We start from the raw sequence: 56,786 nt of genomic DNA on the forward strand, positions 1-56,786 counted from the left end.
GTGCGGCGCGGCCGCCTCCGCACGATCCGGCCGCGGGCTTGCGGGCGGATCTGGCGCGGGCGTGCGGGCGGATCTGGCGCGGGCGTGCGGGCGGATCTGGCGCGGGCGTGCGGGCGGGTCAGGCGCGGGCGTGCGGGCGGGTCAGGCGCGGGCGTGCGGGCGGGTCAGGCGCGGGCGTGCGGGTCAGGCGCGGGCTCGGGTGCGGAAGACCCAGATGCGGAGCATCAGGAAGCGGACCGCGGTGGCCAGCAGGTTGGCCACGATCAGGACGAAGAGCTCGACCGGTTTGGACGGGGTGGTCGAGGCGGCGTCCAGCAAAGCGAGGGAGCCGCTGGTCAGCAGCAGGCCGAGACCGAAGACGATCAGGCCCTGGGCTTGATGGCGCCAGGCGCCGTCGTGGCCGCGGACGCCGAAGGTCAGGCGACGGTTCACGGCCGTGTTGGCGATGGCCGTGACCAGCAGGGCGATGAAGTTGGCCCACTGGGGGCCGGCCATCGTGCGCAGGAGGGCGTAGAGGGCCAGGTAGGCCAGGGTGCTGGCCACGCCGACGGCCGCGAAGCGGATCAGCTGGCCGGTCAGGCCGGTCGGCACGCCCGCGACCGGGAGCGGGTTGCGGCCGAGCTGCTCGCGCAGGGTGGCCAGCGGCAGCTTCCCCGAGCCGAACGCGCGCAGCAGCCGCACGATGCCCTTCAGGTCGGCCACCGCCGTGGAGACGATGTCGACCCGGCTGTCCGGATCGTCCACCCAGTCCACCGGCACCTCGTGGATGCGCAGCCCGGCCCGCTCGGCCAGCACCAGCATCTCGGTGTCGAAGAACCAGCCGGTGTCCTCGACCATCGGCAGCAGCCGCTCGGCCACGTCGCCGCGGATCGCCTTGAACCCGCACTGGGCGTCGGAGAAGCGGGCCGACAACGCGCCCCGCAGGATCAGGTTGTAGCTGCGGGAGATGAACTCGCGCTTCGCCCCGCGGACGACCCGGGAGCCGCGGGCCAGGCGGGAGCCGATGGCCAGGTCGGAGTGCCCGCTGATCAGCGGGGCGACCAGCGGGAGCAGCGCGCCCAGGTCGGTCGACAGGTCGACGTCCATGTAGGCGAGCACGGCCGCGTCGGAATGGGTCCAAACGTATTTCAGCGCGCGGCCCCGGCCCTTCTCGGCCAGGTGCACCCAGCGCACCTCGGGCAGCTCGGACGACAGCCACTCGGCCACGGTCGCCGTCGAGTCGGTGCTCGCGTTGTCGGCGATCGTGATCCGGAAGCGGTACGGGAAGTAGGCGCGCAGGTAGGTGTGCAGGCGCTGCACGCACGGCCCGAGGTCGATCTCTTCGTTGTAGACCGGAACAACCACGTCGAGCACCGGAGCATCGACGGTCGTGGTGGCAGCGTCGGGCGAGGGCTGCGTCGAAAGGCTCATGCCGACAACCTTGATCTCCCCTGCTGAGGGGCTTGTATGCCGTTCCTGTGGCACCCCTGTGAGTGCAATCCGGCGCAGTGCGTAGTGGGACGGTGACGCGTCAAGGCGGGGCGTGCCGGCCGGCCGCCGTCAGTCCTCAAAGGAACGGGCGGCTCCCGTGGGGGAGCCGCCCGTTCTTACCGGGGGTGAGTCAGGCTGTGGTGCCGGTGGTGGGCTGGGTCAGGTCGTAGACGGTGGTGCTGCCTACGGTCTTGGCGGTGTAGTTGGCGGCGACCCACTCGGCGATCTGCGAGGAGTCGTTGCTGCCGCTGGAGTTGCCGCCGCGGCCACCGAAGCCACCGCCGCCGATAAAGTAGTGGATCTTTCCTTCGGCGACGTACTGCTGGAACTGGGCCAAGGTGGGGGAGGGGTCGGTGCCGTTGAAGCCGCCGACCGCCATCACCGGGTCGCCGGTGGCGAGCTGGTAACCGGACGCGCTCTGGGAGCCGACCGCGGCCGCCACCCAGGTGTACTTGTCGGCGTCGGCCTCGAGCAGCGCCTTCATCTCGTCGCTGACCGTCGCCGCGTCGAGCAGACCGCCCATGCCGCCGCCGCGCATCCCGCCACCGTTGCCGCCGCCGGGGAAGCCGCCTTGGGCGCCGCCTGTGGTGCCGCCGTTGCCGGTGCCGCCGTTGCCGGTGCCGCTGTTGCTGGTGCCGCTGTTGCCGGTGCCGCTGTTGCCGGTGCCGCCATTTCCGGTTGTGCCGCCGTTGCCGTTCTGGCCGCCGAAGCCGCCACCCGGGAAACCGGGGAAGCCGCCCTGATTGCCGGCGCCGCCATTGGCCGTACCGCCGCCGTTGCCGTTTTGACCGCCACCCGGGAAGCCGCCGCCGGGGAAGCCACCCTGGCCCCCGCCAGGGAAACCACCGCGCCCACCGCGACCACCGCGGCCGCCGCCACCGGGACCGCCGAAACCGGTGGACGGACCGGCCGACGGGATGGAGCCGGTGTGTGCGGTCGACGCCGTCTGAACCGCGTACGCCGCCGGGCCCGCCAGCACCGCGGCTAGAGAGACCCCCGCCGCCAGCGCGGCGATCCGGGCCGGCAGCCGCAGGGTCGCGAGCAGCGCCACCGCGCCGAGCAGTCCGCCGATCAGGACCACCCACTTGAGCCAGGGCAGGAAGTCGGTGGCCTGCGACAGCAAGTGGAAGGACCACCAGGCGCTCACCGCGACCGTCACCGCCAGCGTGATCGTCGCCAGCGGGTTGGCCCGGTGCTTCCAGAGCAGCGCCGCCCCCATACCGACCACCGCGCCGATCGCCGGAGCCAGCGCCACCGTGTAGTAGGCGTGGAAGATGCCCTGCATGAAGCTGAACACCAGCCCGGTGACCAGCAGCCAGGTGCCCCACACGATCAGGCCGGCCCGCTGCCGGTCGGTGCGCGCCCGCCGGCCCGTGACGACCAGGCCGGCCACCAGCAGGATCAGCGCCGCCGGTAGCAGCCACGAGATCTGGCTGCCTTGTTCGCTGTCGAACATGCGGGTGATGCCGGTCGAGCCCCACATCCCGCCGCCGTTGCCGCCGAAGCCGCCGCCACCACCGCCGACGCTGCCGGTCTCGTCGCCGTTGAGCCGGCCGAGCCCGTTGTAGCCGAGGGCCAGCTCGAGGATGCTGTTGTTCTGCGAGCCGCCGATGAAGGGCCGGTGGGAGGCCGGCACCAGCTCGACGATCGCGATGTACCAGCCGGCCGAGACGATCAGCGCGCCCACGGCCAGTAGCAGCTGCCAGAGGCGCTTGCCGAGCTTGGGTGGTCCGGCGATCAGATAGGCCAGGCCGTACGCGGGCACGACCAGCAGCGCCTGCAGCATCTTGGCCAGGAAGCCGAAGCCGACGAAGACGCCCGCGAGCATCAGCCACTTCGTGGAGCCGTTCTCGATCGCCCGGACGGTCGCGTAGGCGCCGGCCACCATGCAGAGGACCAGCATCGCGTCCGGGTTGTTGAACCGGAACATCAGCGTCGCGATCGGCGTCAACGCGAGCACCGCGCCACCGATCAGGCCGGCTGCCGGTCCGTACCAGCGCTTGACCGTCGCGTAGACCAGCGCGACGCTGGCCACGCCCATCAGCGCTTGCGGGACCAGGATGCTCCACGCGTTGACGCCGAAGATCCGGGCCGAGATCTCCATGAACCACAGCGATCCGGGCGTCTTGTCGACCGTGATCGAGTTGGCCGCGTCGGAGGAGCCGAAGAAGAACGCCTCCCAGCTCTTCGTGCCGGCCTGCACGGCGGCCGAGTAGAAGGCGTTGGCCCAGCCGTTCTTGCCGAGCCCCCAGATGTAGAGGACGCCGGTGACCAGCAGCAGGCCGAGCAGGGAGGGCCGGGCCCAGATCGGGTCGCCGGCCGGGCCCAGATAGAACCGCTGGAAGCGGGACCGCGAGACGAGCGGCGGCGGATCAACCGAAGGCGCCACCGTCGGCGGGACGGGCAACGTCGAAGTCATCGAGGTTCTCCACGGAAGGAGGATCAATACCTCGTAACTGTCGACGCTGCCCCTGTCGCGCCCTTATGTCGTTCCTGTATGCCAGCTGAGAATCACGCGGTCCGGCGCTTGGCCGAGGCGACGGCGAGCCGCTCGAGCACCGAAACGGTCGGCTCCCAGCCCATGCAGGCGTCGGTCACGGACTGGCCGTACGTCAAGGGGGAGGCGCCGAGGTTCTGCCGGCCCGGGACGAGGAAGCTCTCCAGCATCACACCGCTGATCCCGCGCTGACCGGCCTCCATCTGCCCGGCCACGTCCTCGGCCACGATCGGCTGGCGGAGGTGGTCCTTGCCGCTGTTGCCGTGCGAGCAGTCGATCACCAGGCGCTCCGGCAGGTCGGCGTTGCGCAGCAGCTCCAGCGCGGAAGCCACATCGGCCGCGCTGTAGTTGGGCTGGCCGCCACCCCCGCGCAGCACCAGGTGGGTGTCCGGGTTGCCGGTGGTGTGCAGGATCGCCGGGGTGCCCGAGTAGTCGATGCCGGGGAAGACGTGCGGCACCTCTGCCGCCTGGATGGCCTCGATCGCGGTGGCGATGCTGCCGTCGGGGCGGTTCTTCATGCCGATCGGCATCGACAGACCCGAGGCGAGCTGCCGGTGCACCTGCGATTCGACCGTACGGGCCCCGATCGCGCCCCAGGCCACGGTGTCGGCGATGTACTGCGGGGTGATCGGGTCGAGGAACTCGACCGCGGTCGGCAGTCCCCGGCCCACGATCTCCAGCAGCAGCCGCCGGGCGATCCGCAGGCCGGCGCCGACGTCACCGGTGCCGTCCAGGGCCGGGTCGTTGATCAGGCCCTTCCAGCCGACGGTGGAGCGCGGCTTCTCGAAGTACACCCGCATCACGATCAGCAGGTCGTCGCTCAGCCGCTCGGCCTGCTTCTCCAGCAGCGAGGCGTATTCGCCGGCGGCGGCCGGGTCGTGCACCGAGCACGGGCCGACGACGACCAGCAGGCGCGGATCTCGGTGATTGAGCACGTCCTCGACCTGCTTGCGGCCGGCCAGCACGGTGTCGTGCAGCTCGGACGTCAGCGGCAGCTCGTGGTGCAGCAGGGCCGGGCTCATCAGCGGCACGACCTTCGCGATGCGCTGGTCACGGACGCGCTGGACCTCGGGGGCAGTCATTCAAAACTCCTAGACGACGACAACGGCGGAAGCGAGGCCGGCCCAGGAAACCGAGCCGGCGGCAAACAAAAAGGCAGCGACATCAAGTCGCTGCCCGGGCCGGCTCTGGCGGGTGTCTCAGTCCTACTGGAAAGCAGTCATGGCTGAGGCACCGGCGGGAGCCGGCCCACTAAACCACGAATACCAGCGAGACACGTCGGACAGCATAGCGCGTCAGCTCGCGATCTCCGCCGGTTGCGCGTGTCGCTGCTCAGTTGGTGGGACGGCGGGCGTGGGCGCGTCGTACGGCAGCATGACGCTGAACACCGTACGGCCCGGCTCGCTCTGCACGGAGACCTGGCCGCGATGCGCGGTGACGACCGCATGCACGATCGACAGGCCGAGGCCGGTGCTGCCGGCGGCCCGCGAGCGCGAGCTGTCACCGCGGGCGAACCGCTCGAAGATGTGCGGCTGCAGCTCGGCCGGGATGCCCGGCCCGCTGTCGATCACGTGGATCACCGCCGCGTTCGGCATCGTGGTGACGGCCACGGTGACGGCGGTGCCCTCGGGCGTGTGGGTGCGCGCGTTGGCCAGCAGGTTGGCCAGCACCTGGTGCAGCCGGGCGCCGTCGCCGTGGACGATGACCGGCTCCTCGGGCAGGTCGAGCTGCCAGTTGTGCCGGGGGCCGGCGGCGTGGGCATCGCTGACCGTGTCGACGACGAGCATGGTGAGGTCGACCGGGTCGTGGGCGAGCGGCCGGCCGGCGTCGAGGCGGGCCAGCAGCAGCAGATCCTCGACGAGCAGGGTCATCCGCTTGGCCTCGGACTCGACCCGGTTGAGCACGTGCGCGATCTCCTCGGAGATCGGGGCGCGGCTGCGACGGCTGAGCTCGGCGTATCCGCGGATGGCGGCCAGCGGCGTGCGCAGCTCGTGGCTGGCGTCGGCGACGAACTGGCGTACCTGCATCTCGCTCGCGTGCCGGGCCTCGAGGGCGTTGCCCACGTGGTCGAGCATCTGGTTGAGGGCGGCGCCGACCTGCCCCACCTCGGTGCGGGGGTCGGTGTCCCCCTCGGGGACGCGCTGGGCCAGCTCGACCTCGCCGCGGTCGAGCTTGAGCTCGGAGACTCGGGTCGCGGTGGCGGCGACGCGGTCGAGGGGGGCGAGGGTGCGCCGGACGATGAACGCACCCGCCCACCCGGCCACGCCGATGGCGATGAGGATGGCGCCTGCGGTGACGAGGGCGATCCGCAGCAGCGTGTCGTTGACGGTGCCGAGCGACAGCGCGGTGACCCGGGTAACGCCGTTCGGCTCCTGCGTGGCGGTCGCGCGGAACGATCCCTGACCGTCGACGTCGACGTTCACCTTCGCGCCGAGCGCGACGGTCATGAGCTCGGTGTTCGCTTCGTTGCCGAGCGCGCTGTAGACGGTCTCGAGGCCGCCGCTGGTGGTCGGCACCGTGACGACCTCGCCGCCGTCGATGTAGCCGTCCGCGTCGTAGTAGATGGTGATGGAGCCGGGCTCCTGGCCACCGAACGGCTTGCTGTAGAACTTCGACGGATCGATGTCGGGCCGATTGCCGCCGCCGCCGCGGAACGGGTTGCTCACCCCGTCCAGTTTCTCGTCGACCTGGCTGTAGAGCTGGTCGTGCAGGAAGACGTAGGCCGTGGTGCCGACCGCCAGACCGAGGATCGTCAGCAGCGTGATGATGATGGCGACGATCCGGGTGCGCAGCGGCCAGCCCCGCGGGCTGCGCCAGCGGGCCGGGTGCTCAGTCCGCGGGCTTGAGGACATAGCCGGCTCCGCGCATCGTGTGGATCATCGGCGAGCGGCCCGCGTCGATCTTCTTCCGGAGGTACGAGATGTAGAGCTCGACGACGTTGGCCTGCCCACCGAAGTCGTAGTTCCAGACCCGGTCGAGGATCTGGCTCTTGCTCAGCACCCGCCGCGGGTTGCGCATGAGATAGCGCAGCAGCTCGAACTCGGTCGCGGTCAGCGTGATCAGGTCGCCGCCCCGGCGCACCTCGTGGCTGTCCTCGTCGAGCGCGAGGTCACCCACGATCAGCTGCGAGTCCGTCCGCATCGGGGAGTGACCCATCCGCCGCATCAGCCCCCGCAGCCGGGCCACCACTTCTTCCAGGCTGAACGGCTTGGTGACGTAGTCGTCGCCGCCGGCCGTGAGCCCGGTGATCCGGTCCTCCACCGCGTCCTTGGCGGTCAGGAACAGCACCGGCACCTCGGGCGACTCGCCGCGCAGCCGGCGCAGCACCTCGAGCCCGTCGATGTCGGGCAGCATCATGTCGAGCACGACGGCGTCGGGGCGGAAGTCACGAGCGGTGCGGACGGCCGAGTGCCCGTCGCCGGCGCTCTTGACGTCCCAGCCCTCGTAGCGCAGCGCCATCGAGAGCAACTCGGCCAGGGTCGGCTCGTCGTCGACCACGAGAACCCGGACGGGGGTGCCGTCGGGCCGCCGGAGCTCGGTGCTGGAGTCTGCGTTCGCCATCGTCATGCCCCTACTTTCGCGGGCCACGCTTTGTGCCGGCTTTCCGAATCCTGTGTACCACCTGTGGATGAGGCGCACAGGTAACGCATGAACTTCGCACAGCGGGCCGACACCGTACGGCCCGATCGTGGTCGTCATGACGCAGACGACGAAGCACTTCGGATGGCGCCGGCGCACCGGGTTCATGGCGCTGGGGGCCGCGCTCGCCCTGACCGCGGCGTTCGGGCCGAGCATGCTCGGGACCACACGGTACGCCGCGAGCGAGGTGGCCGGCTACGCCACGGTGACGGCGGCCGACACGATCACCTCCACGCCGGTGCTGGCCGAGGTGGCCGCCCTGGGCCGGGGCGTGTCGAAGACCCCCGAAAGCGTATAAAACGCCCATAATGGTTGCATGCGACGGATATTTGTGATCTTGGCGGTCTACTGCTGGGGCGCCTGCTATCCGCCGCCCCAGTCGGCCGGGCGCAACACGCTGCTGCTCGTGGGCATCGGGGCCCTGCTGATCGCCGGCGGCTCCAAGATGATCCTGGTCAGCCGGTCGTCACCGTCAGCGCCGCGTCCCTCAACTGGGTCGCGCCCTGCTTCAGCCGCTCCGTGTAGTTCGGCCGGTTCCAGTTCGGCCACTTGACCTGCCCGATCGCCTGCTCGGTGCCGGACGCGGTCAGCGACACGGTCACGCCGGGACTGGTCTGCAAGGTCAACTTGCCGTCCTTGGGCACGGCGACCCGGCGCGTGGAGGGGTCGGCGAAACCGAGCATCGCCCACGGCACCCGCACGGTGAGCCGGTCGTCGTCGAGATGCCACAGCGCCCGGCTGTCCGCGCCGTCGTCCGACGGGTCCCAGCTGCCGTGCACGAGCAGGCCTGCGTTCTGCAGCTCGATAGGCTGCTTGGCCCTGGTCGTGGGCACGGTGTGCTCCCGGTTGGTGATCAGCTCGAACGGCTTCCAGCCGGCCGGCGCCGGCCCGCGCACGGAGTCCGGCACGGCGAAGTCGAGCTTCAGCGGGTCCAGCTGGTCCCGCAGGTACGCCTGACCGGTGTGCCCGACCAGATTGAGCGCGAACACCGCGTCCGGCCGCCGGTCGGTGCTGCCGGCCATCGGCGCCCCGGTGATGTCGTCCAGCACGTCGAACCCGACGATCATCGAGCCCGGCGGCGATTTCGCCAGTTCCACTTCCAGGGAGACGTACGCCTCGTCGGCCTGTGCCGTGACCTTGCGCGCCGGCCACGCGTCACCGCTGTCGAACAGCTTCTGCTCCGCCGCGTCCTGTGGGCCCGCCTGATCCATCGCGAGCACCCCGAAGTGCTGCTCGTTGGTGAGCGCGTCGTGCCACAGCATGCGGCGCGCGCCGTCCTGGTGCCCGACGGTGTTCCACGTGTAGCGGTACCACTCGTCCATCCACCCGAACAGGAACCCGCCCGCCAGCCCCTGGTCCTTCATCATCCGCAGCATGCTCGCGTTGAGCCGCATCGCCTCCTGCTCGCTGTGGTCGCCCTGCGAGCGGCCCAGCGGCCCGTTGTGGGCGGATCCGATCGACGACGGCACGCCGAACTCGGTGATCATCGTCGGCATCGTGGAGTGGTGCTTGCGCAGCGCGGTCACATATCCGGCGTACGGGTCGGGCTGCCCGTCGTACTCGAAGGTGACCAGCCCTGGCTCGTACCGCAGGAAGTCCGGGTAGTACGGGTACGCGTGGTAGCTGGCGAACGTGCCGGCTGGCCAGTCCGCGGTCGGCAGCACGTGGTTGGCGTCGAGCTGGAGCAGGTCCTCCTGGGCGAGCGGCTCCGCGGGGTGCCGGAGCGGGTCGGTGGTGGCCCAGTTGACGAAGGCGATGGGCTGGCTGACGCCCCGCTTGGCCATGAAGCCGGCCAGCTCGTCCATCCGGGCCGCGAACCAGCGCTCGGTCGGCGTGGACTTCGGCGTGTTCCGGAAGTACTTGCCGGCGTACCCCTTCACCGAGGCGTTGCGCTTGTCGGAGGCGCCGGTCGCGGCCGGGTCGAGCTCGGCGCCGATGATCCAGCCGGCCAGCCAGGGCGTGACGTCGGTGTTCCACACGCCGCCGGCCCGGCCGGGGCGGGTCGACCGGCTGAAGTCGCCCGCGACGGCCCGGGCGGCCGCCTCCAGCTCCTGCCGGAAGGTCGTGGTCACCAGCTGGTCGAACAGGTTCTTCTTCCCGATGTACGACTCGTCGGGCATCGAGACGCCCTGCACGAGGTAGAGCGGCTTCGCCGGATTGTCCTGGTTGTAGGCGGCCAGCTGCTCGTAGAAGGCCGGCGGGTGGATCTTGTAGATGCGGACCACCCGGATCCCGAGCCAGCCCATCGCCGCGAACCAGCTGCGGTACTGCGCGGCCGAGATGGCCGACTCGTCGGGCAGGTGGCCGGGCGTGGTGTCGCTCAGGTCGACCCCCGGCAGGAAGGTGCGGTCGCCGCCCGCGGTGTGCAGCTGGAACGCCTGCCCGTCGGAGCTGGCCACCATCCGCAGCCCGCCCGCCTCGCGCGGGGCCGGCGCCCACGAGGTGCCCAGCGGCGGGGAGGGGATCTCCCGCATCCCGGCGATCAGGAACGCGGGCGAGTTGACCGCCGGCGTCGACGTCCCGCCCGCCAGCAGCAGGCACAGGGAGATCGCGAAGACCCCCACCACGGTCGCCTTCAGCCGCCCCGACAACGGACGGGCCGGCGCGGACACGATCTGACTCGCAAAGTCCCCCACGCAGGCATTGTCTGACGACAGAGTTGCCCTATGCGGCGATTTGTCGGGAAGCTTGGATCATCGGAACACTCGCTGTTCCGACTTTGTTGTGACAGCGTTGGTGTAGGCGCGGCGACAGAGGAGCGTGGGACGTGGATCTTCTGGAGGACTACCGCAAGGCGACCTTCTACTTCGAGTCCGGCGACCCGCTCGGGGCATCGCGCCTGCTCGAGCCGATAGTCGAGGCCGAGCCCAGCAACTCGGCCGTCCGTCTGCTGCTGGCCCGGGCCTACTTCAACTCCGCCCAGCTCGGCGGGGCCGAGAAGCAGCTCCGCGAGCTCGTCGAGCAGGATCCGTCCGATCACTACGCGCACCACGTGCTCGGCCGGACCCTGGAGCGGGGCGGCCGTTTCCGTGAGGCCCTGCCGCATCTGCGCCTGGCCGCCGCCATGAAGCAGCAGAGCGACTACAGCGAGGCCCTGCACCGGGTGGAGCAGTGGCTCGGCAAGTCCGACCCGGCCGACAAACCTTAGGATCGTTCCCGTGAAGCTCAAGCTCGACCTGCACGACATCTTCAACAAGGGCACCGAGATCGACCGCGCGCTGCGCGGCGTCATCGACGAGGCCATCCAGAAGAAGGCCGCCATGGTCGAGATCATCCCGGGCAAGGGGAGCGGCGCCCTGAAGAAGAAGGTGCTCCGCTTTCTCGACCAGAAAGAGATCAAGCAGCTCTACCACCGGGTCGAGAAGGACGGCGACAACTGGGGCCGGCTGTTCGTGCACTTCCGCCACGACGCCCCCACGGGCCGTCGCGGCCGGGGCCGCTAGCGGAGCGGGCGCCCCATCAGCACCGCCCCGTCGAAGACCTCCTCGGCCAGGACGCGCCAGCCCTTGCGGTGATAGAGCCGCCGGGCCGGCGCGTTCTCGTCGTCGGTGGCGGTGAGCAGGGCGACGCGGTGCAGCAGGCCGGCCAGCAGCGCGTCGTGCAGCGCCGAGCCGATGTCGCGCCGCTCCTGCGACGGGCGTACGGCCAGCTCGACGACCTCGAAGTGCCCGCCCAGCCACTCGGCCGAGACCTCGGGCGGGACGACGGCGGCGATCTGGTCGGTCCACCACTGGCCGAAGTCACCCGTGTAGCCGTAGGCGAAGCCCACGATCCGGCCGCGGTCCCACGCGGCCAGGCATGTGAAGCCCGCTCGGCCCGCATGGGTGGGTAAGACGTCGTCCCGGAACCGCGCCGCGGCCTCGGGCGGCTCGTTGAGCGGCGGCGCTCCGAACGCCTCCGCATAGACCTCGTGCAGGTCAGCAGCGTTCTCCGGGCCGGCCGGCGCGATCTCCATGGTCACAACGTATAGGTCTTCGCCACTGCGAGCAGCTCGCTGGTGTGCGAGCCGACCGCACTGACGTCCGCCGGGCGAGCCCGGAAACCGGGTAGACCGGTCAGCCCGTCGCTGCCGCTCATCGCGCGCAGTTTGACCGGCCCATCGGCCCGTACGGTCAGCGTGACCTCGACCCCGCCGGTAGGCGGGGCGTGGAAGACGAAGCCGAAGGCCCATGGACCGCCGGTGGCCGGCTTGGCGACCGGCACCGCCTGCCCTTCGACGGCGGCCGAGACGACCGGGGTCTCCGCCCCGACGTGCAGGGTGACCAGCCGCGACTGGCGCCCCGGCTCGAGGCGGAGCGTCATCGTCCGCGTGCCGCCCGATCGGGTGTCACCGGTGAGGGTGACTTTCGGCGCGGGCAGGGAGGCGGCCGGGGCCGGGCCGGTACGCACCTTCTCCGGACCGAAGGACGGCAGCGTGTCGTCGACCCGATGGAGATCGCCGGACACGTACTGACCCGTCCACTCCTGTGTCCTCGGCTCGTCGCTGATCCACCGCGCGGTGTTCGTGTCGGCATCCAGGGCGTACATCAGCTGGGTCGGGGCCGGATGCTCGGCGTCGAACCGGTCGGCCGACAGACCGATGACCGCCAAGACGACCGTGGCCAGCACGGCCGCCCCGGTGGGCAGCGCGCCCAGCCGCCGGTCGCGCGCCGCCTCCACCCCGCGGCGGCCGCCGGGCACCGGATGGATCAGATCGACCGCCGGGAGCAGGGCCAGACCGAGCAGCACGGTCAGGAACGCGCCGGCCGCGCCCAGCTGGAGGCCGAGGGCGGGAAAGAGCATGACCACCGTGGGCACCAGGATCACCAGCGCGACCACACCGCCCGCCGTCACCGCCGTCACCTGCAGCCAGGGCCGGGCGACGACCGCGACCGAACCCGCGATCGCCCCGGCGAGCGCGGGCAGGGTGGCCAGGTAGGAGCCGCCGGGCGTGAGCACGGCGAGCACCACACCGAGCACGGCGAGCCAGGCGAGCCCGGCGATGGACAACGCCGCCGGGCCGACCTTCCGGCGGAACAGCGCGAACCAGGCGAAGAGCACGGCCGCGGTGAGGGCCACGACGGCCAGCCGGTACCAGCCCGGACGGTACGGATCGATGGGCAGCTCGGCGTAGCCGGGCCGGATCAACGTCAGGAGCAGCCACAGGAGCTGGGCCAGGGCCGGCGCGAGCAGCAGCGGGATCAGCGTGAGCCCGGCCGCGGCGGCCAGCCGGCGCCCGGTGATCAGCCCGCGGCGGCGGGCGAGCCAGGCCAGGGCCGCCACCGCGAGCAGGGCCAGCACGGCCAGCGGCAGGACCAGCGCGCCCGGGTAGCGCACGAGCAGGCCCGGCGCCGGGAAGTAGGTGGCGTCCTGCCCGCTGCCCAGCTTGCTCAGATCGCGGTCACCCAGGGTGCGGGTCAGGGACAGCACGTTATCGCCGTGATGCTGAAGGCTGTCCCGGTCCATCACGCCGGGCACGTCGCCCGGGGCGTGGTAGATCGCGGCGCCGTCGATGTAGGCCGCGTTCAGCCCCTCGAAGCCGGCGTCCTTGAACGCGGTGAAGTCGGTGTCGTTCGGCATCAGCCGGTAGATCTCGACCGCGAACGACGTGCCGACCGGGTGCGGCGCCGAGCCGTAGACGTCGACCAGGCGGCTGTTCTTCTCGGTGGTCTCGAACATGATGGCCGGGCCCGAGCTGCCCCGCGCCTCCAGGTTGAGCACGATGCCGCCGTCGCGGGCGAGCGGGTGCTGATCGACGAAGGCCTTGGCCCCGCACAGGCAGGCCTCCTCGCCGTCGGTGAGCACCAGCACGACGTCGTTGCGCGGTCGCGGCCCGGCCAGCAGGGCACGGGCCGTCTCCAGGATGGCCGAGGTGCCGGCCGCGTCGTCGTTGCCGCCGGGCCCGGTCTGCACCGAGTCGTAGTGGGCGACCAGGAAGATCCGGCCGGTCGAGGCGGTGCCGGGAACCACCGTGACCACGTTGCGCACGTGGGCGAAGCTCGTGCCCCCGGCGCTGGACGACAGCCCGGCCCCCTGGATCGACACCGTGTCCTGCACCTCGGGCGAGAGCCCAAGCCCGCGCAACGTCGTGATCAGCTGCTCACGAACCGTGTCCTGGGCGGCGCTGCCGACCGGGTGGGGCCGGGTGGCGATCGCCTCGACCTGCTGGAACGCCCGGCCCGCGCTGAACTCCGCGGCCGGGGCCGACGCCGCCCGCGCCTCGGGCGGCCGCACGGCCCGGGCCGCCGCGAAACCGGCTAGCACGAACACGACGACCGCGATCACGGCGGCCGATGCCCGGCGAGCGGGATCAGCAAGGGCGGGTGCACGCATGGGTGACATCTAAGCGCCCAGGTATGACAGCTGGGTAGTCGGAAGATCGTTTGGGGCGTGGCCTAGCGTTGTCGGGGTGAGCACGCCGTTCGACCCCGCCGCCGTCGTCGCGGAGTTCATCGACCGGGTCGCCCCCTACGACGCCCAGCCGGAGGCCGCGCCGGTGGCGGTGATCGGCGTGCGCACCGCGCTCGGCGAGGCGACCTTCGCGGTCGGCGACCACGTGATCCGCGCCATGTGCCGGGCCCTGGAGGCCTACCGCGATCCCGACGACCGGGGCACCTGCGTCGACTGTGGCAGCCGTCGCCTGGACGACAATCTGCACTGCCGGGAGTGCGGCCGGCTGCATGGCATCCTTGGTGAGGTCATCGCCCTCCACGCCCGCCGGGTGGCCGCCGAGGAGGCCACGTGAGCAGTTGTGCCCGGGCCGCCGGTGGTACACGATCAGCACGTCAGCGCGGGGTGGGAGCGATCGGAGTGAGGCATGACTGAGCGGTCCGTCGCTCCGCGCGCCCGCACGGCCGGTCCCGCTTACCAGGAGCGCCTGCGCATCCTGCTGGTCGAGGACGACGAGGGCGACGCCTTCCTGGTGCGTGAGCTGCTGGACGAGGCCGAGGCCCCGTTCGACCTGCGGGTGGCGACCAGCCTGCGCGAGGCCCGCGGCATGCTCCGCGGTGTCCAGTGCGTGCTGCTCGACCTGGGCCTGCCCGACGCCGAGGGCATCGACGGCCTGCGCAAGCTGCTGGCCGTGGCCGGCAGCGCCGCCGTCTGCGTGCTCACCGGCCGCTCGGACGAGCACCTGGGTGTGGCCGCGGTGGCCGAGGGCGCCCAGGACTACCTGGTCAAGGGTCAGGTCGACGGCGTCCTGCTGACCCGCTCGCTGCGGTACGCGGTCGAGCGCAAGCGCGCCGACGAGAACACCCAGCGGCTGCGCGAGGTGGAGCTGCGCCAGGCCGAGTCGGCCCGCCTCGAGCGCGGTCTGCTGCCCCAGCCGTTGATGTCCACCGATCAGGTCTCGGTGCACACCTTCTACCGCTCCGGGCGGGCCATGGGCCTGCTCGGCGGCGACTTCTTCGACGTCGTGCAGGTCGGCGACGACAAGCTTCAGGTGATCGTGGGCGACGTCTGCGGGCACGGCGTCGACGAGGCCGCGCTCGGGGTCGAGCTCCGGGTCGCCTGGCGGGCCCTGGTGCTGGCCGGGGTGCCCGACGACCGGATCCTGGCCTCGCTCGAGCAGGTGCTGATGAGCGAGCGGCGGGCCCGGGAGGTGTTCGCCACCTGCGCCGCGGTGACCCTGGACCTGAAACGCAACAAGGCGGTCGTGCAGCTGGCCGGCCATCCGCCGCCGGTGCTGCTCTCGGGTGGCCGGGCCGTCCCGGTCGACGCCCGGACGGGCATCGTCCTCGGGGTGAGCCCGCGGCCCACGCCCGCCACCGAGATCGAGTTCTCCGGAGATGACTGGTCCTTGCTGATGTACACCGACGGCCTGATCGAGGGTCATACCGGCAACGGGGCCGAGCGGCTCGACGTGGAGGGTCTGTGCGGCCTGCTCGGCGAGGACGCGGCCCGGGCCGTGCCGCTGCCCGCGCTGCCGGCGTGGCTGGTGGGCCGGGCCGAGCAGGCCAACGGCGGCCCGCTGGCCGACGACGTGGCCATGCTGCTGATCTCCCAGGGGAGCGGGCGGTGACGGCCTTCAGCGTGCGGACGTGGACGCTGCGGCGCCGGGTCGTGGCCCTGTGCATCGCGGTCGGCCTCCTGCTCTCCGGGCTCGGGGTGTACGCCGCCATCACCGCCGCCTCGAACAACCGCCAGCTCGACGACGTGCTCAACCGGGCCAGCCCGATGCGGGCGGCCGGCGAGTCGCTCAACACGGCGTATGTCGACCAGGAGACCGGCATCCGCGGCTTCGCGATCAGCGGCAAGGAGAGCAACCTCAAGCCGTTCACCGAGGGCCGGGCCGAGGAGCAGCGGCGGATCACCCAGATCGAGGGTTATCTGCATCCGGAGGACACCGAGATCCGGCAGGCGCTGGACGTGGTGAAGCAGCGGGCCGATGTCTGGCACCGCGAGCTGGCCGACCCGGTGATCGCGACGATTCGGGCCGACGGCCCGCTGGCCGGCCAGCAACGGATCAACGCCGCCTCGTCCGCGCAGTTCGACGACTTGCGCGCCGCCATCCAGCTGATGCAGGACGACATCCAGGTGCTGCGGATGAGGTCGGCCGACGCGGCCAAGGAGAGCAGCCGGACCATGGTGGCGATCCAGATCGCCGCCGCCGCGATCATCATCCTGGCCGGGGCGCTCCTTCTGCTGCTGCTCGACCGGCTGGTCACCCGGCCCGTGGTCGAGCTCGCCGGGCAGGTCCGCGAGGTGGCCGACGGCGACTACGAGAGGCACATCGAGAGCACCGGCTCGCCCGAGCTGGCCAGCCTGGCCGACGACGTCGACGGCATGCGGCAGAAGATCGCGGCCGAGCTGACCGAGGTGCGTGAGGCCCGGACCCAGATCGAGTGGATCAACGATCAACTGAAGATCCAGGCCGAGGAGCTGACCCGGTCCAACCGCGACCTCGAGCAGTTCGCCTACGTGGCCTCGCACGACCTGCAGGAGCCGCTGCGCAAGGTGGCCAGCTTCTGCCAGCTCCTGCAGCGCCGCTACTCGGGCCAGCTCGACGAGCGTGCCGACCAGTACATCGCCTTCGCGGTCGACGGCGCCCAGCGCATGCAGCGCCTGATCAACGACCTGCTCGCCTTCTCCCGCATCGGCCGGCTCACCGGCGGCTTCACCGAGGTCGACCTGGACCGGGTCCTGCCCGAGGTGAAATCGCAGCTCGAGGCCCGGGCCGGCGAGGACGGCGAGATCACCTGGACCGACCTGCCGACCGTCGAGGGCGAGGAGCCGCTGCTCACCACGCTCTTCGTCAACCTGATCGGCAACTCGCTGAAGTTCCGCCGTCCCGACGTGCCGCCGGTGATCAAGGTGAGCGCCGAGCGGGACGGCAAGGAATGGCGGATCAACGTCCGGGACAACGGCATCGGCATCGAGGCCGAGTTCGCCGACAAGGTCTTCGTGATCTTCCAGCGGCTGCACGCCCGCGACGCCTACGAGGGCACCGGCATCGGTCTGGCCATCGTCAAGAAGATCGTCGAATATCATGGCGGGCGGATCTGGCTGGACCTCGAGGTCGAGGAAGGCACGTCGATCTACTTCACCCTTCCGGTGCTGCCGGGAACCGACGAGGACGACGACGCGCCCGAGGTCCCGGCGCAGGAGACGCGGAAAGAGGTCACGGCATGACTGGCGCTGTTCGGGCGGACGGCACGCCCATCGAGGTGCTCCTGGTCGAGGACGACCCGGGCGACGTGCTGATGACGCAGGAGGCGTTCGAGGAGCACAAGGTCCGCAACCGGCTCAACGTCGTCTCGGACGGCGCCCAGGCCCTGGCCTACCTGCGCCGTGAGGGCGACTACGCCGACTCCGTGCGCCCCGACCTGATCCTGCTCGACCTCAACCTGCCCAAGCGGGACGGCCGCGAGGTCCTCGAGGAGATCAAGAAGGACGAGGACCTGGGCCGCATCCCGGTCGTCGTGCTCACCACGTCCGCCGCCGACGAGGACATCCTGCGCAGTTACCAGCTGCACGCGAACGCGTACGTCACCAAGCCGGTCGACTTCGAGCGGTTCATCGCGGTGATCCGGCAGATCGACGAGTTCTTCGTCAGCGTCGTGAAGTTGCCGCCGCGTGCTTGATCAGGTCGCCGATCTCATCCGGGAAGTCGCGGCCACCGAGGTGCTGCCGCGCTTCCGTCACCTGGCCGGTGACGAGATCAAGCAGAAGGCCCCGGGTGACCTGGTCACCGTGGCCGATCAGGAGTCCGAGAAAGCGCTGACCCGTGGCCTGACCGCCCTGCTGCCGGGCTCGCTCGTGGTCGGCGAGGAAGCGGTCGCGGCCGACCCGCGCGTGCTCGACCGGCTCGGCGACGGCGGTGACGTGTGGATCGTGGACCCGGTCGACGGGACGAACAACTTCGCCGCCGGCAAGACGCCGTTCTGCGTGATGGTGGCGCTGGTCCGCGGCGGTGAGCCGACGGCTTCGTGGATCCTCGACGTGGTCGGCGACCACCTGACGGTGGCCGAGGCCGGCGCGGGCGCCTACCGCGACGGCGTACGCGTGAAGACCCGCACCGACGACCCCGGCACCCGGGCCCTGCACGGCGTGGTCGCGCGCCACTACCTGCCGCAACACCTGTGCGAGGTGGCCGACGCCACCACGCCCGCGTTCGGCCAGGTCACCAACGGTCATCACTGTGCCGGCTACGAATATCCGGCGCTCGCCCTCGACGAGCAGCAGTTCGTGCTCTTCTGGCGGATCCTGCCGTGGGACCACGTGCCCGGGTCGCTGATCGTCAAGGAGGCCGGCGGCACGGTGCTGCACCTGGACGGGACGCCCTACAAGCCGACCGACAGCGAGCGCGGCCTGCTCGTGGCGCCGAACGACGACGTCTGGCACACCGTCCGGGACACGCTCTTCCCCGATCCACGCATCCTCTGAAGGGCCGCCCGTGACCGCGTACCTCCAAAGCCTTTTCGGTCTGGACGGCCGCACCGCGGTGGTGACCGGGGGCAGCTCGGGCATCGGCCGGGCCATGGCGGTCGCGCTGGGGCGGGCCGGCGCGCGCGTGATCGTGGTGGCCCGTCGGGTCGGGCCGATGCGGGAGGTCGTGGACGAGCTGGGCTCCTTCGGGGCCGAGGGACACGCGATCTCGGCCGATCTGGGGGAGCGGGCGGCGGTCACGGCCGTCGCTTCGGAGATCGTCGAGACGTACGGGTCGCCCGACGTGCTGGTCAACTCGGCCGCGGTGAATCGGCGCCCGCCCATGGACGAGCTCACCGAGAGCGACTGGGATCTGACGCTGGCCGCCAACCTGACGGCGCCCTTCCTGCTCGGGCAGGCCTTCGGCCCGCGGATGGCGTCGCGCGGCTGGGGGCGGATCATCAACGTCGTCTCCCAGCAGGCCTTCCGGGCGTACGGCAACAGCGGCGCCTACGGTGCGGCCAAGGCCGGCCTGGTCGGGCTGACCCGGTCGCAGGCCGAGGCGTGGTCGCCGCGCGGCGTCTGTGTCAACGCGATCGCCCCCGGCGTCGTCCACACCCCACTGACCGAACCGGTCTTCTCGGACCCGGCCACCGTGGCCAAGCACGCGGCCCGCACCATGATCGGTAGAAACGGCGTACCCGACGATTTCGGGGCATGTGCCGTCTTTCTGGCCAGCGATGCTGCCGTCGCCGTAACCGGCCAGACACTCTTCGTCGACGGTGGTTACTCGGCCACTTGATCGATCTGCCGATCCCTTGCGCCGCACGGTAAAGTTCCCCGCGCTGACGATAGGGGAGGTATCCGTGGCGGCGGTTTTCCTGCGCCGGATCAGCGCTGGGCTGGTGCTGCTCATGGCGGCCTGCTTCCTGGTGCTGACCGTGCCGAGCGCGGCGCAAGCCGATCCCGACGAGGGTGACAGCAAGACCCTGCGCAGTGCGCTCGAGTCCGCCGCCAAGGGCCAGGCCACCGCGATCCAGAAACTGAACGCCTCCAAGAAACGCCAGACCCAGCTGCAGGCCACGGTCAAGCGGTCGGAGGCCGACGCCAAGGCGATGGAGGGCCAGGTCGCCGAGATCGCCAGCCGGTCCTACCGGCTCGGCCGCCCCAACACGATGTCGATGCTGCTCGACAGCAGCTCGCCCGACGTCTTCCTCGAGCGCATCGAGCGCCTCGACATGATGGCCCAGCTCGACAGCCAGATCCTGACCCAGTACCGCGACTCGCTGACCAGGGCCCGGGCGGCCAAGGCGGCCATCGACAAAGAGGTCGCCGAGCAGACCAAGCAGGTCGCGGCGCTGACCAAGAAGAAGAAAGAGGCCCAGCTCGCCCTGGCCAGCGTCGGCGGTGGGGCCAGCACGGGCGGGTTCGTCTCGGCCGGCGGGGCCAGCGCCCAGCCGGCCCCGAAGAACTCCGACGGCTCCTGGCCCGACGAGTCCTGCTCGGTCAAGGACCCGTCGAGCTCGGGCTGTCTCACGCCGCGCACGCTTCACGCGTACCAGCAGGCCCGCGCCGACGGCTTCACCCACTACACGGTGTGCTGGAGCCAGCGCTCCTCGGGCGAGCACCCCAAGGGCCGCGCCTGCGACTTCTCGGCGAACGCGTCCACCTTCAAGAACAGCGCCGCCACCGGCAGCGACAAGGCGTACGGCGACCGGCTCGCGGCGTACTTCATCAAGAACGCCGACAAGCTCGGCGTGATGTACGTGATCTGGTACAGGCAGATCTGGATGCCCGGCACCGGCTGGAAGAGCTACAGCGCCAGCGGCGGGCCGTCCGTCGTGCACACCAACCACGTGCATCTCAGCATGCTGTGATCGCCGCCGGATAACATCCGGCGGATGGGAAACCCACCGCGCGCCCTGCCGTCCGGTCTCGCCACCGCCCTGGTCTTCGGCGCCAGCGGGGCCGTGCTCGTCCTCGAGATCGTCGCGCTGCGGCTCGTCGGGCCCTACGTCGGGGTGACGCTGCAGGTCAGCAGCTCGGTCATCGGGGTCTCGCTGGCGGCCATCGCGTACGGCACGTGGCTCGGCGGCCGCCTGGCCGACCGGTACGACCCACGGTCGCTGCTCGCGCCGGCCCTGCTGCTGGGTGCGGTCGGTACGGCGGTGACGTTGCCGCTGGTCCGCTTTGGCGGCGAGGCGCTGCGGGGCGGGGCCGCCCCGGCGGTGCTCCTGCTGGCCACGCTGGCCGTGTTCCTGCCCGCGTTCATCCTGTCGGCGGTCAGCCCCCTGGTGATCAAGCTGCAGCTCAGCGACCTCGACCGGACCGGGTCGGTGGTCGGGCGGCTCTCCAGCATCGGCACGCTGGGCGCGATCACGGCGACCCTGGCCACCGGCTTCATCTTCGTGGCGGCGATGCCGTCGTCGTGGATCGTGCTGACCCTGGCCGCGCTGCTCGCGGTGGCCGGCGGGGTGCTGTGGTGGTGGCTGCGGGCCGCGCTGCCGGGCAAGCCGCGGGCCCGGGCCGTGCTGGTGACCGTCGGGCTGGTCGGGGCGGGGCTCGGGGTGGCGTCGCCCGATCCGTGCGATGTGGAGACTGCCTATCACTGCGCCCGGGTCGAGCCGGATCCGGCGGTGGCCGGCGGGCGGACGCTGATCCTCAACTCGGCCCGGCACTCGTACGTCGACCTGAACAACCCGCGCCACCTCGAGTTCGCGTACATCCAGTGGATCGCCTCGGTGGCCGACGTGCTGCCGGCCGGGCCGGTGGACGCCCTGCACATCGGCGGGGGCGGGTTCACGATGCCGAACTACCTGCGGGCGACCCGGCCCGGCAGCGATCAGCTGGTGGCCGAGCTGGACGGTGGGCTGGTCGACCTCGACCAGGAGAAACTCGGCCTGGCGACCGGGCCCGACCTGCGGGTCCGGGTGGGTGACGCGCGGGTGGCGGTGGCGGCGCAGAAATCGTCGGCCTACGACTTCGTGGTGGGGGACGCGTTCGGCTACCTGGTGGTGCCGTGGCACCTGGCGACCCGCGAGATGGCGGTGGACGTCGCGCGGGTGACCCGGCCGTCCGGCATCTACGTGCAGAACGTGATCGACTACCCGCCGAACCGCTTCATCCGCGCCGAGATCGCCACGGTGGCGGCGGCCTTCCCGCACGTGGCGCTGATCGCGCCGCAGGACGCCCTGGACGGCAAGGTCGGCTCGAACTTCGTCATCATGGCCTCCCGGAGCCCGCTCCCGCTGGACGCGGTCCGCACCCGCCTGACCACCCAGGCCAAGGAGCCAGTGGTCATCCTCTCCGGTCCCGAGCTCGACACCTTCACCGACAACGCCCGCGTCCTGACCGACGACTACGCCCCCGTCGACCAACTCCTAGCCGGCTAGCTTCCGCCGGTCGGCTCCATCGCTACCGACCTCGCCGCCCCTCCTGGGCTGCCCGCCTCGCCGCCTGCTCGTTGGCTGCCCGCCTCGCCGCCTGCTCGTTGGCTGCCCGCCTCGCCGCCTGCTCGTTGGCTGCCCGCCTCGCCGCCCGCCTCGCCGCCCGCCTCGCCCCGCCGGTCCTCCGCGCCCCACCCCGCCGGGCGCTCCTCGGCTGGCGCTCTCGCCGGCTACAGGGCCAGGGAGTAGCCCGTGCCGGTGGCCTTGCGGGCGATCGGGGGTGGGGTTGTGGGTGTGGGCTTCGGCTGTTTCGGGGCCGGGCTGGCTTCCGGAGCGCCGGCTTTCTTCTGCGGCGCGGCCTGCTTGCGTGGGGGGCGGTTGCGCTTGCCGGAACCGCCGCCCTGGCCCGGGGACTTCTCGGCGGCGATGGCCTCGGCCTGATCGTCTTCGCGGCGGTCCTCGTCGCGGACGCGGTCGCGGCGGCTGGCGGGCGTGCTGCCCAGGACTTCGGCGCCGCACCTCTCGCCGTCCAGGCTGAACGACAGGGGTAACGGGTTGGAGTCGCGGTACTCGCCACGCAGTGTGAAGCTCTTGGTCTTCCCGCTACCCTTCGCCGTCACGCGCTGGCCCTTCTGCGTGACCGACTTGGGCATGCTGGTGAGACGCTGCGTGCCCGGATACGAGAACTGGAGCCGCCACTCGGCATCCGACAGCGCCTCGCCGGCCTCGACCGTCAGCCGGGCCACGTACGACCGGCCCGAGTCGCTCCGCAGCTGATAGCGGACCGAGCAGTGGATCTCCGGCGGGCCGGCCGCGACCACTCCGGCCCCGGCCGCCTGAGCCTCCTGGACGGCCGGGGTCTCGCGGGTGGTCGCCCAGCTGATGCCGGCCACCGCGAGCACCGCGAGCGTGAGCGCCCCGGCCTGGATCCGGTGCCCGGCGCCCGGCAGTTGCCGTCGCCGGGGTCCGCCACCCTCGAAGAGGCCGTCACCCAGGGGGCGCGGGCGCCGGTGCAGGGCGGCGCCGATCTTCAACGTCGCGCGCAGGCGCAGCACTTTCACCGGCGGGCGCGGCCCCGGGGCGCCGCCGGGCAACCCGAGGTACGCGAGCAACAAGCGGCCCAGGCCGGCCCGCTCCGGTGCCGGGGCGGGCCGGCTGAGCGACTCCGGGGTCGGCTTGATCGGACCGGTCGGCCCCAGCCCGTTCGTCTCCACCGGCTTCCCCACCGAGGCGGCGGGGCTTTCCGTGCGTACGGCCGAACCTCGCACTGTCTCCGGAGCATCGGGGGCCCGCTGGGACACCGCCGGGATGATCGCTGGAACACCCACGATGGCGGCCAGGGCGTGGGCCACCTCCGCGGCGCCGGGGCGATCCTCCGGGTCCTTGGTCAGGCAGCGCATGCACAGACCGGCCACCGCCGGCGGCATACCCGGCAGAGCGGGCAACGGCTCCGGGTCGGCGTACAGATGGGCCCGAAGGGCGTCGGCGGTCGTCTCGGCCGGCCAGGGCAGGCGGCCGGTGAGCGAGCGGTAGAGCAGCAGCCCCAGGGCATAGACGTCGGCCGCGGTCGATACCTGGGAGCCGCCGAGCCGTTCCGGCGCGAGGTAGGCGGGGGTGCCGAGCAGGCTGCCGTCGGGCGCCGCGTCGCGCTGCCCGACGATCGCCGAGATGCCGAAGTCGACCACCTTGACGCCGGCGCCGGTGAGCATGACGTTGGCCGGGGTGACGTCGCGGTGCACGACCCCGCGGGCGTGGGCGGTGGCCAGCGCCGACGCCACCTCGACGGCCACGCCGACCGCCTCCCGCCAGCTCAGCGGCCCCTGCCGGGCGATCCGGGCCGAGACGGACTCGCCGTCGTTGAGCTCCATCACGACGAACGGCACGGTCACCTGGTCGTTCAGCGCCGACTCGCCGAAGTCGAAGATGCCGGTGATGTGCGGGTGGCTGAGCCGGGCCGCCGCGAGCGCCTCCTGCCGGAGCCGGTCGCGGAACGACTGGTCCTCGGCGAGCCGGGGCGACAGCACCTTGACCGCGACCGACCGCCCGAGCGTCTCGTCGAAGCCGCGCCACACCTCGGACATGCCGCCGCTGCCGAGCTTCTCGACCAGCCGGTACCGCTCGGCGATGCGAAGCGAATCGTCTTGTCCGTTTCGCTCCGTCCGCCCCATGTGCCGATTGTGACCTGCGGGACGGCCCGCCCGATGCCCGTCCGCCGAAACCCGCGTCCCTCGTCCCAGAATGCCGGATTCCGGCGCTGCTACGGTGAGGCGTCCGATGTCCCGGCTTTCCCGGAGGGCACGCATGCAACTCATCAAGGTGACGGTCCCCGCCCCGACGCGAGGACCAGCGCGCTAGCTTTTTCAGCCCGCTTCTCCTCGTTTGGGGCGGTCCTTGTGACCGTTTCCCTTCGCTCGAGGAGCAATTTTGCGTGCCCTTTTCGCCGCGCCGTTCGGCGCGGACTTCTGGAAGCTCTGGACGTCGTCCGCCGTCACGAACCTGGGTGACGGCATCACCATGGTGGCGGGCCCCCTGCTCGTCGCCTCGATCACAGAGAATCCGGCCGCCGTGGCCGGCGCCGTCTTCGCCCAGCAGCTGCCGTGGCTGCTTTTCGCCCTGGCCAGCGGTGCCTGGGCCGACCGCCTGGACCGGCGCCGGCTCGTCGTGGCGGTCAACGTCATGCGAGCGGCCGCCTTGGGCGTCCTCGCCGTCACAGTGGCCGGCGGCGTCGCCTCCGTACCGCTGATCTACGCGGTTTTCTTCCTGCTCGGCACCGGGGAGACCCTGGCCGACACCGCCTCCTCGGCCTTCGTGCCCGCCCTGGTCCCGCCCGACCGCCGTCCCACGGCCAACTCCCTGCTGTACGCCAACTTCAACGTCCTCAACCAGTTCGCCGCCAAGCCTCTCGGCGCGTGGCTGTTCGTGCTGGCCGCGGCCGTGCCCTTCGGCGTCAACGCGGTGACGTTCGCCCTCTCGGCAACACTGGTGGCGGCGATCCGCTCGGTCCCGCCGCCGGCCAAGCGCCCACCCTCCCGCCTGCGCACCGACATCGCCGAGGGCGTGCGCTGGCTGGCCGCCCACCGGCTGCTGCGCACGCTGGCCCTCACCATGGCGGTGGGCAACCTCGTCTTCTGCGCCGCCTTCGCCGTCTTCGTCCTTTACGCCTCGCAACGCCTGGGGCTGACCAACGTCGGCTATGGCATCCTGCTGCTCGCCTTCGCCGTCGGCGGTTTCCTGGGCACCCTTTGCGCTCCGGCCTTGATCCGCCACCTGGGTGCCACGCTGCTGCTCCGAACCGGCCTGCTCATCGAGGTGGCCCTGCACGCCACCCTGGCCCTGACCAGGCAACCCTGGATCGCCGCCGCGATGATCGTCGTCTTCGGCATCCACACCACCGTCTGGGGCGTCGTGGTGACCACCATCCGCCAGCGAGACGTCCCCACCGCGATGTTCGCCCGTATAACCAGCGTCTACGCCTTCCTGGAGCTGGGCGGCGCCGCCCTCGGCTCCTTGCTGGGCGGCGCGATAGCCACCGCCTACGGCCTGCCGGCCACCTACTGGACCGCCGCAGCCGCCATGACCGCCGTAGCAGCCGCCGCCTGGCGCCCCATCGCCACCAGCACCTCAACCCGCGAGCCCACCACCTAGCCCTGTCCACCCCAACCCGCGAGCCCACCACCTGGCCCAGCCCCACCCCAGCCCGCGAGCCCTCCACTTGGCCTTCACCACAGCTCACCGGGCCGCCCGGCGTTCAGCCCGCCGGGCGGCCGGAGGGGTGCGGGTAACCCGGCTGCCGGGTGTCGGAGTTCGCGGATAGGGTCGGACCATGTCGAGGCTTGCGGTGGTCAGCGGTGGCGGTACGGGCATCGGGCGGGCGACGGCCGGCATGCTCGCCGGCGAGGGATACGACGTGATCATCGTCGGGCGGCGACCGGACGTGCTCGCCGAGGCGGTCGACTGGATCGGCCCGCAGGCGTCGGCGGTGACCGCCGACGTGTCCGACCCGGCCCAGGTCTCCACGGTGGTCGACGCCGTCGGCGACCGCCCGCTGGACGTCCTGGTCAACAACGCCGGCGCCTACGTCCCCGGCGGCGGCACCAAGCTCGACGAGGTGGCCGCACACTGGCGCGCCAATTTCGACTCCAATGTCATCACCGCCGTCGTGCTGACCACGGCGCTGCTGCCCTCCCTCCGCCGCCCCGGCGGCCACATCATTCTGACCAGTTCGATCGCCGCCCAGCGCGGCGGCGGTGGCCCCTACTCCGCCGCCAAGGCCGCCCTGCACGGCTACGTCCTCGACCTCGCCGCCGAGCTGGGCGAGGCCGGCATCACCGCCAACGTCATCTCCCCGGGCTACGTCACCGACAGCGAGTTCTTCGACGGCCGCATGACCTCCGAAGGCCACGCCAAGCGGGTCGACGCCACCCTGCTCAAGCGCGCCGGCGAGCCCCAAGACATCGCCGAAGCCGTCCGCTGGCTGGCCGGCCCCGGCGGCCGCTACGTAACCGGCCAGATCATCAACGTCAACGGCGGCTCCGTCCTCGGCCGCTGACCGCCCGCCCGCGCCGCCGTCCCGGCCGCCTGACGCCCCGCCGGACACTGCCGCTTCACCGGCAGCTAACCGCGCGGAACAATGCCGTCCGCGGCTGCCCTGGCCGCCGGACCGCCCGCCCACGGGCTACCCCGGCGGCTTACCGGTCCCCCGCCGGCGCGGGCGCTACTTGGCGCCGCCGGTGAAGCGGCCCTCGCCCTCCTTGTTGGGGCGGAAGCGAAGGCCGGACCAGCGTTCGTCGATGGCTACCTGACCGCAGGGGCGCATGTCGAAGTCGGCGACGATCGGCCACAGCGTGTCCCGGTTGATGTCGGCCTTGTTGCCCTTGGGGTAGGCCACCCAGAAGGCGGCCGGTTTGGCCAGATCGGCCGAGTGCTCCTCGAGCAGCTTGCGGGCGCCCGCCGCGTCCTCGGCGAAGAGCACGGCCGTACTCGCCGTGGCCAGCATGTCGGCCTCGCGCACGCCGTCGGGCATTGGCGTGAGCAGGGGCAGATGCGCGGAGTCGGACAACCAGACCGTGGTGTTCGGCTTGATCAGAAGCTTCTCGGCAATCGTCTTCGACATACTTTCGAGCCTGGCACCGACAAAAAAAGTTGTCAAGGATTCGCCGATTACCCGTAACGCCCTCCACGGTGACCCGCAACGGCGTCGAAGGTTTCCGAGGACGCTCTCCCGAGGCCGAGGGCCCCTCACAGGCGGAGGACGCAGCCGGCTGATGGGCACGACGTCTGCGTTGAGGATGTCTCGGATGGCGGCCAGGAACTCGGGCTCGACATCCACCCGTTCGCGACTGAGTGCCTGCCTTCTGAGGAGCCCGACGATTTGCTCCCGATCCCCTCGAGCCCATGGCTTCATCGGCACGGCACGACGAGAAGGGGCGGGGGGCTGGGGGCTGAGGGGAAAGGTCACGGTCGGCTCCTTCGCGGCGGGTGCGTGGGCGAGGCCGATTCTTTGCCTGCCGGGCCGGTCGCCGCAGAAAAATCTTGGGCGCCTGTGGATAACTCGGCGACTGTGGATAACTCCGGTTCTGTCGGACCGGGCTGATAGACATGCCGGGTGACCGAGACGACGCGAGCAACGACCGAAATGACGCAGACCGAGGCGGCCGACCGGGCCGCGGTGCGCGAGCGGGCCGAGGCGATCCTGCGCAGGCTCGCCGGTGATCAGGCGAAGTTGCGTGAGGATCAGTGGCGGGCCATCGAAGCGCTCACCGTCGACCGCCGCCGGGTGCTCTGCGTGCAGCGCACCGGGTGGGGCAAGTCCGCTGTCTACTTCGTCGCGACCGCCCTGCTGCGGGCCGGCGTCACCGACTCGGGCGAGGGGCCCGCGGCGGGCCCGACGGTCATCGTCTCACCGCTGCTCGCCCTGATGCGCAACCAGGTCGACGCGGCCGCCCGGGCCGGCATCCGGGCGCGGACGATCAATTCGGCCAACCTCGACGAGTGGTCGCTGATCGAGGCGGAGGTCCGCGCCGGCGAGGTCGACGTCCTGCTCATCAGCCCCGAGCGGCTGAACAATCCCGACTTCCGTGACAACGTGCTGCCCGGTCTCGCCGCCAGCACCGGTCTGCTGGTCGTCGACGAGGCCCACTGCGTCTCCGACTGGGGCCACGACTTCCGCCCCGACTACCGGCGCCTGCGCACCTTCCTGGCCGGGCTTCCCTCGCGGACGCCGGTGCTGGCCACCACCGCGACGGCCAACGCCCGCGTCACCGCCGACGTCGCCGACCAACTCGGTGACGCCCTGGTGCTCCGGGGCGCGCTCGACCGTGACTCGCTGCGCCTGGCCGTGCTCGACCTGCCCAACCCGGCCCATCGCCTGGCCTGGCTGGCCGATCACCTGGAGCTGCTGCCCGGCTCCGGCATCATCTACACGCTGACCGTCGCCGGTGCCACCGAGACGACCGAGTTCCTGCGGTCGCGCGGCTTCCCCGTGGCCTCCTACACGGGTCAAGTCGAGGACGCCGAGCGCCGGGCCGCGGAGCAGGACCTGCTCGACAACAAGATCAAGGCGCTGGTGGCGACCTCCGCGCTCGGCATGGGCTTCGACAAGCCCGACCTCGGCTTCGTCGTGCATCTGGGCGCGCCGGCCTCGCCGATCGCTTACTACCAGCAGGTCGGCCGGGCCGGCCGCGCAGTCGAGCATGCCGAAGTCGTGTTGCTGCCCGGCGCCGAGGACGCGGCGATCTGGCGATACTTCGCGTCGCTGGCCTTCCCGCCGGAGGATCAGGTCCGGGCGGTGCTGGCGAACCTGTGGCCGGACAAGCCCATGTCGACCCAGGCGCTCGAGCCGCTTGTCGACCTGCGGCGCAACCGGCTCGAGATGATGCTCAAAGTGCTCGATGTGGATGGTGCGGTCCGCCGCGCTCGCGGTGGTTGGCTCTCCACGGGTGAGCCGTGGACCTACGACACCGAGCGACTGCGCCGCGTCGCCGAGGCCCGTAAGGCCGAGCAGCAGACCATGATCGAGTACGCGTCGACGACGACCTGCCGCATGGAGTTCCTCCGGCGCTGCCTGGACGATCCGGAGGCCGCGCCCTGTGGGCGCTGCGACAACTGTGCCGGGCCGCTCTTCGACGCGGAGGTCGCAGGTGCGTCGCTGGCCGCGGCGGATGCCTTTCTGGGCCGGCCTGGCGTTGAGATCGCGCCGAAGAAGCTATGGCCGACGGGATTGGCGGCGGTCGGGGTCGCCCTCAAGGGGAAGATTCCGGCGGGCGAGCAGATAGAGCCGGGCCGGGCGGTCGGGCGGCTCTCCGACCTGGGCTGGGGCAATCGGCTGCGGAGCCTCGTCGCGCCGGAGGCGGCCGACGGCCCGATCCCGGATGACCTGGCCGCGGCCGTGGTCGAGATCCTGAAGAACTGGGCCCATGGCAACGATGCATGGCGTGAGCGCCCGGCCGCCGTGGTCTCGATCCCGTCGCAGCGGCATCCCGAGCTGATCCGTTCGCTGGCCGATCACATCGCCCGGGTCGGCCGCCTGCCGATGCTGGGCGCCGTTGCCTCGACTCATTTCGCGGAGTCCGGTCACCGCGGCAACAGCGCCCAGCGGGTGCGGTCCCTTCACGACGCTTTCATGGTTCCCGCCGAGGTCGCCGCCGAGCTGGCCACCCTGACCGGCCCCGTCCTGCTGGTCGACGATCTGGTCGACTCGGGCTGGACGATGTCCCTGGCCGGCCGGGCTCTACGCCAGTCCGGCGCCCCCGGCGTGCTTCCCCTGGCCCTTGCCGTGGCCGGCTGAGAGCGGACCGCCGGGAGGAGCCGCCGTGGCCAGGGCTATACGGGGAGGGGGTATGCTGGGGGCATGTCCGACGAGTCGACGGTGCAGCATGGTCCGCATGGGTATTCGGGCGACAAGGCCGCCCTGCTCGGGCGTCTTAGGCGTATCGAGGGGCAGATCCGTGGGATTCAGCGGATGGTCGATGAGGACACGTACTGCATCGACGTGCTGACGCAGATCTCCGCCGCCAAGAGTGCATTGCAGGCGGTGGCGGTCGGGCTTCTCGAGGATCATCTGGCGCACTGCGTCGTCGACGCGGCGCGGGCGGGGGATCCGACCGCCAAGGTTAAAGAGGCGTCCGATGCGATCGCGCGGCTCGTCCGTTCCTGACTGTTGTTCTGAGAGGGCTTTGCCATGGCTGTGACCAGCACCTACACCGTTACCGGCATGACCTGCGGCCACTGCGTCCAGGCGGTGACCGGCGAGCTCTCCGCCCTGCCGGGCGTGGGTGACGTGCAGGTCGACCTCGCCTCGGGCGCGGTGACGGTGACGAGCGAGACCCCGCTCACCGAGGACGAGGTGCGCGCGGCCGTGGACGAGGCCGGCTACGAGCTCGCGCATGCCTGACGACCCACCCGCCAAGCAGCCGGCCGACGAGCCTGTCGTGCTGGGCATCGTCGGCGCCCGGCGGGCAAAGGCGCAGACGGCCGAGAAGCCGGCGGGTGGCAGCCCCGCAGCTGCGGGGTCGATGAGTGGCGAGACCGAGACGGTCGAGACGCCGGTGGGGGACAAGGCGGGCTTCCGGCTCGCCGCCTTCGGAGCGGTACTGATCGTGGTGCTGTTCGCCGGCTACGGGCTGGGACGGTTGAACAACTCGACCGCCTCCGCTTCGGCGCCTCCGACGGCGGGCGCCGGCACCTCGGGCGCGGACGGCGGTATGCAGGGCATGCCGGGTATGGGCGTCAACGAGAATCAGCCGCACGTGCACAACACCGACGGCACAGTTACGCAGGGCGGCGCCACTTCCACGGCGTCGCCGATGGGGGCGGCGGTCGGCGGGCTGTCGCTCAGCTCGGCCGGGCTCACCCTGGTGCCGAAGCGGGCCACGTTCGAGGCGGGTAAGCCGCAGCGGCTCAGTTTTCAGATCACCGGGGCCGGCGGCGCCGCCGTCACCACGTACGAGATCGTGCACGACAAGCCGTTGCACCTGATCGTGCTGCGGCGGGATCTGAGCGGCTTCCAGCATCTGCACCCGACCATGGCGTCGGACGGCACCTGGAGCATCGACCTGACGCTGGCCCAGCCGGGCATCTACCGGATGATCGCCGACTTCACCGCGGTGACCGGCGGCCGGCAGATCGCCGCCACGCTCGGCGCTGACCTCACCGTGGCCGGGGACTACACGCCCACGGCGCTGCCCGCACCGGGGCTGACCGCGGAGACCGGGGGCTTCCGGGTCGCGTACGAGGGGAAGCCGGACACCAAGTCGACCCAGCCGATCCTGATGACCGTGACCGGCGCCGACGGCCGGCCGGCGAAACTCGACCCCTACCTGGGCGCCTTCGGGCACCTCGTGGTGATGCGGGAGGGCGACCTGGCGTATGTCCACGTGCACCCGGAGACGCAGCTGGTCGACGGCAAGGTGAAGTTCTGGTTGGCCCTGCCGAGCGCCGGCAACTACCGCATGTTCCTCGACTTCCAGGTCGCCGGCACGGTCCACACCGCGGCGTGGACCGTGAAGCTCGACTAGGCCAGCATCTTCTCGAGGGCCGGCGTCACGCCCCACTGGGACGTCAACGCCTCGTACTCCGCCTGCTGCTCCTCGGTGGGCGGAGTCGTGGTCCTGCGGGCCCGCAGCAGCAGGTTGCGCGGGGTGTGGGCCGAGTCGATGAACTCGACCACCTCGACCTTGTAGCCCCGTAGTCGCAGCAGGCCGGCCCGCAGCGAGTCGGTCAGCACGTCGGCGAAACGCTCCCGCATGATCGCGTGGCGGGTCAGCTCGCCGAAGGGGGCCGGGGCGGGGCGGCCCTTGAGCTGGGCCGCGATGTCGTGGTGGCAGCACGGCGCGGCCAGCACCCACTCCGCGTTCCAGCTCACGGCCCGGGCCAGCGCCTGATCGGTGGCCGTGTCGCAGGCGTGCAACGCGAGCACCAGGTCGGGCTCGAACGGCACCTGCGCGTCCTCGATCGTGCCCGCCACGAACGTCACGTCCTCGGCGCACCCCAACTTGGCGGCCACCTCGGTGTTGCGTACCCGCTGGTCCTCGCGGACATCGACCCCCACGACCTTGACCGCCGCACCCCGCCCGGCCAGATATCGGTAGGCCGCGAAGGTCAGATAGGCGTTGCCGCACCCCAGATCGACCACTCGCAGCTCCGATGGCAGCGACGCCGGCAGCGCGGCGGCCAGGGATCGCAGGAACGCGTCGACCTGGCGCCGCTTGGCCGCGTTGCCCCCGATGATCTCGAAGAGCGGGTCGCCCGGGTCGAGCAGCCACTGCTTGACCCGGTCGTGCCCACCCGAGGCCGGCGCCGGCGCGGCCACCGCGGCCGAACGGTGCAGCTGAGCGTCACCCTTCTTGGTGACACGCAGTTGCAGCGTCCCGCCGGCCGACTCGACGTGCCAGTTGCCGAACGGCTCCGCGAGCAGGTCGTCGAGCGCCGCCGGCGAAGGATCGACGTTACGGGTGAACGGCCGCGAACCGTCGTTCGTCACGATCTGCAGTTTCGGCCCGGCCTTGAGCGTGACCGGCCGCACCTCGGCGCGGACAACGGAGGGGGTCTGACCCCGGCGCTTGCCCGCCGCCACCGCGCGGGTGAGGCCGGGAGCGAGGATCATGGCCCGGACCTCGGCCAGGGCGTCGTCGAGCGATTGCGGCATCCCTCAATAATGCCTCGGAGGGCCGGGCACCCTCGAGAATGGTTGCCGGCGCAAAAGACTAGGCTGTCGGCGCGAGAAGCGAGGTGCCACGTCGATGTCGTTGATGGCCGACCCGCCCGGGGCCGACCGGCTCTCCGTCCGCGTGCGCCGCGGGACCAGCGGCTGGCATGACGCCGCCCAGCGCAGCGGATTCCTCGACGCCCTGTCGGCCGGCCGGCTGCCCTGGGAGGCGTACGCGGACCTGACCGCCCAGCACTGGTTCGTCTACGAGGCGCTGGAGTCGGCCGCGACGACCATGGCCGACGACCCGGTGGTCGCCACCTTCCTTTTTCCCCAGCTGAGGCGGCTGCCCTCGCTCGAGGCCGACCTGCGCTTCCTGTACGGGGCGGACTGGCTGAACGAGACGACCGCCTTGCCCGCCACCACGGTCTACTGCACCCGGCTGCGTGATGTGGCCTTCCGGGCCGCCACCGGCTTCGTCGCGCACCAGTACACGCGCTACATCGGTGATCTTTCCGGCGGGCAGTACCTCGGCCCCGCCATCGCCCGGGCGTACGGGCTGCCGAGCCCCGACGGGCACCGGTTCTTCCTGTTCGCGGGCGTCGACCCGGCGTCGTTCAAGGCGCACTACCGCGGCCTGCTCGACGCCACGCCGTGGTCGCACCACCAGCAGAACGAGTTCATCGCCGAGGTCGGCGAGGCGTACCGCCTGAACATCGACATGCTTTCCGAGCTGCGCGACAAATGGAGCTGACGTGACGGAGCCGTTCCCGCCCGACGTGGTCGAGCAGATCGCCCACCACATGAACGGCGACCACGCCGACGACAACGTGTTGATCGTGCGGGCGCTCGGTGGCATACCGACCGCCACCGCGGCGCGGATGTCCGGCTTGGACGCCGACGCCATGGAGTTCGCCGCGGTGGTCGACGGGATCGAGGTGCCGGTGCGCATCCCGTTCTCGGAGCGGCTCACCGAGCGCCGTCAAGTGCGGGCCGAGGCCGTACGCATGTACCGGGACGCCTGCGCCGCCCTCGGGGAGGAGCCCCGCCACTGAAGCAGCGGGGCTCACCGAGAAATCAGGCGGTGGTGCCGACCCCGGCCTCCGAGCCGCCGGTCATCTCGGCGGCGGGAGCGTCGGATGCGTCCGACGCGGCGGTGCTGGAACCGGACCCCCGGCTGCCCCGCCCACCGCGGCGACGACGGCGACGGGGCTGACCCTCGTCATCGCTGTCGGCGGTGTCGCTGTCGGTGACGTCGGCGGCCTGCGGCGCCTCGGCGTCTCCGCCGGAGAAGAGTGGCGCCTCGACCGTGGGGACCCGGCGCCGGGTCCGCGTGCGGGGCTTGGCCTCGGCGGGCTCCTCGCCGGCGCCGGCAGTGACGTTTTCGCCGGAGCCTTCAGTGACCACCTCGGCGGTCACGGCCTGCTCCGAGCCCGGCTCGGTGACCTTGCGCCGGCGGCGCTGCCGCTTCGGCCGCTCGGCCTCATCCTCGACGGCGCCCGAGGGTGCCGGGCCCGACGAGCCGGAGCTGGACGGGGCGGATCCGCCCCGCGACCGGCCGCCGCGCTCGCGGTCACGCCCGCCGCCGCGACTGTCCCGGCTGTCCCGGCGGCCTCGCCGGCCACCGCCGCCGAGGTCCTCCTCGACCTCGGCCGACAGGCCGACCCGGCTGCGGTCGGCGGTCGGCAGCGTGCCCGACACGTCGGCCGGGATGTCCAGGTCGCTGAAGAGCGCCGCGCTCGTGTGGTACGTCTCCGGCGGCTGCGGCATGTTCAGGCCCAGCGACTTGTCGATGAGGACCCAGCGGGGCATGTCCTCCCAGTCGACGAAGGTCACGGCGACGCCGGTCGCGCCGGCCCGGCCGGTGCGGCCGATGCGGTGCGTGTACGTCTCCGGGTCTTCCGGGCAGTCATAGTTGATCACGTGGGTGACGCCGGAGACGTCGAGCCCGCGGGCCGCGACGTCGGTGGCCACGAGCACGTCGATCTTGCCGGTGCGGAACGCCCGCAGGGCGCGCTCGCGAGCTCCCTGGTTCAGGTCGCCGTGCACCGCGGCCACCGCGAAACCGCGGAAGTCGAGGTCTTCGGCGACCCGGTCGGCGGCCCGCTTGGTCCGCGTGAAGATCATGGTGAGGCCGCGGCCGTTGGCCTGCAGGATCCGCGCCACCATCTCGAGCTTGTTGAGCGGGTGGGTGCGGTAGACGACCTGCTTGGTCAGCGGTGACGCGCCGCTGTCGGCCGTGTGGCCGGCGTGGATGGTCACCGGGTGGTGCAGGAAGCGCCGCGACAGCGCGACGATCGGGTCGGGCATGGTGGCCGAGAAGAGCATGGTCTGGCGCTGCTCCGGGAGCATGGCCAGGATCTTCTCGACGTCCTCGAGGAAGCCCAGGTCGAGCATGCGGTCGGCCTCGTCGAGCACGAGCGCCTTGACCGAGGCGAGCTTGAGCTGTTTCTGCTTGGCCAGGTCGAGCAGGCGGCCGGGGGTGCCGACCAGGATCTCGACGCCCTTCTTGAGGGCCTCGACCTGCGGCTCGTACGCGACGCCGCCGTAGATCGGGAGCACGCGGACGCCCCGGGTGCTGCCCGCGGCGGCGAGGTCGCGGGCGACCTGCAGGCCGAGCTCACGGGTGGGCACGACGATGAGCGCCTGCGGCTTGCCGTCGGCGCCCTCGCTCGGCGCGGTGACGCGCTCGAGGATGGGCAGGCCGAAGCCGAGGGTCTTGCCGGTGCCGGTCGGCGCCTGGCCGATCAGGTCGGTGCCGCGCAGCGCGATGGGCAGCGCGTACTCCTGGATGGCGAACGCCCGGGTGATCCCGGCCGCGGCCAGCGCCTCGACGGTCTCGGCGCGGACGCCCAGCTCCGCGAAGGTGGGGCTGTCGACGCGGACCGGGGCGCGATCGGTGACTGGTACGAGTGCGGGTTCGTTGGTCTCGATGTCGGTCATGAAGTTTTACGGGTGCCTCTCGTGGTGCGCCCGTGGAAAGTCTGGGGCGCGGTATGGGTAGGGCGCGGGCCACACGCTGGAAAAGCGGGCCGCGCGCGCGTTGGCCGCGGCGATCGGAGGAGATCGACGTCGACGGCAACTACACCATTCTACCTGACCGCACGATCGTGCACCTCAGAGCGGATATACGCCGAGGGCGCCCCCGACGGGAGGGGCGCCCTCGTGCGTTTGTCGAACTGACTCAGCGCGTGGTGAAGCCGAACGGACGCGTGCTCGACTCGGCGATCTCCACGTAGGCCACCTTGGCGATCGGAATGATCACCTTGCGGCCCTTTTCATCGGTGAGCGACAGGACGCTGTCCTTGGCCATCGCCTCGGTCACGGCCTGCTCGACCTCCGCCGGGGTCTGAGCGCTCTCGAGCACCAGCTCACGCGGCGTGTGCTGCACGCCGATCTTGACCTCCACGGGGCCCTCCTTCTCGCGGTCTTACCGCTGGCAAGGCTATCCGATTTCCGCCGCCGTGCCCGCCGATGCGCCGCCCTGAAGCGGGAAGCTGGCTATCCCACGCCAGATCAGCGCAGCTACGAGCGCTTCCGCTTCAGCTTTAGGCGTACGCCGGCCGTTCGCCAGCCAGAACTGGGCGGACTGTCCGGCCGCACCGACCAGGCCCGACGCGAGCAGCTCGGCCCGGTCGTTGCTGAGGTTGGTGTCGGAGATGATCGTGTCGGTGACGGCGGCGATGCAGCCCTGCTCGACGCGCTCGACCCGCTGGCGCACCTGGGCGTCGTTGCGCAGGTCGGACTCGAAGACGAGACGGAACGCCTCGCTCTCGTGGTCCATGAAGTCGAAATAGGCCCGGACGGCGCCGTTGACGCGCTCCTTGTTGTCCGAGGTGGCCAGCATCGCATCGCGAACCTTGGCGATTATCGCGTCGCAGTGCGTGTCCAGCAGGGCCAGGTAGAGCTCGAGCTTGCCGGGGAAGTGCTGGTAGAGCACCGGCTTGGAGACGCCCGCCTTCTCCGCGATGTCGTCCATCGCGGCCGCGTGGTAGCCGTGCGCCACGAACACCTGCTGGGCCGCGGCCAGCAGCTGCTTACGGCGCGCGGAGCGCGGCAGACGGGTCGGCCGGGCCGTCTGGGCTCCGCCGGACGCAGCGGTCATATCTGTCGAACCTCCAGGGGGAGCCTGCTCGGATTGCCCGGATCGGCGTGTGATGCTGTCGTCGGGCAATTGTCGCGCCGCTGCAACTTATCGCCACTGCCACCACACGGTAGCCTCAGCGGGGGCGGAGCGAGGAGCGCGCGGTGGATGAATCAGGGCATTCCGGAGACACCGGAGCCGCGGAGAGCGGCAACGGTGCCGATGCGCGTGAGCGCGCCCGGGTGAACGGCTGGGCGACCGCCGACAGCCCCTGGTCCTATCAAGGCCCCGCGGCGGATTCCGAGGCCGAGGTCCCGGCGTGGCGCCGTCCCGGTGGCGAGAGCCGGGCGTTTCCGCGTAATCCGGCATTTCCCTCGTCGTCCGTGCCCGTCTCGGCCCAGCCGTCGACGCCGCGGCCCGCCTCGAGCGTCCCCGCGCCCGCGCCGGCCCCGCCCGGCTTCGTCGACGCCGGCCGGAGCGGCGAAATTCCCCCGTCCGTGGAGCCGCAGTCGCCCGCGCCGAGGTGGGACAACCGCCCGCGCTACTCCGACCTGCTCTCCCACCTGGGGCCGCAGTCCGACCCGCCGCCGGCGCCCGAGACGCGCCCGCAGAGCCTGTCCACGTCGCCGCCGCCCACGTCGTCGCCGCCCAGCGCGCCGACGAGCGCCCCGGCCCAGCCCGGCATGACCACCGGCGACCTCCGCGAGGGCCTGACCCGCGAGCCCGGCCTGCGTACGGGCGAGGTGCGCGAGCCCGGCCTGCGTACGGGCGAGGTGCGCGAGCCCGGCCTGCGTACGGGCGAGGTGCGCGAGCCCGGCCTGCGTACCGGCGACCCGCTCGCCTCGCTGCGCCGTTTCGACGTGCCGACGCCCACCAGCGCGCCCCCCTACCCGTACGAGGGAGATCTCGACGAGTCCGCCTCGCCCCCGGTCACCCGGCAGCGCAGCGCGGTCCCGATGGTCCGCCCGGCCGCGCCCGCCGCGCGCCGCCCGGAGTGGGGTGGCGAGTCCGCCTCCGAGCCGGCCCGGCACGCCCTGAACACGCCGGCCCAGGGGGTTCCCCGGATCGAGCGGGTCACTCCTCGCCCCGAGGCCGCGGCCGAGGAGCCGGAGCCGACCCGCCCCGCCTACGACCCGTCGAGCTACCCGCGCCGGCTGTCCTACGACTCGCCCGCGCCGGCGCCCTACGAGCCCCCCGCGTACGAGCCGTACTCGGGTTTCCAGAGCCGGTCCAGCGATCTCGACTCGCGTGGGCTGCCTCAGCGCGTCCCGGCCCAGCCGGACGTGCCCCAGGTCCCGGAGCCGCCATTGGTGGAGCCCACCGCCGAGACGCCCGCGCTGGCGCGGATCGCGACGCATCTGCGCCGCGGCGACGTGCTGCCGGTCGAGGAACGTCAGGAAGGTTTCGACGTGCGAGCGATCCTGGCCGCGGTCCGTGAGGTCGAGGGGGTGCGGGACGCCTCGCTGCGCTCCACCCCGGCCGGCGCCCACAGCCTGCGCCTGGATCTCGCCGAGGGGGCCGACCCGGCCGAGGTGAGCCGCCAGGTCGCCCGTCTCCTGCAGGACAGGATGGGCCTGGACGCCGCTATGCAGGGCGAAGCCCCGGCGCCGCCCAAGAAGGAGCAGCCGGCCCCGGTGCCGGTCTCGCCTTCCGCGCTCGTGCCCCGCGCCCGGCCGGAGGTCCCGGCCGCCGCCCCGCCGGCCCCGCCGGCCCCCGCCACCCGCCCGGCCGAGCGGAAGCCCGTCTCCGCGCCGCCGGCCTCGCCCCGGCCGGAAGCCAAGCCGGAGCCGGCCCGCCCGGAGCCGGCGCCGGTTCGGTCGGAGGCGCCGCCGGCTCGCTCGGAGGTCGCGACGGCGCCCCCGCGCCCCGTCGAGCCGGAGACCCGCCGCCCCGAGGTTCCGGCCCAGCACTCGCGGCCCGAGCCGGTCGAGAAGCCGGAAGCGGCCGAGGTCGTCCCGTCCGGTCTCGACTGCGGCCCGCCGCGCCCGCTCTACCCCGGCGAGCACCCCGGCCCCCGCATCGTCATCGAGAACGTCCAGGTCAACACGTTCGGCGCCGACGCCACGGTCGAGGTCAAGCTCGCCGTCGGCTCGCGCACCGCGTCGGGGGTGGCCACCGGCCCGGCCGTCGACGGCTACCTGCTGCGCCTCTGTGCGATGGCGACCGCCGGCGCGGTCGACGAGCTGCTGTCCGCCTCGGATCACCCCGAGGGCCCGGCCCGCTGCTTCGTCGAGCACGCCGCCGCCGTCCCGTTCGGCGCCTCGCAGGTCGCGGTCGTCGTGCTGCTGCTCTCGTGCGGCGGCTGGGTTGAGCAGCTGGCCGGCTCGGCCGTGGTCACCAGCGACGACCGGCATGCGATGGTCCGGGCCACTCTGGCCGCGGTCAATCGACGTCTTGAGGCACTCTTGACTCGATGAGAGGCGCGATCCTGGCCCCCGACAGCTCCTTGCTGCCCGAGGGCGAAGCACCGGCACCCTGGCCCGCCCGCCGGGTCACGATCAACGGGGCGATGCTCCACGTCCGGGACACCCCGGGCACGAGCCCCGCGGCGGAACCGGCCGTCTACGTTCACGGCCTCGGTGGTTCCTCGCAGAACTTCACCGATGTCGCCGGCCTGCTCGCGGAGCGGTTCGACGCCCAGGCGGTCGACCTGCCGGGCTTCGGCTACAGCGACCCGACCAAGCGGTATTCGATCCCGTCGTTCGCCTCGACGCTGATCGGCTATCTGGAGCACGACGGCCGGGGTCCGGTCCATATGGTCGGCAACTCGCTCGGCGGCTCGATCGCCGTGCGCGTGGCGGCGCTGCGGCCGGATCTCATCCGTACGCTCACTTTGATCTCACCCGCCATGCCGTTCCTCGACCCGAGGCGTACGGCTCAGGGCCCGGTCCTGCCCTTGCTGGCCCTGCCCCGGGCCGATCGCCTGCTGGCCTGGGGGATGGCGAGGCTGACGGCCGAGGAGATGGCCGAGCAGGTGCTGGCCGCCTGCTTCGGCGACACCAGCAAGGTCACCCCGCAGCGCCGGGCCGAGGCGATGGAGGAGATCAAGCTCCGCTACACCGTCGCGCACTACCCGAAGGCGTACCTGGGCACCCTGCGTGGCCTGGTCTCCAGCTTCCTGCGGGCGTACCTGCCGGGGGAGAACTCGCAGTGGCGGCTCGCGGCCCGGATCCAGGCGCCGACGCTGGTCATCGGCGGGCTGAACGACCGGCTGGTCGACGCCCGGGTGCCGGTGCAGGTGGCCCGCGCCATCCCGGACAGCCGCCTGCTGATCCTGCCCGGCGTCGGCCATGTCGCCCAGATGGAGGTGCCGCGCCTGGTCGCCCGCGCCGTCGTGGGCATGCTGGACGATGTCGGGGCCCCCGTCGGGGGATGAACGCTACACAAGATCCATAGGGCGAGACAGCGCCTTCCTCGTGTGCGACGCTGACGGACGATGATCGACGAGCCGACCACCACCGACCACCCGGCGCCGACCCGCTCGGACGGGTGGCGGCGCTGGTGGATCGCCCTGTTCGCCCTGGTCATCGTGGTCGGGGCGGGCTTTGCGGTGGGCCGGCGCCTCGAGCAGGGCAATCCCGCCTCGGCGGCGCCCTCGGTGTCCTCGGCGCCGGTGATCATGGCTGAGCCCTCCAGCGCGCCGCCGTCGCTCGAGTCAACCGCGAAACCGTCGCCGACGGCGACAACGACCAAGGCCACTCCGCCGCCCACGCACGGTTCCGGCGTCTTCATGTACGCGGCCACGCGCGGCCCGGTGCTCGGGGCGAAAGGTCCGCTCCGCCGCTTCAAGGTGGCCGTCGAGCGGGGCAGCGGGGAGAACCTGACCGAGTTCACCGCCGCGGTCACCACCACGCTGGGTGACAAGCGCAGTTGGACGGGCCCCGGCCGGCTGCGGCTCCAGCAGGTGCCCGGCGCCGAGAAGGCCGACTTCGTGGTCTTCCTGGCGACGCGGGACACCGCCGGCCGGATGTGTCTGCAGGGCGGCACCAACATCCGGGTCGGCGGAGTTCCGTACACCTCCTGCCGCACCACCGGCCGAGCGATCATCAACTTGGATCGCTGGCGGCTCTCGTCGCCGCCGTACCTGAAGGCCAAGGTCCCCCTGGGGACCTACCGGCAGTACGTGATCAACCATGAGGTCGGCCATGAGCTGGGCCATCACCACCAGGGTTGTCCCAAGGCGGGTGGGCCGGCTCCGGTCATGGTGCAGCAGACGCTGACCCTGCGCGGCTGCCGCGCGTACGCCTGGCCCACGCTCAACGGCAAGGTGTTCACCGGGCCACCCGTATAAATTCCCGTATCCCGCATGTCGGGCCGGTGGTGATTGTCATGGCCCCCACCCAGGGCCACGAGCAACAATGGGTGCCGATCCTTACCGTCAACCCGGGGAGTTAACGTGGCACTGCCCCCGCTCGTCGAGCCGGCCGCAGAGCTGTCGATCGATGAGATCCGCCGTTATTCGCGGCACCTGATCATCCCGGATGTCGGGATGGACGGTCAGAAGCGGCTCAAGAACGCCAAGGTCCTGGTCGTCGGCGCGGGCGGTCTCGGCTCGCCGGCGCTGCTCTACCTGGCCGCCGCCGGCGTGGGCACGCTGGGCATCGTCGACTTCGACACGGTCGACGAGTCCAACCTGCAGCGCCAGGTCATCCACGGCGTCTCCGACGTGGGCCGGCCCAAGGCCGAGTCCGCCGCGGCGAGCATTCGCGAGATCAACCCGCTGGTGAACGTGGTCATCCACAACACCGCGCTCGACCGCGACAACGTCAAGGAGATCTTCAGCCAGTACGACCTGATCGTCGACGGCACCGACAATTTCGCGACGCGGTACATGGTCAACGACGCCGCGGTGCTGCTCGGCAAGCCGTACGTCTGGGGCTCGATCTATCGCTTCGACGGCCAGGCCTCGGTCTTCTGGGAGGAGCACGGTCCCTGCTACCGCTGCCTCTACCCGGAGCCGCCGCCGCCCGGCATGGTCCCCAGCTGCGCCGAGGGTGGCGTGCTGGGCGTGCTGTGCGCGTCGATCGGCTCGATCCAGGTCAACGAGGCCATCAAGCTGATCACCGGCATCGGTGAGCCGCTGGTCGGCAAGCTGATGGTCTACGACGCCCTCGAGATGGAGTACCGCAAGATCAAGGTCCGCAAGGACCCGAACTGCGCGCTCTGCGGTGACAACCCGACCGTCACCGACCTGCTCGAGGACTACGACGACTTCTGCGGCGCGGTCTCGGCCGAGGCCGAGGAGGCCACGCTCGACGCCACGATCACCGCGCGCGAGCTGAAGGACTGGCAGGACGCCGGCAAGGACGTGTTCCTGGTCGACGTGCGCGAGCCGGCCGAGTACGAGATCAATCGGATCCCGGGCTCGGTGCTGATCCCCAAGGGCGAGATCCTCTCGGGCGAGGCGCTGTCCCGCTTCCCGCAGGACCGGCAGATCGTGCTGCACTGCAAGTCGGGCGTGCGCTCGGCCGAGGCGCTGGCGGCCATCAAGGCGGCCGGCTTCAAGGACGCCGTGCACGTCCAGGGCGGCATCGTCTCGTGGGTCAACACGGTCGACCCGTCGCAACCGTCGTACTGATCCGTTTATCGGGCATCACGCTGGGGAGTCACTCCATCGATTCCTCAGCGTGATTACCTGACGAGACGGCACAGCGAAATGCATCCAGTGGTTGTAGCGTCACCCGAGTGGTAGATATCGACGCCGCCATCGGGTACGTCGTGGCGCACGGCGACCCGGTGGAGCGGGCGCGGCTGTCGTACCTGCGGACCGGGCAGCCACCCGATCCGCAGGTGATCGAGCGCATCGTCGCCGGGCAGACCGACAGCGGCGGCTGGCCCGCCGCGTCCGACGCCTCCGTCCCGTCCGTGGACGCCACCGCGTTCCGCCTGAACGAGCTCGACGATCTGGGCGGCCTGCACGGCCAGCCGGTCGACCGGGCGCTGGCCTGGCTGGCCACCGTGCAACGCCAGGACGGCACCTGGCAGGAGGATGAGGCGCTGGCCGAGGAGGCGCCGGCCTGGGCGATGCCGGGCGATCCCGAGGCCACGCTCTACCTGACCGCCCTCGCCGGCTTCTGGATGACCGTGGCCGAGTTCGAGGCCCACCCCCATCTCGACGTCCCCGCCCGCTACGGCTCGGCCCTGGCCGCCGCGGCCGGATGGGTGGTTGCCCAGTTACGGCCGGACGGCACGTGGCCGTCCTTCCTCGCCGCCGGCTGGCACGCCGCCGGACTGCTGCACGGCCAGCAGTACTTCTACGAGTCGGCCCGGCTCCAGCTGGTCCTGGGCGACCGGCTGCCCGAGATGTCGGCGGCGGACATCGCCTCCATGGCGGCCGCCCTGCGCCGGGTCAACCTGGGCGACGACTGGCTGCTGCAAAGCGCCCGCAAGCGGCTCGGCGACACCCAGCGCACCGACGGCGGCTGGGACAGCGCCGAAGGCCCGATCTTCGACGTGAACACGACCCTCACCGTGCTCCGCGCCTGCCGCTGACTTCTCCCAGGTTCCTCACAGCGCGTCAATGGCTGCAACCAAGCTGCACCTGAATGTGCCTGCTCGGCTACCGTTCAGCTACCCGTCCGCCATTACCCTCCGTAATAACGGCCAATGGGCTGTCCCGGGCAAGCCGGGCATAGTGGTGGCAGGCCCGACGGGGGCCAGGGCGAGGCGAAGATCCGCTGGGCGATGAAGGTTGGTCGCTCCAGTCCGGCGGGGAGCCAGTAGCGAAACCGGCGCCTCTCATCGTGGAGGAAAGCCATCATGCGCAAGTCTGTGAAGAACGCTGTCATCGCCGGTGTGGCCGTGGTCGCCGTCGGCGGCGCCGCCACCGCCGCCTGGGCCGCCTGGAACGTGACCGGCACCGGCACCGCCCAGGCGGTGGCCGAGTCCGCGCTGAACCTCAAGACCGTCGAGACCACCACCGACGCCACTCTCTACCCGGGCGCCACCGGCAAGGCCATCATCAAGATCGAGAACCCGAACAAGTTCCCGGTCGAGGTCACCACGCTCAAGTGGAACCCCAACGACGGCGTCCAGGCCACCCCGCTCAAGGGCAAGACCTGCGGCAACACCGGCGTCTACTTCGGCGACTTCTCGAACGGCCCGGTCGGCACCAACGGCCTGCTCAGCGGCCTGCACCTCACCGTGGATGCCAAGGACACCGCCTCGTTCGAGCTCCCCAACGCCGTCCACATGATCAACAACTCGGAGGACGGCTGCCAGGGCGCCACCTTCAGCATCAAGGTCGCCATCTCCGGCGCCAGCGCCGCCAAGTGATCCGCCGCCGGCGGCGAGGTCCCTCTCGCCGCCGGCTCGCTCGGCCCCGGAGAGCTCGATGACAATTCCCCGCCACCTGTACGCCGTGAGCACCGCCGCCCTGATCGCGGCCACCGTCGTCGCGAACCCGCTCGCCGCCCTGGCTGCCTGGGACGCCTCGGCCGCCGGAGCCGCCGTCGCCCAGGCCGCCTCGCTGCCGGCGGCCGGATCACCGACCACAGTCGTGCGCGGCAACCGGGTCAGACTCAACTGGCCCGACACGACCGGGGTACCGATCCGCGGCTATCGGGTGACCCGGACCGATCGGTCAACCGGACGCACATTCAACGCCGTCGGCACCTGTCGGGCCCTGGTGACCACCAGTTCCTGCACAGACCGTCACGTCCCGGCCGGCTCCTGGACGTACAAGGTCATCGCCGTCGCCGGGATGAACTGGATCTCCCCGCCCGGCGTCGGATCATCAGTGCGGGTCGGCGCCGAGACGGACACAGGGGACAAACCGGCATCTCCAGAACCGTCGACCGCACCCACGGTCGAGCCGACTCCCGCAGCCGAGCCGACTCCTGCAGCCGAGCCGACTCGTGCAGCCGAGCCGACTCCTGCAGCCGAGCCGACTCCCGCAGCCGAGCCGACTCCCGCAGCCGAGCCGACTCCCGCAGCCGAGCCGACGCCGCAGACCGCGCCGGCCCGGTCCGCGCAGCCCACCGAACCGGTCGAGCCGACCGCGTCGCCGTCCTAGCCGCGGGTGTGGCCGTTGCCCGTGACCACGTACTTGGTCGAGGTCAGCTCGGGCAGGCCCATCGGGCCCCGAGCGTGCAGCTTCTGGGTGCTGATGCCGATTTCGGCGCCGAAGCCGAATTCGGCGCCGTCGGTGAAGCGGGTGGAGGCGTTGATCATGACGGCGGCGGCGTCGACGCGGGCGGCGAAGCGGCGGGTGGCCGTGACCGACTCGCTGATGATGGCCTCGGTGTGGCCGGTGCCGTAGCGGCGGATGTGGTCGAGCGCGTCGTCGAGAGAGTCGACCACGCCGACCGAGATGTCGGCCGACAGATATTCCGTGCCCCAGTCCTCCTCGGTGGCCGGCACGATGCTGTCGTCGTACGCGGCCACCCGGGCGTCGCCGTGCACGGTGACCCCGGCGTCGGCCAGCGCGGTCAGGATCAGCGGCAGGAACCGGTCGGCGATCTGCGCGTGCACCAGCAGCGACTCGGCCGTGTTGCAGGTGGACAGTCGCTGGGTCTTGGAGTTCAGCGCGACCGCGAGCGCCTTCTCGAGGTCGGCCGCCTCGTCCACGTACACGTGGCAGTTGCCCACCCCGGTCTCGATCACCGGCACCGTCGACTCCTCGACGACCGCCTTGATCAGCGAGGCGCCCCCGCGGGGGATCAGCACGTCGACCAGCCCGCGGGCCCGCATCAGCTCTTTCACCGAGTCGCGGGACGTGGCGTCGAGCAGCTGGATCGTGTCGGCCGGCAGCCCGGCGTCGGCCACCGCCTGGCGCAGCACCGAGACGATGGCCGCGTTGGAGCTGAGGGCCGAGCCGGAGCCGCGCAGCAGCACCGCGTTGCCCGACTTGAGGCAGATGCCGGCCGCGTCGGCGGTCACGTTGGGCCGGCCCTCGTAGACGATGCCGACCACGCCGAACGGCACCCGGACCTGTCGCAGCTCGAGGCCGTTGGCCAGGGTCGAGCCGCGCACCACGTCGCCCACCGGGTCGGGCAGCGCCGCGAGCTCGCGCAGGCCGTCGGCCATGGCGCGGATGCGGGCCGGCGTCAGCGTCAGCCGGTCGATCATCGCCTCGGACAGGGACGCGTCACGCGCGTTGCGGACGTCGATCTCGTTGGCGGCGACGATGTCGGCCGCCCGTTCCTCCAGGCGGTCCGCCATCAGCTGCAGGGCGCGGTCCTTCTCGGCGCGCGTCGCGTTGGCCAGGTCGATCGAGGCCACCCGTGCGTCGGCGGCCTGCTGCAGGACAGTGCTCATGGGAGCCTCTCAGAGGAGTACGAGGTCGTCACGGTGGACCACCTCACGTTCATAGCCTGGGCCGAGCGCCGCGGCCAACTCGGGGGTGGAGCGTCCCAGCAGCGCGGGCAGCTCGACGGCGTCGTAGTTGACCAGCCCGCGGGCGACCGGGGCGCCGGATCCGGCGTCGACCAGGTCGACCGGGTCGCCGGCGGCGAACGATCCGTCCACCGCCGTGATCCCGGCGGGCAGCAGCGATTTGCGCCGTGCGACCACGGCGGCGACCGCGCCGGGGTCGAGGTGCAGGCGGCCGCGCGGCGCGGTGGCGTGCGCGAGCCAGAAGAGCCGGGCTGCCGGCCGGTGTGAGGCGGCCCGGAACAGGGTGCCGACGTCCTCGCCGGCCAGGGCGGCGCTCGCGTGCGGGGCGGCCGTGAGCACGACCGGGATGCCGAACCCGGTCGCTATCCGGGCCGCCTCGACCTTGGTCACCATGCCGCCGGTGCCCACGCCCGACTTGCCGGGCGTGGCGATGCTGATGCCCTCGAGGTCGGAGTCGTCACCGACATACGAGATCTTGCGGGACGACGGGTCGGACGGGCTGCCGGTGTAGAGCGCGTCCACATCGGAGAGCAGCACCAGCAGGTCGGCCTGGACCAGGGCGGCCACCAGCGCGGCGAGCCGGTCGTTGTCGCCGAAGCGGATCTCCTCGGTGGCCACCGTGTCGTTCTCGTTCACGATCGGCAGGGCGCCCAGGTCGAGCAGTTTGCGCAGCGTGCGGTACGCGTTGCGGTAGTGCGCGCGCCGGGTCACGTCGTCCACGGTGAGCAGCACCTGCCCGACTGTGAGGCCGTGCCGCGCGAAGCCGGCCGTGTAGCGCCCGATCAGCAGGCCCTGGCCGACCGAGGCCGCCGCCTGCTGGGTGGCCAGGTCGCGTGGCCGCCGCGGCAGCCGCAGCGGGGCCAGCCCGGCAGCGATCGCGCCGCTGGACACCAGCACCACTTCGCGCCCGCCGGTCGCCAGACCGCCGAGCGCGTCGACCAGCGCGTCGACGCGCTGCTCATCGATCCCGCCGGAGGCCGTGGTCAGCGAGGACGAGCCCACCTTGACCACGATCCGGCGCGCACCGGTCACTTCATCGCGCACCCGGCCAATTGTGCTCGGACCGGCCCCCGGAACTCCGCCGAGATCCCATATCGTGGCCCGAGTGACACCGCAGGAGTACGTCGAAGAGGTGCTTTCACTCGTGGAGCGGATCCCCGAGGGCCGCGTGATGACGTACGGCGCGATCGCCGACGTGCTCGCCGACGTCTCCGGCCGCAACTCGGCCCGCCAGGTCGGCGCCATCATGGCCCGGCACGGCGGCGGCGTCCCCTGGCACCGCGTGGTCAACAGCGCGGGCCGCACGCCGCCCGGTCACGAGCAGGAGGCGCGCCAGCGTCTGCTCTCCGAGGGGGTCCCCCTGAAGGGGGACCGTGTGGACATGGCCCGGGCGAGCTGGTTGCCCTGATGGAAACCGGACAACCCAGCCGTACGGCGATGAGCGCGGCCCGCTATCGGGCCGCGCACCAGATCCTGGAGCAAGGCAAGATCTTCAAAGATCCCCTGGCCGTACGGATCCTCGGCCGGCCGGAAGAGGAACTGCGGGCCGACGCGCCCAGGCGGGCCATGCGGATGTTCATCGCCGCGCGGACGCGTTTCGCCGAGGACGCGCTGGCCGCGGCCGTGCACAGGGGTGTCCGCCATCTCGTGGTGCTCGGCGCCGGTCTCGACACGTTCGCCTACCGCAACCCGTACGGCCAACTCAGCGTGACCGAGGTCGACCACCCGGACACCCAGGCGTGGAAACGCGGGCGGCTGGCCGCCGCGGGCATCACCATCCCGCCGTCGGTGACCTACCTCGGCGTCGACTTCGAGCGGGAGTCGCTGGGGGAGCGGCTCGAGCTGGACGGGCCGGCGTTCTTCCTCTGGCTCGGTGTGGTGCCCTACCTGACCCGGGAAAGCTGTCTCGAGACGCTCCGGGTGGTCGGGGAGCGGGTCGGCAACGAGGTCGTCTTCGATTACGCCCAGTCACCGTCGACCATGCCGCCGGAGCGGCGGGAGCAGCTCGAGGCGCGGGCGTCGCGGGTCGCGAAGCTCGGCGAGCCCTGGCTCACGTATTTCGAGCCGCCGGAGATCGCGGCGGTGCTCGGCGGGCTCGGCTTCTCCGCGATCGACGACCTGGGCCCGTCCGGGCTGGCCGCACGCTATTTCGGCCGTTCTGACGTGCCCCCGTCGACCCCGGGCGGCCACGTTCTCCACGCGGTCAGATGAGCCCGATCCGGTCGGCCGCGCCGCGCATCTGGTAGTCGAAGAAGCCGCGACGATCCTGGTCGACCGAGTTCTTGAGCTGGCCGAACAGCTCCGCGCTGATCGCGCCGCTGAGGTGGAGGAAGGCCGACAGCGCGGCGGCGACCAGACGTGGCGGGACGCCCGGGGCGTACTGCTCGGCGACCCCGGCCAGCTCGTCGGCGAACCCGCCGCTGATCGGCGCCCGCTCGGCGGTCTTCCCGGCCTCGTACGCGTTCTTGACGATGCCCGCGATCAGCAGGATCACCCGGGTGGCGGGGCCGATGGTGTCCTGCGGCGCCTCGTAGCCGGGGACCGGGCTGCCGTAGATCAGGGCCCACTCGTGCGGATTGGCCAGCGCCCAAGCCCGTACGGCATGGGTTGCCTCCAGGAACTGATCCAGGCCCTCCGCCCGGGTGGCGGCGGCGCGCTCGGCCGCCTCGCCGACCGCGTTGTAGGCGTCGATGATCAGCGCCGTGAGTAGTTCGTCGCGGCTCGCGAAGTACCGGTAGACCGCGGACGACGCCATCCCCATGTCCCGCGCGACCGCGCGCAGGGAGAGATTCGCACCGTCCGTGACCAGGTGACGCTTGGCCACCGCCTTGATCTCTTCGGTCATCTCGGCCCGCACCCGGGCGCGTACTCCTGAGGCGCTCATGCGGACCAGTGTGCCATAACGAGAGCAGTGCTCTTGCTTTTGCTCGACAGGCATGTAATCGTTGTTCTCAACGGAGAGCACTGCTCGCAAAGGAGAACATGTCATGGCTTCACATGTGATCGTCGGTTCCGGCCCGATCGGCTCCTCGATCGCCCGTCTGCTCGCCGAGCGCGGTGACAACGTCACGATGGTGACCCGCAGCGGCAGCGGCCCGGCCCACCCGCTGATCGAGCGGATCGCCGCCGACGCCTCCGACGCCCGCCGGCTCACGTCCCTTGCCGAAGGCGCCGAGGCCCTCTACAACTGCGCGAACCCGAAGTACACGGAGTGGGAGAAGCTCTGGTTCCCGATGAACGACGCGATGATCGCGGCAACGAAGGCGAACGACGCGGTCTACGTGCTCACCGGCAACCTGTACGTCTACGGCCCGCAGCCCGGCGGGCACATGAACGAGGGCACGCCGATGGCGGCGGTCGGCCGCAAGGGCAAGGTCCGTATCAAGATGTGGCGGGATGCCCTGGCCAGCGGTGTGCGCACGGTCGAGGTGCGCGGCTCCGACTACCTCGGCGCGGGCGCGGTCGGCGTCTTCTCGTCGGTGCTGCTGCCGGCCATCAACAAGGGCAGCAAGTCGGTCTGGGTGCCGGGTGACCCGACCCTGCCGCACAGCTTCACCTACACCGGCGACATGGCCCGCACGATGACCACGCTGGCCGGCGACTCACGCGCCTGGGGCAAGGCCTGGCACGCCCCGACGGCCGCCCCGGTCACCATCGCCGAGCTGGCCGACCGCTACTGCGCCCTGACCGGCCGGCCCCGGCTCAGCCTGCACAAGATGCCGCGCTTCATCATGCACACGGCCGGCCTGGTCCACCCGATGAGCCGCGAGCTGGCCGAGATGGACTACCAGTTCTACGCCCCCTTCCACCTGGACAGCTCGCTCACCGAGCGCACCTTCGGCCTGACCCCGGCCCCGCTCGAGACCGGCATCCGCGAAACCGCCGAAGATGCCGCCACCATCGCCTCCCGCACGATGTGACGCCGCCTCAGAGCGGGAGGCTGAAGCCGCCTGAGAGCAGGGGGTCGGAGCCGCCTGAGAGCAGGGGGCCGGAGCCGCCTCAAGCCGGGAGGCCGAGGCCGCCTCAGGGCAGGGGCCGGAGCCGCCTCAAGCCGGGAGGCCGAGGCCGCCTCAGGGCAGGGGGCCGAAGCCGCCTCAGAGCAGGAGGCCGACGCCGTCGCGACGAGGGTCGCCGGCGGCGCCGGCCTGACCGACCGCGGTCACCCCGCCGAAGTAGTGGTTCTTGTCCGGCCACTGCCGGATCTGAAAGCCGGCGTTGGCGAGCGCGGCCAGCTCGTCGCGACGGCACCCCGGCTCGGCGTGCACGGTGTCGTCGACGACGTGGAACCGGGGCCGCCCGATCGCCCCGAGCATGTCGAGATCGTCGACCAGCACCCCGAGCAACGTGGTGATCAGCGCCGTCCTGATCCGCGAGGCGCCGGCCGAGCCGGCCGCGACCGCCAGCTCGCCGTCCGGGTCGATCACCACGAGCGGGCACATGTTCGACGACATCCGCCGGCCCGGCGCCAGGTCGCTGGTGACCAGCTCACCCTCGCCCAGCATCGAGTTGAGGTTAATGCCCAGGCCGGGCAGCCAGACCCCCGACCCGAGCCCGAGCGTCGTGGTGATGACGCAGGCGTTCCCGTCCGCGTCCACCACCGAGACGTTGGTGGTGTCGCCGATCTTCTGCCGCCCCTGGTCACGCAGCGCCGTGGCCACCCCGACGGCCCGCCCCGGCTGGGACAGGTCGTCCGGCAGACCGGCGATCGTGTCCACCGTCCGATTGAGATCGTGCCGCGCCCGCACCCGATAGCCCGCCAGCATCGCGTGGTCGACCGGCGTCTCCAGCACCCGGTAGTCGGCCAGGTCGCGCGGCCCCAGACAGCCGTTCGCCTTGCGCACGGTGTCGACCAGGACCTCCGCATACTCGCCCGTGTAGAAGACGGCCGGCCCCTCGGCCGCCAGCCGCTCCATCGCCGTGCCGAGCCCCTCGTGGCGCAGCAGGTCGCCGCCCTGCAGCCGCCGCCCGCCGGGCGTGTAGACGTCGGCGCCCTCACCCCAGGCCAGCGCCGGCGCGCAGGCGTCGAGGGTCCGGGCGTGCGCCGCCGGCACCGCGACCCCGCTGTGGGCGATCTCGATCGCCGGCGCCACCACCTGGGCCCACGGCAGGCGGCCCCACCGCTGATGCACCTCGCCGCAGCCGGCCGGCACTCCGGGAACGGCGACGCTGGCCCCGCCGATCTCGTAGACCTGCGGCATCCCCCCGAAGAACACGTCCACCGCGACCATCGGCCCGGCCTCGACGTCGCCGTCCGTACCCGGCACCGAGACGAAGAAGTCGAGGCAGGTGATCTCCCCGCTGGCCGCGTCGAAGTACGTGGCGAAGCCGCCACCACCCAGTCCGGTGTAGATGGTCTCGGCCACGCAGCAGGCGAGGACGGCCGCGACCGCGGCGTCCGCCGCGGAGCCTCCCTCACGCAGGATCCGCAGCCCGGCCTCCGCGGTCGCCGGATGACTCGCGGCGACCCCAGCGGGAATCCTTTTCATCCCGCGAAGCGTAGAGCCAAGCGCATGATCATGGTTACCATCCGCGTTCATGACGACTGCGGGTCCCTCTCCCGACGTACGGCCCGCGCCCGCGCTGCCTCGTCGTGTTTTGGCCGGATATTCGGTGGGTTCCCTGGTGACCGGCGCCTTCGGCACCGTGCCGGGTTTGCTCCTCCTGCCCTATCTGACGGATACGTTAGGTGTCGCGGCTGGCGTCGCCGGCCTGCTCGTCCTGCTGCCGAAGGCGTGGGACGTGCTTGTCAACCCCGTCGCCGGCCGGATCTCCGACCGCAGCGGCGACCGCCGGCCGTTCCTGCTCGTGGCCGGCCTGCTTTTGAGCGTGCTGTTCGCCGCGATCTTCGCCGGCCCGGTGCGCAGCGGGGCGGGCGCCGGCGCCTACGTCGCCCTCGCCTTTCTCGCGGCGGCCACCGCCTACGCCTTCTTCCAGGTGCCCTACGTCGCCATGCCGGCCGAACTGACCGACGGTTACGGCGAGCGCACCCGGCTCATGACCTGGCGGGTCGCCGTCCTGGCGCTGGCCATCCTGATCTCGGGCGCGGTGGCGCCGCTCGTCGTGGAGCAGGCGGGCGGGGGACTGACCGGCCATCGCTGGGCGGGCATCTTCGTCGGCCTCCTCATCGTCGTGGGCACGCTGGGCGTGTATTTCGGCACGCGCGGGGCCGCGACCCACACCGCGCCGGCCGCCGAGCCCGACCTGCGGACTCAACTGCGGGTCGCGGCCGCGAACCGGCCCTTCCGCGCACTGCTGCTCTGCTGGGTGATCCAGGCCGTCGGCATCGGCACGATGCTCGCCGGCGTGCAGTATTTCGCCGACCACGTCGTCGGCCGGGAATCGGGCGCCACCTTCCTCTTCGCCGCCTTCGTCGGGCCGGCGCTGCTGGTCATGCCACTGTGGACGCGCGCGGGCCGCCGCTTCGGCAAGCTTCGCTCGCTGGTCGCCGGGTCGCTGCTCTTCGCGGCCGGCGCCCTCGTGCTGCTGGCCGCGCCGGTCATGCCGCCGCTGCCGATCTACCTGGTCGTGGCGGTGATCGGCGTCGGTTACGCCGGGCAGCAGGTCTTCGCGATGGCGATGCTGCCGGACTGCATCGCCTACGACACCGAGCGCACCGGCAAACGGCAGGCCGGCGTCTTCACGGGCCTCTGGACGGCTGGTGAGACGCTGGGCCTGGCGCTCGGGCCGGGGTTGTACGCATTGGTCCTCCAACTTTTCGGATATGTGTCGTCCTCGACCGGCGAAGCGGCCGCGCAGGACGACACGGCCCGGCTGGGCGTGCTGCTCGGTTTCACCGTGGCGCCGGCCGTGCTGGTCGCCGCCGCGGTCCCCCTATTACGCGCCTACCGGGACATCGCCCGGTAGATACTTAGGTAGGGGTCGAGGGGATCCTTTGGTCGCTTATCCCCGAGTGGATCGTCGATTAGCGTCAGCGGCATGTTCGAGGCGCTGCCCGACAAGGGCGTTCCAGGTGACCAGATCCTCGCCGAGCTTCAGCAGCTGCGGGCGGCCGATCTGCCGACGCACGGCGGCCGGCTCTTCGCGTATGTCTACGACCCCGCGCTGGACGGCCTCGACGATCTGGCCCAGGCCGCTTATGCGGTCTCCGCGCATGTCAACGGTCTCGACCCGACCGCCTTCCCGTCGCTGCTGGCCATGGAGAACGCGTTGGTCGGGGCCGCGGCCGGCCTGCTCGGCGGCGACGAGCACACGGTCGGCAGCGTCACCAGCGGCGGCACCGAGTCACTGATCCTGGCGGTCAAGGCGGCCCGCGATTCCCGCCCCGAGCTGATGACCCCGCGCCTGGTCATCCCGTCCACCGCCCACGCCGCCTTCGCCAAGGCGGCCCATTACCTGCGCGTCGCCCTCGACGTCGTGCCGGTCGGCGCCGACCTGCGCGCCGACCCGGCCGCCCTGGCCGCCGCCATCGGCCCCGACACCGTGCTGGTCGCCGCCTCCGCCCCGTCCTATGCACACGGCGTGGTCGACCCCATCCCCCAGATCGCCGCCCTCTGCGCCGAGCGCGGCGTGCGCTTCCACGTCGACGCCTGCTTCGGCGGCTGGGTCCTGCCGTACCTCCGTCGCCTAGGGGCCGACCTGCCCGCCTTCGACCTCTCGGTCCCCGGTGTCACCAGCATCTCGGTCGACCTGCACAAATACGCCTACGCGGCCAAGGGCGTGTCGATCCTGCTGCACCGCGACGAGGCCCTGCGCCGACCGCAGTACTTCGCCTACGCGGGCTGGCCCGGCTACACGATGATCAACCCGGTCATCTCGTCCACCCGCTCGGGCGGCCCCATCGCCGCCGCCGTCGCCACCCTCCGCCACATCGGCGACGCCGGCTACCTCGACCTGGCCACCCAGACCCGCGAGGCCGTGACCCTCCTGGCCGCCGCCGTCACGGCCACCCCCGGCCTCCGCCTCTACAGCCCACCCGAAACCACCGTCGTCTGCCTGACCACCGACCTCAGCCCCTCCGACAAGAGCCCTGACGACCACAGCCGCCTCGACGATGGCGGTGGTCGTGGCGCGGGTGTCCGGGATGATGACGGTGGGGGTGTCGAGGGCGATGGTGGTCCTGGCGGCGGTGGCGACGATGGTCATGGCAGCGACGGTCATGGTGGTCGTGGAGACGGCGGGGGTAGCGGCGAAGGCGGTAATCCCATCGACCTCTTCGTCCTGGCCGATGAGCTGGCCGCTCGCGGCTGGCACACTCAGCCGCAGATGGCGTTCGCCGACATGCCGCCCACCATCCACCTGACCGTGACGGCCTCCGTCCGCGCGACGGCGCCCGGCTTCGCGGCCGACCTGGCCGACGCCGTGGCGGCGGCTCGGGCCGCGGGCCCGGTCTCTTTGCCCGCCCCCTTGCTCGAGGCTGCCGGCGCTCTGACCCCCGAGCAGGTCACGCCCGAGCTCATCGCCGGCCTGGCCGAGACCATGGGTCTGGGCGGCGGCGACTTCACCAGGATGGCCGCCGTCAACTCCCTGCTCAACGTCGCCCCACCCGGCCTGCGCGAGGCCTTGTTGACCGGCTTCCTGAGCTTGCTCCAGCGCCCCACCCGGCCGGAGCGGTAGGGCAGGGGCCGGGCTGGCGGTGGGGGCGCGAGGTAGGGAGTAGGTTGAGGCGGTGTCCGGTCTGCCAGGAGTTATCGGGGATCCCATCAAGTTCGTGTTGAACTGGGGGCGGCGTTATTCGCTCTGGGTGTTCAACTTCGGGCTTGCCTGCTGTGCGATCGAGTTCATCGCGTCCAGCATGAGCCGGCATGACTTCATGCGGATGGGGGTCATTCCGTTCGCGCATGGGCCTCGCCAGGCTGACCTCATGGTGGTGTCGGGCACGGTGACCGACAAGATGGCGCCGGCGATCAAGCGGCTCTATGACCAGATGCCGGAGCCGAAATATGTGATCTCGTTCGGGTCGTGTGCCAACTGTGGCGGGCCCTACTGGGATTCGTACTCGGTCACCAAGGGGGTCGACCAGATCATTCCGGTCGACGTCTACGTGCCGGGGTGCCCGCCCCGGCCGGAGGCGCTGCTGCACGGCATTCTGCGCCTGCAGGAGAAGATCGCGGCCGAGCAGGCCGGGCCAGGCGGGGTGTCGCGGCCCGACCCCCTGGCCGCGCCGCGCGACGCGATGTCGCTGAGCGCGCCGGTCGTCAGCCCGCCGCCCACCGCGGGCTGAGCGCGCCGGTCGTGAGCCCGCCGCGCGACGCGGGCTGAGCGCGTGGGACGTCAACCCGCCGCCCGCCGCCCGCCGCCCGCTGCCCGCTGCCCGCTGGCCGCCGCCCGCTGGCCGCTGAGCTTCGGTCATGGGCTCGTGCCCGACGCGTTGTGACTGAGCGGCGTCGGGGCGTGCAAGTGGGGACTAGTCTCCGCAGGTATGACTGAGCACCGTGCGGACTTCATCATCGAGGTTCTGAGCAGGGAATTCGGGGCGTTGATCGCGGTCGATCCGGCTGCCTTCCGGCGCAAGTTCCGGAAGATGGCGGCGTCGCCGTTCGCGTTCTATCGGGGGAGCGCTTCTCTGTTCTACGCCGACCTGTCCAGTGGGTATGCCGACGACAGCTTTCTGGACGAGCGGACCAGCCGGGTCTGGATCCACGGTGACCTGCATGCCGAGAACTTCGGGACGTACATGAATTCGTCGGGGCAGCTCGTCTTCAACGTCAACGACTTCGACGAGGCGTACGTCGGGCCCTTCTCCTGGGATCTCAAGCGCTTCGCGGCCAGCGTGGCCCTCATCGGGTACCAGAAGGCGCTGTCCGACGACAACATCACCGACCTGGTCACGGCGTTTGCCCGGTCCTATCTCACCGAGTTGCGGGCCATCGCGACCGGCGGCGACGATGCCATCGGCTCGATCACGCTGGACAACGCGGATGGTGTGCTGCGCCGGGTGCTGCAGGAGGCGCGCCTCAACACGCGTGTCGACCTGCTCAACTCGCAGACCGTCATCGACGACTACGAGCGCCGGTTCGCGCTGCTGGACGGCGTGTTCGAGACCGATGAGGCCACCGACGCCGCGGTCACGGCCGCCTTCGAGCAGTATCTGGGCACGCTGCCGCAGGCCACGCGGCCGGTCGCCTCCCACATCAAGGACATCAAGCTGCGCAAGGGCGTCGGCATCGGCTCGGCCGGCCTGCCCAGCTACAACCTGCTGCTGGAGGGCCACACCCAGGCTCTGGAGAACGACGTCGTCATCTACATGAAGCAGGCCCAGGTGCCGGCCGTCGCGCGCTGGGTCGACGACGAGCGGGTCCGGGCCTACTTCGAGCACCAGGGGCACCGTACGGCCGAGTCGCAGCACGCCCTGCAGGCGCACGCCGACCCGTGGGTCGGCTACACCACCCTGGACGGTGTCGGCCAGCTCGTGGCCGAGGTCTCGCCCTACGCGGCCGACCTCGACTGGGCCGATGTGAACGAGCTCGAGGAGCTGACCGGTGTCGTGGCCGACCTGGGCCGGGCCGTCGCGCGGATGCACTCGGTGGCCGACGACGAGTCGACTCACGACCTCGTCGACTTCTCCACCGAGGAGGCGATCGTGGCCGCCGTCGACAAGGACGAGGCCGGTTTCGTGCGGCACCTGGTCGAGTTCGCGCACCGCTACGGCGACCAGGCCCGCGAGGACCACCAGGATTTCGTCGATGTGTTCCGCAACGGCCGGCTGCCGGGTCTTTAAAATAGGATGTCGCCATGACGCCTGAAGAGGTCGGCGAGCGCCTGGTCGCGCTCCTGACGGACGACTCCCCGGACGCGCCTCCGGGCGAGATCGTGGCCGGCCTCTCCGGCGGCGGCCCCGGTCATGCGCGGGCCGTCGTCGACGTGCCGGTCGCCCGCTGGTGGGAGACGGTCGGCACGGCCAAGCACAACGGCGCCCTGGGCTGT

General features: G+C 71.5%; 52 protein-coding genes (1 of these 52 running past the window's edge). 34 read left to right on the forward strand and 18 right to left on the reverse strand.

The annotated features are described in order from the left end of the window. Positions 1-183: 183 nt before the first annotated feature. The 5 genes from AB0J66_RS21060 to AB0J66_RS21080 all read right to left on the reverse strand — a co-directional run bounded on the left by AB0J66_RS21060 (position 184) and on the right by AB0J66_RS21080 (position 7,534). Positions 184-1,410 carry a glycosyltransferase gene (locus AB0J66_RS21060; protein WP_364663027.1) on the reverse strand — a complete coding sequence of 409 codons (1,227 nt, stop codon included), beginning with the start codon at positions 1,408-1,410 and terminating at the stop codon, positions 184-186. 190 nt (positions 1,411-1,600) lie between these two features. Continuing rightward, positions 1,601-3,889 (reverse strand): glycosyltransferase family 39 protein, encoded by a 2,289-nt coding sequence (locus AB0J66_RS21065; protein ID WP_364663029.1) that lies wholly within the window; start codon positions 3,887-3,889, stop codon positions 1,601-1,603. Positions 3,890-3,981: 92 nt separating this feature from the next. Then, positions 3,982-5,049, reverse strand: a complete 1,068-nt coding sequence (locus tag AB0J66_RS21070; protein WP_364663032.1) for a 3-deoxy-7-phosphoheptulonate synthase — start codon at positions 5,047-5,049, stop codon at positions 3,982-3,984. 213 nt (positions 5,050-5,262) lie between these two features. Further along, entirely contained in the window at positions 5,263-6,819 is a 1,557-nt protein-coding gene (locus AB0J66_RS21075) for a HAMP domain-containing sensor histidine kinase (RefSeq protein ID WP_364663035.1), read from the reverse strand. After that, a complete protein-coding gene (locus AB0J66_RS21080) occupies positions 6,797-7,534 on the reverse strand; it encodes a response regulator transcription factor (protein ID WP_364663038.1) in 738 nt (245 codons plus the stop codon). Before AB0J66_RS21080 ends, AB0J66_RS21075 begins: the two co-directional genes overlap by 23 nt. 130 nt (positions 7,535-7,664) lie before the next feature. Here AB0J66_RS21080 and AB0J66_RS21085 point away from each other — a divergent pair, with 130 nt between their 5' ends. Continuing rightward, entirely contained in the window at positions 7,665-7,904 is a 240-nt protein-coding gene (locus AB0J66_RS21085) for a hypothetical protein (protein ID WP_364663040.1), read from the forward strand. Positions 7,905-8,061: 157 nt separating this feature from the next. Here AB0J66_RS21085 and AB0J66_RS21090 read toward each other — a convergent pair whose 3' ends face one another. After that, positions 8,062-10,242: a hypothetical protein gene (locus tag AB0J66_RS21090; protein WP_364663043.1), complete on the reverse strand. Its 2,181-nt coding sequence runs from the start codon at positions 10,240-10,242 to the stop codon at positions 8,062-8,064. Positions 10,243-10,373: 131 nt separating this feature from the next. On the opposite strand from AB0J66_RS21090, the gene AB0J66_RS21095 reads away from it, so the two are divergent. Next, positions 10,374-10,754 carry a tetratricopeptide repeat protein gene (locus tag AB0J66_RS21095; RefSeq protein WP_364663046.1) on the forward strand — a complete coding sequence of 127 codons (381 nt, stop codon included), beginning with the start codon at positions 10,374-10,376 and terminating at the stop codon, positions 10,752-10,754. Positions 10,755-10,764: 10 nt separating this feature from the next. After that, a complete protein-coding gene (locus tag AB0J66_RS21100) occupies positions 10,765-11,049 on the forward strand; it encodes a Smr/MutS family protein (protein WP_364663048.1) in 285 nt (94 codons plus the stop codon). Here AB0J66_RS21100 and AB0J66_RS21105 read toward each other — a convergent pair. Then, positions 11,046-11,561 (reverse strand): GNAT family N-acetyltransferase, encoded by a 516-nt coding sequence (locus tag AB0J66_RS21105; RefSeq protein WP_364663051.1) that lies wholly within the window; start codon positions 11,559-11,561, stop codon positions 11,046-11,048. The two genes, AB0J66_RS21100 and AB0J66_RS21105, sit on opposite strands and share 4 nt — an antisense overlap. A 2-nt stretch (positions 11,562-11,563) precedes the next feature. Further along, positions 11,564-13,918 (reverse strand): M28 family peptidase, encoded by a 2,355-nt coding sequence (locus tag AB0J66_RS21110; protein WP_364663054.1) that lies wholly within the window; start codon positions 13,916-13,918, stop codon positions 11,564-11,566. Between the two features lie 76 nt (positions 13,919-13,994). On the opposite strand from AB0J66_RS21110, the gene AB0J66_RS21115 reads away from it, so the two are divergent. From AB0J66_RS21115 to AB0J66_RS21150, 8 genes are all read left to right on the forward strand, one after another. Next, positions 13,995-14,330: a hypothetical protein gene (locus AB0J66_RS21115; RefSeq protein WP_364663057.1), complete on the forward strand. Its 336-nt coding sequence runs from the start codon at positions 13,995-13,997 to the stop codon at positions 14,328-14,330. Between the two features lie 72 nt (positions 14,331-14,402). Beyond that, positions 14,403-15,605 carry a fused response regulator/phosphatase gene (locus AB0J66_RS21120; protein ID WP_364663059.1) on the forward strand — a complete coding sequence of 401 codons (1,203 nt, stop codon included), beginning with the start codon at positions 14,403-14,405 and terminating at the stop codon, positions 15,603-15,605. Further along, positions 15,602-17,215, forward strand: a complete 1,614-nt coding sequence (locus tag AB0J66_RS21125) for an ATP-binding protein (RefSeq protein WP_364663061.1) — start codon at positions 15,602-15,604, stop codon at positions 17,213-17,215. The genes AB0J66_RS21120 and AB0J66_RS21125 overlap by 4 nt, the downstream gene beginning before the upstream one ends. Further along, positions 17,212-17,667 carry a response regulator gene (locus tag AB0J66_RS21130; RefSeq protein ID WP_364663063.1) on the forward strand — a complete coding sequence of 152 codons (456 nt, stop codon included), beginning with the start codon at positions 17,212-17,214 and terminating at the stop codon, positions 17,665-17,667. Before AB0J66_RS21125 ends, AB0J66_RS21130 begins: the two co-directional genes overlap by 4 nt. After that, the gene (locus AB0J66_RS21135) at positions 17,660-18,469 is read left to right on the forward strand and encodes an inositol monophosphatase (protein WP_364663066.1); all 810 of its coding nucleotides are present in this window, start codon (positions 17,660-17,662) and stop codon (positions 18,467-18,469) included. Before AB0J66_RS21130 ends, AB0J66_RS21135 begins: the two co-directional genes overlap by 8 nt. A 10-nt stretch (positions 18,470-18,479) precedes the next feature. Beyond that, entirely contained in the window at positions 18,480-19,253 is a 774-nt protein-coding gene (locus tag AB0J66_RS21140; RefSeq protein ID WP_364663068.1) for an SDR family oxidoreductase, read from the forward strand. Between the two features lie 112 nt (positions 19,254-19,365). Then, positions 19,366-20,328: a hypothetical protein gene (locus AB0J66_RS21145; RefSeq protein WP_364663919.1), complete on the forward strand. Its 963-nt coding sequence runs from the start codon at positions 19,366-19,368 to the stop codon at positions 20,326-20,328. A gap of 24 nt (positions 20,329-20,352) precedes the next feature. Further along, positions 20,353-21,843 (forward strand): fused MFS/spermidine synthase, encoded by a 1,491-nt coding sequence (locus AB0J66_RS21150; protein ID WP_364663071.1) that lies wholly within the window; start codon positions 20,353-20,355, stop codon positions 21,841-21,843. Positions 21,844-22,067: 224 nt separating this feature from the next. Here AB0J66_RS21150 and AB0J66_RS21155 read toward each other — a convergent pair whose 3' ends face one another. After that, positions 22,068-24,005 (reverse strand): serine/threonine-protein kinase, encoded by a 1,938-nt coding sequence (locus AB0J66_RS21155; protein WP_364663074.1) that lies wholly within the window; start codon positions 24,003-24,005, stop codon positions 22,068-22,070. A gap of 256 nt (positions 24,006-24,261) precedes the next feature. Here AB0J66_RS21155 and AB0J66_RS21160 point away from each other — a divergent pair, with 256 nt between their 5' ends. Continuing rightward, the gene (locus AB0J66_RS21160; RefSeq protein ID WP_364663077.1) at positions 24,262-25,482 is read left to right on the forward strand and encodes an MFS transporter; all 1,221 of its coding nucleotides are present in this window, start codon (positions 24,262-24,264) and stop codon (positions 25,480-25,482) included. 178 nt (positions 25,483-25,660) lie between these two features. Further along, the gene (locus AB0J66_RS21165; protein WP_364663080.1) at positions 25,661-26,386 is read left to right on the forward strand and encodes an SDR family oxidoreductase; all 726 of its coding nucleotides are present in this window, start codon (positions 25,661-25,663) and stop codon (positions 26,384-26,386) included. Between the two features lie 165 nt (positions 26,387-26,551). On the opposite strand, the gene AB0J66_RS21170 is transcribed toward AB0J66_RS21165, so the two are convergent. Next, a complete protein-coding gene (locus AB0J66_RS21170) occupies positions 26,552-26,950 on the reverse strand; it encodes a hypothetical protein (protein WP_364663082.1) in 399 nt (132 codons plus the stop codon). A gap of 522 nt (positions 26,951-27,472) precedes the next feature. On the opposite strand from AB0J66_RS21170, the gene AB0J66_RS21175 reads away from it, so the two are divergent. The 4 genes from AB0J66_RS21175 (at position 27,473) to AB0J66_RS21190 (ending at position 31,352) form a co-directional block, all read left to right on the forward strand. Then, entirely contained in the window at positions 27,473-29,623 is a 2,151-nt protein-coding gene (locus AB0J66_RS21175; protein WP_364663922.1) for a DEAD/DEAH box helicase, read from the forward strand. 63 nt (positions 29,624-29,686) lie between these two features. Beyond that, on the forward strand, positions 29,687-29,992 hold the full coding sequence (locus tag AB0J66_RS21180; RefSeq protein WP_364663085.1) for a metal-sensitive transcriptional regulator: 306 nt from the start codon (positions 29,687-29,689) through the stop codon (positions 29,990-29,992). 24 nt (positions 29,993-30,016) lie between these two features. Further along, positions 30,017-30,229, forward strand: a complete 213-nt coding sequence (locus AB0J66_RS21185) for a cation transporter (protein ID WP_364663088.1) — start codon at positions 30,017-30,019, stop codon at positions 30,227-30,229. Continuing rightward, positions 30,222-31,352, forward strand: a complete 1,131-nt coding sequence (locus AB0J66_RS21190; RefSeq protein ID WP_364663091.1) for a hypothetical protein — start codon at positions 30,222-30,224, stop codon at positions 31,350-31,352. Before AB0J66_RS21185 ends, AB0J66_RS21190 begins: the two co-directional genes overlap by 8 nt. On the opposite strand, the gene AB0J66_RS21195 is transcribed toward AB0J66_RS21190, so the two are convergent. After that, a complete protein-coding gene (locus tag AB0J66_RS21195; protein WP_364663094.1) occupies positions 31,349-32,482 on the reverse strand; it encodes an SAM-dependent methyltransferase in 1,134 nt (377 codons plus the stop codon). The genes AB0J66_RS21190 and AB0J66_RS21195 overlap by 4 nt on opposite strands. 94 nt (positions 32,483-32,576) lie before the next feature. Between AB0J66_RS21195 and AB0J66_RS21200 the strand changes: the two genes are divergently transcribed. Both AB0J66_RS21200 and AB0J66_RS21205 read left to right on the forward strand, forming a co-directional pair. Then, positions 32,577-33,236: a biliverdin-producing heme oxygenase gene (locus AB0J66_RS21200; RefSeq protein ID WP_364663096.1), complete on the forward strand. Its 660-nt coding sequence runs from the start codon at positions 32,577-32,579 to the stop codon at positions 33,234-33,236. 1 nt (position 33,237) lies between these two features. Beyond that, on the forward strand, positions 33,238-33,537 hold the full coding sequence (locus AB0J66_RS21205; RefSeq protein WP_364663099.1) for a DUF2470 domain-containing protein: 300 nt from the start codon (positions 33,238-33,240) through the stop codon (positions 33,535-33,537). 22 nt (positions 33,538-33,559) lie between these two features. Here AB0J66_RS21205 and AB0J66_RS21210 read toward each other — a convergent pair whose 3' ends face one another. From AB0J66_RS21210 to AB0J66_RS21220, 3 genes are all read right to left on the reverse strand, one after another. Continuing rightward, positions 33,560-35,425: a DEAD/DEAH box helicase gene (locus AB0J66_RS21210; RefSeq protein WP_364663102.1), complete on the reverse strand. Its 1,866-nt coding sequence runs from the start codon at positions 35,423-35,425 to the stop codon at positions 33,560-33,562. Between the two features lie 241 nt (positions 35,426-35,666). Further along, a complete protein-coding gene (locus tag AB0J66_RS21215; RefSeq protein WP_364663104.1) occupies positions 35,667-35,891 on the reverse strand; it encodes a DUF3107 domain-containing protein in 225 nt (74 codons plus the stop codon). 36 nt (positions 35,892-35,927) lie between these two features. Next, positions 35,928-36,587 carry a TetR/AcrR family transcriptional regulator gene (locus tag AB0J66_RS21220; RefSeq protein ID WP_364663107.1) on the reverse strand — a complete coding sequence of 220 codons (660 nt, stop codon included), beginning with the start codon at positions 36,585-36,587 and terminating at the stop codon, positions 35,928-35,930. 143 nt (positions 36,588-36,730) lie between these two features. Here AB0J66_RS21220 and AB0J66_RS21225 point away from each other — a divergent pair, with 143 nt between their 5' ends. From AB0J66_RS21225 to AB0J66_RS21255, 7 genes are all read left to right on the forward strand, one after another. After that, on the forward strand, positions 36,731-38,983 hold the full coding sequence (locus AB0J66_RS21225) for a Daple (protein WP_364663110.1): 2,253 nt from the start codon (positions 36,731-36,733) through the stop codon (positions 38,981-38,983). Continuing rightward, positions 38,980-39,942 (forward strand): alpha/beta hydrolase, encoded by a 963-nt coding sequence (locus tag AB0J66_RS21230; protein WP_364663112.1) that lies wholly within the window; start codon positions 38,980-38,982, stop codon positions 39,940-39,942. The genes AB0J66_RS21225 and AB0J66_RS21230 overlap by 4 nt, the downstream gene beginning before the upstream one ends. 60 nt (positions 39,943-40,002) lie before the next feature. Continuing rightward, positions 40,003-40,857, forward strand: coding sequence for a DUF3152 domain-containing protein (locus AB0J66_RS21235; RefSeq protein WP_364663115.1), 855 nt, complete (start codon positions 40,003-40,005; stop codon positions 40,855-40,857). 105 nt (positions 40,858-40,962) lie between these two features. Beyond that, entirely contained in the window at positions 40,963-42,144 is a 1,182-nt protein-coding gene (gene moeZ / locus AB0J66_RS21240) for an adenylyltransferase/sulfurtransferase MoeZ (RefSeq protein WP_364663116.1), read from the forward strand. Between the two features lie 107 nt (positions 42,145-42,251). After that, complete coding sequence (locus tag AB0J66_RS21245) at positions 42,252-43,058, forward strand: squalene--hopene cyclase (protein WP_364663118.1); 807 nt, start codon at positions 42,252-42,254, stop codon at positions 43,056-43,058. 267 nt (positions 43,059-43,325) lie between these two features. Further along, positions 43,326-43,841, forward strand: coding sequence for a hypothetical protein (locus AB0J66_RS21250; RefSeq protein WP_364663120.1), 516 nt, complete (start codon positions 43,326-43,328; stop codon positions 43,839-43,841). Positions 43,842-43,899: 58 nt separating this feature from the next. After that, positions 43,900-44,580, forward strand: a complete 681-nt coding sequence (locus AB0J66_RS21255) for a hypothetical protein (RefSeq protein WP_364663123.1) — start codon at positions 43,900-43,902, stop codon at positions 44,578-44,580. Here the strand turns inward: AB0J66_RS21255 and AB0J66_RS21260 are convergent. Next, positions 44,577-45,824 (reverse strand): glutamate-5-semialdehyde dehydrogenase, encoded by a 1,248-nt coding sequence (locus AB0J66_RS21260; RefSeq protein ID WP_364663125.1) that lies wholly within the window; start codon positions 45,822-45,824, stop codon positions 44,577-44,579. The two genes, AB0J66_RS21255 and AB0J66_RS21260, sit on opposite strands and share 4 nt — an antisense overlap. 9 nt (positions 45,825-45,833) lie before the next feature. Beyond that, complete coding sequence (gene proB, locus AB0J66_RS21265) at positions 45,834-46,946, reverse strand: glutamate 5-kinase (protein WP_364663127.1); 1,113 nt, start codon at positions 46,944-46,946, stop codon at positions 45,834-45,836. A 61-nt stretch (positions 46,947-47,007) separates the two neighbouring features. Between proB and AB0J66_RS21270 the strand changes: the two genes are divergently transcribed. Both AB0J66_RS21270 and AB0J66_RS21275 read left to right on the forward strand, forming a co-directional pair. Beyond that, positions 47,008-47,310: an MGMT family protein gene (locus tag AB0J66_RS21270; protein ID WP_364663130.1), complete on the forward strand. Its 303-nt coding sequence runs from the start codon at positions 47,008-47,010 to the stop codon at positions 47,308-47,310. Continuing rightward, positions 47,310-48,113, forward strand: a complete 804-nt coding sequence (locus tag AB0J66_RS21275; RefSeq protein WP_364663133.1) for an SAM-dependent methyltransferase — start codon at positions 47,310-47,312, stop codon at positions 48,111-48,113. The genes AB0J66_RS21270 and AB0J66_RS21275 overlap by 1 nt, the downstream gene beginning before the upstream one ends. On the opposite strand, the gene AB0J66_RS21280 is transcribed toward AB0J66_RS21275, so the two are convergent. Further along, positions 48,106-48,786 (reverse strand): TetR/AcrR family transcriptional regulator, encoded by a 681-nt coding sequence (locus AB0J66_RS21280; protein ID WP_364663136.1) that lies wholly within the window; start codon positions 48,784-48,786, stop codon positions 48,106-48,108. The genes AB0J66_RS21275 and AB0J66_RS21280 overlap by 8 nt on opposite strands. 103 nt (positions 48,787-48,889) lie before the next feature. Between AB0J66_RS21280 and AB0J66_RS21285 the strand changes: the two genes are divergently transcribed. Then, positions 48,890-49,822, forward strand: coding sequence for an NAD-dependent epimerase/dehydratase family protein (locus tag AB0J66_RS21285; RefSeq protein ID WP_364663139.1), 933 nt, complete (start codon positions 48,890-48,892; stop codon positions 49,820-49,822). A 174-nt stretch (positions 49,823-49,996) separates the two neighbouring features. Here AB0J66_RS21285 and AB0J66_RS21290 read toward each other — a convergent pair whose 3' ends face one another. Next, complete coding sequence (locus tag AB0J66_RS21290; protein WP_364663142.1) at positions 49,997-51,388, reverse strand: gamma-glutamyltransferase; 1,392 nt, start codon at positions 51,386-51,388, stop codon at positions 49,997-49,999. Between the two features lie 49 nt (positions 51,389-51,437). Here AB0J66_RS21290 and AB0J66_RS21295 point away from each other — a divergent pair, with 49 nt between their 5' ends. The 5 genes from AB0J66_RS21295 to AB0J66_RS21315 form a co-directional block, all read left to right on the forward strand. Further along, entirely contained in the window at positions 51,438-52,766 is a 1,329-nt protein-coding gene (locus AB0J66_RS21295; protein WP_364663144.1) for an MFS transporter, read from the forward strand. Positions 52,767-52,838: 72 nt separating this feature from the next. Further along, entirely contained in the window at positions 52,839-54,476 is a 1,638-nt protein-coding gene (locus AB0J66_RS21300) for an aminotransferase class V-fold PLP-dependent enzyme (RefSeq protein ID WP_364663147.1), read from the forward strand. Between the two features lie 52 nt (positions 54,477-54,528). Further along, positions 54,529-55,083 (forward strand): NADH-quinone oxidoreductase subunit B family protein, encoded by a 555-nt coding sequence (locus AB0J66_RS21305; protein WP_364663150.1) that lies wholly within the window; start codon positions 54,529-54,531, stop codon positions 55,081-55,083. Positions 55,084-55,281: 198 nt separating this feature from the next. Next, positions 55,282-56,580 (forward strand): DUF2252 domain-containing protein, encoded by a 1,299-nt coding sequence (locus AB0J66_RS21310; protein WP_364663153.1) that lies wholly within the window; start codon positions 55,282-55,284, stop codon positions 56,578-56,580. Positions 56,581-56,594: 14 nt separating this feature from the next. Further along, positions 56,595-56,786, forward strand: partial view of an NADH-quinone oxidoreductase subunit C gene (locus AB0J66_RS21315; RefSeq protein ID WP_364663154.1) — the start only. 444 nt of this gene lie beyond the right edge of the window; 192 of the gene's 636 nt are visible here — the first part of the coding sequence; its start codon is at positions 56,595-56,597; its stop codon lies off the right edge, out of view.

Origin of the sequence: Actinoplanes sp. NPDC049598, assembly GCF_040675435.1 — a bacterium.
In the GTDB taxonomy this organism is placed as follows: domain Bacteria; phylum Actinomycetota; class Actinomycetes; order Mycobacteriales; family Micromonosporaceae; genus Actinoplanes.

Coding starts and splice junctions, on each gene's coding strand:
- AB0J66_RS21060 (WP_364663027.1), bottom strand. CDS start 1,410: ATGAGCCTTTCGACGCAGCCCTCGCCCGACGCTGCCACCACGACCGTC.
- AB0J66_RS21145 (WP_364663919.1), top strand. CDS start 19,366: ATGGCGGCCTGCTTCCTGGTGCTGACCGTGCCGAGCGCGGCGCAAGCC.
- AB0J66_RS21255 (WP_364663123.1), top strand. CDS start 43,900: ATGACAATTCCCCGCCACCTGTACGCCGTGAGCACCGCCGCCCTGATC.
- AB0J66_RS21170 (WP_364663082.1), bottom strand. CDS start 26,950: ATGTCGAAGACGATTGCCGAGAAGCTTCTGATCAAGCCGAACACCACG.
- AB0J66_RS21155 (WP_364663074.1), bottom strand. CDS start 24,005: ATGGGGCGGACGGAGCGAAACGGACAAGACGATTCGCTTCGCATCGCC.
- AB0J66_RS21210 (WP_364663102.1), bottom strand. CDS start 35,425: ATGACCGACATCGAGACCAACGAACCCGCACTCGTACCAGTCACCGAT.
- AB0J66_RS21120 (WP_364663059.1), top strand. CDS start 14,403: ATGACTGAGCGGTCCGTCGCTCCGCGCGCCCGCACGGCCGGTCCCGCT.
- AB0J66_RS21175 (WP_364663922.1), top strand. CDS start 27,473: ATGACGCAGACCGAGGCGGCCGACCGGGCCGCGGTGCGCGAGCGGGCC.
- AB0J66_RS21150 (WP_364663071.1), top strand. CDS start 20,353: ATGGGAAACCCACCGCGCGCCCTGCCGTCCGGTCTCGCCACCGCCCTG.
- AB0J66_RS21080 (WP_364663038.1), bottom strand. CDS start 7,534: ATGACGATGGCGAACGCAGACTCCAGCACCGAGCTCCGGCGGCCCGAC.
- AB0J66_RS21190 (WP_364663091.1), top strand. CDS start 30,222: ATGCCTGACGACCCACCCGCCAAGCAGCCGGCCGACGAGCCTGTCGTG.
- AB0J66_RS21230 (WP_364663112.1), top strand. CDS start 38,980: ATGAGAGGCGCGATCCTGGCCCCCGACAGCTCCTTGCTGCCCGAGGGC.
- AB0J66_RS21070 (WP_364663032.1), bottom strand. CDS start 5,049: ATGACTGCCCCCGAGGTCCAGCGCGTCCGTGACCAGCGCATCGCGAAG.
- AB0J66_RS21105 (WP_364663051.1), bottom strand. CDS start 11,561: ATGGAGATCGCGCCGGCCGGCCCGGAGAACGCTGCTGACCTGCACGAG.
- AB0J66_RS21065 (WP_364663029.1), bottom strand. CDS start 3,889: ATGACTTCGACGTTGCCCGTCCCGCCGACGGTGGCGCCTTCGGTTGAT.
- AB0J66_RS21300 (WP_364663147.1), top strand. CDS start 52,839: ATGTTCGAGGCGCTGCCCGACAAGGGCGTTCCAGGTGACCAGATCCTC.
- AB0J66_RS21130 (WP_364663063.1), top strand. CDS start 17,212: ATGACTGGCGCTGTTCGGGCGGACGGCACGCCCATCGAGGTGCTCCTG.
- AB0J66_RS21310 (WP_364663153.1), top strand. CDS start 55,282: ATGACTGAGCACCGTGCGGACTTCATCATCGAGGTTCTGAGCAGGGAA.
- AB0J66_RS21195 (WP_364663094.1), bottom strand. CDS start 32,482: ATGCCGCAATCGCTCGACGACGCCCTGGCCGAGGTCCGGGCCATGATC.
- AB0J66_RS21085 (WP_364663040.1), top strand. CDS start 7,665: ATGACGCAGACGACGAAGCACTTCGGATGGCGCCGGCGCACCGGGTTC.
- AB0J66_RS21250 (WP_364663120.1), top strand. CDS start 43,326: ATGCGCAAGTCTGTGAAGAACGCTGTCATCGCCGGTGTGGCCGTGGTC.
- AB0J66_RS21110 (WP_364663054.1), bottom strand. CDS start 13,918: ATGCGTGCACCCGCCCTTGCTGATCCCGCTCGCCGGGCATCGGCCGCC.
- AB0J66_RS21295 (WP_364663144.1), top strand. CDS start 51,438: ATGACGACTGCGGGTCCCTCTCCCGACGTACGGCCCGCGCCCGCGCTG.
- AB0J66_RS21290 (WP_364663142.1), bottom strand. CDS start 51,388: ATGAAAAGGATTCCCGCTGGGGTCGCCGCGAGTCATCCGGCGACCGCG.
- AB0J66_RS21180 (WP_364663085.1), top strand. CDS start 29,687: ATGTCCGACGAGTCGACGGTGCAGCATGGTCCGCATGGGTATTCGGGC.
- AB0J66_RS21275 (WP_364663133.1), top strand. CDS start 47,310: ATGGAAACCGGACAACCCAGCCGTACGGCGATGAGCGCGGCCCGCTAT.
- AB0J66_RS21200 (WP_364663096.1), top strand. CDS start 32,577: ATGTCGTTGATGGCCGACCCGCCCGGGGCCGACCGGCTCTCCGTCCGC.
- AB0J66_RS21185 (WP_364663088.1), top strand. CDS start 30,017: ATGGCTGTGACCAGCACCTACACCGTTACCGGCATGACCTGCGGCCAC.
- AB0J66_RS21260 (WP_364663125.1), bottom strand. CDS start 45,824: ATGAGCACTGTCCTGCAGCAGGCCGCCGACGCACGGGTGGCCTCGATC.
- AB0J66_RS21220 (WP_364663107.1), bottom strand. CDS start 36,587: ATGACCGCTGCGTCCGGCGGAGCCCAGACGGCCCGGCCGACCCGTCTG.
- AB0J66_RS21285 (WP_364663139.1), top strand. CDS start 48,890: ATGGCTTCACATGTGATCGTCGGTTCCGGCCCGATCGGCTCCTCGATC.
- AB0J66_RS21165 (WP_364663080.1), top strand. CDS start 25,661: ATGTCGAGGCTTGCGGTGGTCAGCGGTGGCGGTACGGGCATCGGGCGG.
- AB0J66_RS21280 (WP_364663136.1), bottom strand. CDS start 48,786: ATGAGCGCCTCAGGAGTACGCGCCCGGGTGCGGGCCGAGATGACCGAA.
- AB0J66_RS21235 (WP_364663115.1), top strand. CDS start 40,003: ATGATCGACGAGCCGACCACCACCGACCACCCGGCGCCGACCCGCTCG.
- AB0J66_RS21075 (WP_364663035.1), bottom strand. CDS start 6,819: ATGTCCTCAAGCCCGCGGACTGAGCACCCGGCCCGCTGGCGCAGCCCG.